We start from the raw sequence: 57,671 nt of genomic DNA, 5'->3' as shown, positions 1-57,671 counted from the left end.
CACCGGCCGGGACACCGGCCAGATCCTGGCCGCCGCCGTGCAGGGCGACCTGGACGCGCTGGTGCTCGGCGGCGTCGGCCTGGAGGACCTGCCCGACCCGGCGCTCGCCGAGGAGGCGCTGACCCGGGCCGAGTTCGTGCTCTCGCTGGAGCTGCGCCCGTCCGCCGCCACCGCGCACGCCGACGTGGTGCTGCCGGTCGCCGCGGTCGCCGAGAAGGCCGGCACCTTCCTGGACTGGGAGGGCCGGGTCCGGATGTTCGAACCGGCGATCAAGGCCGACCAGTTGATGCAGCGTCACCTGCACTCCGACGTGCGGGTGCTGAGCATGCTGGCCGACGCCCTGGACCGGCCGATCGGCCTGCCCGACGTCCGCGCCGCCCGCCTGGAGCTGGATCGTTTCACCCCGTGGGAGGGCGACCGCCCGGCCGCGCCGGCCGCGCACCCCGCCCCGCTGCCCCGTCCGGCCACCGGCCAGGCGGTGCTGGCCGGCCACCGGATGCTGCTGGACAACGGCTCGCTGCAGGACGGCGACGCGCACCTCGCGGGCACCCGGCACCCGGTGGTGGCGCGGATCTCCGCCGCCACCGCCGCCGAACTCGGCGCGACCGCCGCGCTGCGGGTGACCGGCCCGGGCGGGTCGCTGACCCTGCCGCTGGAGATCACCGCGGCGATGCCGGACCGCACGGTCTGGCTGCCGCTCAACTCGACGCCGGACGGCGGCGTGCACCGCGCCCTCGGCACCACGGTCGGCCACCTGGTCACCATCGCCCCGGCGGAGGAATCATGAGCCTCGCTGCTGCCTACGACACGCTCGCCTTCTTCGGCCGCGACCCGTGGTGGCTGGTGCTGCTGAAGGCGGTGTTCTGCTTCGCCTTCCTGGTGCTCACGGTGCTGATCGCGATCGTCTGGGAGCGCAAGGTCGTCGCCTGGATGCAGCTGCGCATCGGCCCCAACCGGCACGGCCCCTGGGGCATGCTGCAGTCCCTCGCGGACGGCGTGAAGCTGGCGCTCAAGGAAGACCTGGTGGTCAAGGGCGCCGACAAGGCGGTCTACATCCTGGCGCCGATCGTCTCGGCGATCCCCGCGTTCATGGCGTTCGCGGTGATCCCGTTCGGCCCGGCCGGCGACGAGGTGTCGATCTTCGGCACCCGGACCCCGCTGCAGCTCACCGACCTGCCGATCGCGCTGCTGTACATCCTGGCCACCGCCTCGATCGGCATCTACGGCATCGTGCTGGCCGGCTGGTCGTCCGGCTCCACGTACCCGCTGCTCGGCGGTGTCCGCTCGGCCGCCCAGATGATCAGCTACGAGATCGCGATGGGCCTGTCCTTCGCGGCGGTGTTCATCTACTCCGGCTCGATGTCGACCTCGGAGATCGTCGCCTCGCAGCAGCCGACCTGGTTCGCGGTGCTGCTGCCGGTCTCGTTCATCGTCTACATCATCGCGATGGTCGGTGAGACCAACCGAGCCCCGTTCGACCTCCCGGAGGCGGAGGGCGAGCTGGTCGGCGGCTTCAACACCGAGTACTCCTCGCTGAAGTTCGCGATGTTCATGCTGGCCGAGTACGTCAACATGGTCACCGTCTCGGCGGTCGCCTCGACGCTCTTCCTCGGCGGCTGGCGCGCACCGTGGCCGATCTCCACCTTCTGGGAGGGCGCCAACCACGGCTGGTGGCCGATGCTGTGGATCGTCCTGAAGATCCAGCTGCTGCTGTTCTTCTTCATCTGGCTGCGCGGCACGCTGCCCCGGCTGCGCTACGACCAGTTCATGAAGCTGGGCTGGAAGGTGCTGATCCCGGTCTCGCTGGTGTGGCTGGTGATGGTGGCCACCGTCCGGGCGCTGCGCAACGAGGGCTACGACTTCGCCAAGGTGATCCTGTACGTCGGCGCCCCGCTGGCGGCGATCCTGCTGCTCGCGCTCGTCACCGACCTGCTGCGCAAGAAGCCCGCGCAGCCGCCCGCGGCCGAGGCCCCCGCCTTCGACCCGATGGCCGGCGGCTACCCCGTGCCGCCGCTGCCCGGCCAGGAACTGCCGCCCGTCCCGCGCCGCCGTCGCCGGACCCCGCAACTCCAGGACGCCCTCAACGGGGCCGACCATTCCGAAGGGAGCTGAGCGCGCATGTCAGAGGAATCGTCCGAGAAGTCCGAGAAGTCAGTCCTCGGGCCGGCCGCCGGCTTCGGCGTGACCTTCAAGGCCATGTTCAAGAAGCGGCTCACCGAGCAGTACCCGGAGTACAAGAAGCCCACCGCTCCGCGCTTCCACGGCCGCCACCAGCTGAACCGGCACCCCGACGGCCTGGAGAAGTGCGTCGGCTGCGAGCTGTGCGCCTGGGCCTGTCCGGCCGACGCGATCTACGTCGAGGGCGCCGACAACCGCGAGGAGGAGCGCTACTCGCCCGGCGAGCGCTACGGCGCGGTCTACCAGATCAACTACGCCCGCTGCATCCTGTGCGGGCTGTGCATCGAGGCCTGCCCGACCCGGGCGCTCACCATGACCAACGAGTACGAGCTCGCCGACTCCTCCCGCCAGGACCTGATCTTCACCAAGGAGCAGCTGCTGGTCGGGCTGACCGAGGGCATGGTCGACACCCCGCACGCGATCTTCCCCGGCGCCGACGACGGCGCCTACTACCGGGGCGAGATCACCGGCGCGGCGCCCGGCACCGAGGTGCAGGAGAAGCACGCACGCGACAAGGAGGCGCAGTCATGACCTCCACCGGCGAGGCCGTGCAGTTCTGGGTGCTGGCCGTGATCGCGGTCGGCGGCGCGCTCGGCATGCTGCTGATGAAGAAGGCGGTGCACTCGGCGCTCTGCCTGGCCGCCACCATGCTGGCGCTGGCGGTCTGCTACATGGCGCAGGGCGCGGTGTTCCTGGGCGTGGTGCAGATCGTGGTCTACACCGGCGCGATCATGATGCTGTTCCTGTTCGTGGTGATGCTGGTCGGCGTCACCTCGGCGGACTCCCTGAAGGAGCAGCTGAAGGGCCAGCGGGTCGCCGCGGTGCTCTGCGGCCTCGGCTTCGGGGTGCTGCTGATCGCCGGCCTGGCCAACGCGCACCTGTCGCACTTCACCGGTCTGTCCGAGGCGAACGCCGAGGGCAACGTGCAGGGCCTGGCGCGGCTGATCTTCACCAAGTACGTGTGGGCCTTCGAGGTGACCGGCGCGCTGCTGATCACCGCCGCGATCGGCGCCATGGTGCTGACCCACCGCGAGCGGGTGGTCGAGCGCCTGACCCAGCGTCAGCTCGCCGCCCAGCGCGTCAAGGACAACATCCAGGTGCCGCCGATGCCCGCCCCCGGCGTGTACGCCCGGCACAACGCGGTGGACATCCCGGGCCTGCTGCCCGACGGCACGATCGCCGAGGACTCGGTGATGGGCACCCTGCGCGAGCGCGGCCAGATCCGCGACGTCAGCCAGGAGATGCTGCGCCGGATGGCCGAGCTGGAGGAGACCACCGCCGACTGGCTGGACCGGCCGTCCTCCGCCCGTCCGCCGGTGACCGGGCCGCGCAAGGCCCTGGAGACCGTGCCGACCAAGGAGACGAAGGAGGCGGCGGAGTGAACCCCGTCAACTACCTCTACCTCGCCGGGCTGCTGTTCACCATCGGCGCCTCCGGGGTGCTGATCCGGCGCAACGCGATCGTGCTGTTCATGTGCGTCGAGCTGATGCTGAACGCGTCGAACCTGGCGCTGGTCACCTTCTCCCGGATGCACGGCAACCTGGACGGCCAGATCATCGCCTTCTTCACGATGGTGGTCGCGGCGGCCGAGGTCGTGGTCGGCCTCGCCATCATCGTCTCCATCTTCCGGACCAGGCACTCCGCTTCGGTCGACGACAGCAACCTGATGAAGCTGTAGGCGGAGGGCCCTTCAGTGAACTCTCTCATTCCGCTGCTGGTGGCAGCGCCACTGGCCGGTGCGGCCCTGCTGCTGCTCGGCGGCCGGGCCCTGGACCGGTTCGGGCACTGGCTCGCCACCCTGCTGGCAGCACTCTCCTTCGCCTTCGGGCTGGCCCTGTTCGCGGACATGCTCGGCCGGGACGCCGAGCACCGCGCCGTCACGGAGACCCTGTACACCTGGATCCCGGTGAACGGCTTCCAGGCCGACGTCTCCTTCCAGCTCGACCAACTCTCGATGACCTTCGTCCTGTTGATCACGGGCGTCGGCACGCTGATCCACCTGTACTCGGTGGGCTACATGGCGCACGACGAGCGCCGGCGCCGTTTCTTCGCCTACCTGAACCTGTTCCTGGCCGCCATGCTGCTGCTGGTTCTCGCCGGCAACTACCTGCTGCTGTACGTCGGTTGGGAGGGCGTGGGTCTCGCGTCCTACCTGCTGATCGGCTTCTGGCAGCACAAGCCGAGCGCCGCGACGGCCGCCAAGAAGGCGTTCATCGTCAACCGGGTCGGCGACATGGGCCTGTCCATCGCGATCATGGTGATGTTCGTCCAGTTCGGCTCCTTCGCCTTCGGGCCGGTCTTCCAGACCGCGCCCCAGGCGAGCGAGGGCAAGCTCACCGTGATCGCGCTGATGCTGCTGCTGGCCGCCTGCGGCAAGTCCGCCCAGGTGCCGCTGCAGTCCTGGCTCGGCGACGCGATGGAGGGCCCGACCCCGGTCTCCGCGCTGATCCACGCCGCGACCATGGTCACCGCCGGCGTCTACCTGATCACCCGCTCCGCGGCGATCTTCAACCTGGCGCCGGACGCGCAGACCGCCGTGGTGGTGGTCGGCGCGGTCACGCTGATCTTCGGTGCGATCGTCGGTTGCGCCAAGGACGACATCAAGAAGGCGCTGGCCGGCTCGACCATGTCGCAGATCGGCTACATGATCATGGCGGCGGGCCTCGGCCCGATCGGCTACGCCTTCGCGATCATGCACCTGGTCACCCACGGCTTCTTCAAGGCCGGGCTGTTCCTCGGCGCCGGGTCGGTCATGCACGGCATGAACGACGAGGTGAACATGCGTCACTACGGCGGCCTGCGCAAGTACATGCCGATCACCTTCGCCACCTTCGGCCTCGGCTACCTGGCGATCATCGGCTTCCCCGGGCTGTCCGGCTTCTTCTCCAAGGACAAGATCATCGAGGCGGCGTTCGCCAAGGGCGGCGCCGAGGGCTGGATCCTCGGCCTGTGCGCCCTGGTCGGCGCGGCCGTCACCGCGTTCTACATGACCCGGGTGATGGTGCTGACCTTCTTCGGCGAGAAGCGCTGGCAGGTCTCCGCGGAGACCGGCGAGGAGCCGCACCCGCACGAGTCGCCGCGGACCATGACCATCCCGATGATCGTGCTGGCCTTCGGCTCGGTCTTCGCGGGCGGCCTGTTCACCATCGGCAGCTCCTTCCTGCACTGGCTGGAGCCGGTCACCGGCCACGAGGAGGGCCACTCCCCGCTCTCCGCGCTCACCGTCACCGCGCTCACCACGGTGTGCATGCTGGCCGGCGTCGCCGTCGCCTACCTGATGTACGGCCGCAGCCCCGTCCCGGTCACGCCGCCGGTCGGCTCCGCGCTCACCCGGGCCGCCCGCCGCGACCTGCTCCAGGACGACTTCAACCACGCCGTCCTGGTGCGCCCCGGTTCGGCGCTCGCCGCCACGCTGGTCTACTTCGACAGCAAGGCCCTGGACGGCTTCGTCAACGGCCTGGCCGCCGCCATCGGCGGGATCTCCAGCCGGCTGCGCCGGATCCAGACCGGCTACGTCCGCACGTACGCGCTCTCCATGTTCGGCGGCACGCTGGTGCTGGTCGCCTCCACTCTCCTGATGAGGTCGGTCTGATGAGCTACCTCCTCTCCGCCACCTGTGCCGTCCCGGCCGCCGGAGCGGTGCTCACCGCAGCGCTCCCGGCCGGCACCACCGAGGCCCGGCGGCGCACCACCAAGACCGTCGCGCTGGCGGTCTCCGCCGTCACCCTCGGCCTGGCCGCCGCGGTCGCCGCCACCTTCGAACCCGGCGGCGCCCGCTACCAGTTGACCGAGTCGTACAGCTGGATCCGGTCCTTCGGGATCAGCTTCTCGCTCGGCGCGGACGGCATCGGCACCGTCCTGGTGCTGCTCACCGCGGTCCTGGTGCCGCTGGTCATGCTGGCCGGCTGGCACGACGCCGACCCGTCGGTGCCGGAGGGCTCGTTCGAGTCCAAGCGCCGCACCCAGGGCTTCTTCGCGCTGATCCTGGCGGTCGAGGCGATGGTGCTGGTGTCCTTCCTGGCCACCGACGTCTTCGTGTTCTACGTCTTCTTCGAAGCCATGCTGATCCCGATGTACTTCCTGATCGGCGGCTTCGGCGACCGGGCCGGCGGACCCGACTCGGCGAGCCAGCGCTCCTACGCCGCCGTCAAGTTCCTGCTGTACAACCTGCTCGGCGGCCTGGTCATGCTGGCCGCCGTGATCGGCCTGTACGTGGTGGCCGGAGACCAGGGGCAGGCGACCTTCAGCCTCACCGCGCTGACCGACGCCATCTCCTCCGGCAAGCTCGCCATCGACCCGAACGCGGAGCGGGCGCTGTTCCTCGGCTTCTTCTTCGCCTTCGCCGTCAAGGCCCCGCTGTGGCCGCTGCACACCTGGCTGCCCAACGCGATGGGCGAGGCCACCCCCGGGACGGCGGTGCTGATCACCGCGGTCGTCGACAAGGTCGGCACCTTCGCGATGCTGCGGTTCTGCCTCGGCCTGTTCCCGAACGCCTCCAAGGACTTCGCCCCGGCGATCCTGGTGCTCTCGCTGATCGGCATCGTCTACGGCGCGCTGGTCGCGATCGGCCAGAAGGACATCAAGCGGCTGGTCGCCTACGCGTCCATCTCGCACTTCGGCTTCATCATCATGGGCATCTTCGCGATGACCAGCCAGGGCCAGACCGGCGCCACCCTCTACATGGTCAACCACGGCATCTCCACCGCCGCGTGGATGCTGGTGGCCGGCTTCCTGATCTCCCGCCGCGGCTCCCGCCTGATCGCCGACTACGGCGGCGTGCAGAAGGTCGCCCCGGTGCTGGCCGGCACCTTCCTGATCGGCGGCCTGGCCACCCTCTCGCTGCCCGGCCTGGCGCCGTTCGTCAGCGAGTTCCTGGTCCTGGTCGGCACCTTCAGCCGCTACCCGGCGATCGGCATCGTCGCCACCTTCGGCATCGTGCTCGCCGCGCTGTACGCGCTGCTGCTCTACCAGCGCACCATGACCGGCCCGGTGAAGGCCGGCAACGAGCGCATCCAGGACCTGAAGGTCCGTGAACTCGCGGTCGTGGCACCGCTGGTGGCCCTGACCCTGCTGCTGGGCGTCTACCCCAAGCCGCTCACCGACCTGGTCAACCCGGCCGTCAACGACACCCTCAGCCAGGTCCACCAGACCGACCCCGCACCGGCCCACCCGGTCGCCGCCACCCCCGGAGGTGAGCACCAGTGATCTCCACCCACCTGTTGGCCGCCGCCGGCGGCAACAGCCCGAGCATCCCCGCCCCGCACATCGAGTACGGCGAACTCTCGCCGATGCTCGTGGTGTTCGGTGCCGCCGTGCTCGGCATCCTGGCCGAGGCCTTCCTGCCCCGCCGGCTGCGCGCCTCCACCCAGCTGGGCCTGTCCCTGCTCGGCCTCGGCGGCGCCTTCGCCGCGGTGGTGGTGCTCGCCGCCCAGGGCCACGCCACCACCAAGGCCGGACTGCTCGCGATGGGCGCCGTCGCCATCGACGGCCCCGCGCTCTTCCTGCAGGGCGTCATCCTGCTGACCGCGGTGCTCGCCGTCCTCACCTACGCCGAGGGCCGGCTGGAGCCGCGCATCAACGGCCACCGCATCGACGCCTTCACCGCGCAGGCCGCCACCGTCCCCGGCGGCGAGCAGGAGCGCGAGGCGACCCGCGAGGGCCTGCGCACCACCGAGATCTACCCGCTCACCCTGTTCGCCGTCGGCGGCATGCTGCTCTTCCCCGCCGCCAACGACCTGCTGACCATGTTCGTGGCGCTGGAGGTCTTCTCCCTCCCGCTCTACCTGATGTGCGCGCTCGCCCGGCGCCGCCGCCTGCTCTCGCAGGAGGCCGCGGTCAAGTACTTCCTGCTCGGCGCGTTCGCCTCGGCGTTCTTCCTGTTCGGCACCGCGCTGATCTACGGCTACGCGGGCACCGTGCAACTCGGCGAGATCGCCGACGTGGTCTCCGGCGTCGCCCCGGTCACCCCCGCGCTCGCCGTCACCACCCAGAACGACGCGCTGCTGCTGATCGGCCTGGCCATGCTCGCGGTCGGCCTGCTCTTCAAGGTCGGCGCGGTGCCGTTCCACTCCTGGACCCCGGACGTCTACCAGGGCGCCCCGACACCGGTCACCGGGTTCATGGCCGCCGCCACCAAGACCGCCGCGTTCGGTGCCTTCCTGCGGCTGTTCTACGTGGCCTTCCCCGGCCTGCGCTGGGACTGGCGGCCCGTCATGTGGGGCGTGGCGATCCTGACCATGGTGGTCGGCGCGATCCTCGCCGTCACCCAGCAGGACGTGAAGCGGCTGCTCGCCTACTCCTCCATCGCGCACGCCGGCTTCATCCTCACCGGCCTGATCGCCACCGACAAGCGCGGCGTCTCGGCGGTCCTCTTCTACCTGCTCGCCTACTCGTTCGTCACCCTCGGCGCGTTCGCCGTGGTCACCCTGGTGCGCGACTCGAAGGGCGAGGCCACCCACCTCTCCAGCTGGGCCGGGCTCGGCCGGCGCTCGCCGCTGCTCGCCGCGGTCTTCGCGCTCTTCCTGCTCGCCTTCGCCGGCATCCCGCTGACCTCCGGCTTCACCGGCAAGTTCGCGGTCTTCCAGGCCGCCGCCGCGGGCGGCGCGACCCCGCTGGTCATCGTCGGTGTGCTCTCCTCCGCGGTCGCCGCCTTCTTCTACATCCGGGTCATCGTCCTGATGTTCTTCTCCGACCCGCAGCCCTCCGGCCCCGCGGTCGCCGTCCCCAGCCCCCTCACCGCCACCGCCATCGCCGTCGGCGTCCTGGTCACCCTCGGCCTCGGCCTGCTCCCCCAGTACTTCCTCGACCTCGCCTCCAAGGCCTCCCTCTTCGTCCGCTGACCCTCCTTCACCCGCCGGCCCCCTCCCACCCCCGGGACGGGGGCCGGACGGCTGTTCGAGGGGTGATCTTCGAGCTGGTGAACCGTTTCGGCTTCATTGGCCGCCATAGCCTCGGCCCATAGACTGGGCGCAGGAGGTGACCATGACTGCCGAACCGATCGACTGGACGTCCCCGCCTTCCGAAGGCTGGACCTACGACCAGGTCAAGGACCTCGATCTGCCCTTCGAGTTCGAGTTGGTGGATGGGGCGATCGTGGTTCGTGGCATGACCAATCTGTGGCACGACACCGTGCGGGGCGAACTGGGCTTTGCGCTTCGCAGTGCTCGCCGCGATCCGTACCAGGTCAACGCCGAACAGTGTGTGTTGGTCGACCCCTGCAACGTGCTCAAGCCCGACGTGGTGGTCTTCGACCGCACCGGGCTCGACTTCTTCACGCTGGAGTGCGTCCCGGTCGCGGCCGTCGCCCTCGCCGTCGAGGTGGTCTCCCACGGCTCGCGTAGCGACGACCGCTTCCGCAAGCCCGGCATGTACGCCGAGGCCGGGGTGCCGTTCTTCTGGCGGGTCGAGCGGGGCGAGGACGACCTGCCGGTGGTGTACGAGTTCCACCTGGACGACGAGACCGGGGTCTACGCGCCCGCGCCCGGGGTCGCGGTGCACCACGGCAAGTTGAGCACCGCGTTCCCGTTCCCCGTCGAGGTGGATCTGGCGCGGGTGTTCCCGCGCTGAGCGTTCGCCTTTCCTTGGCCGGACGTTCCGCTCCCGCCACCTGGTGGGGGAGGGCCATGCCCGTGCAGTGATCCACTCGGGACCGGATACGCTGCCTTGTATGTGCACCAGCGGAGCCGAGGGACCGGCCCGGTGGATCGACCAGGGACAGGAGTGGTCAGCGTGACCGTCGTGGGGCCCTTCGGGCTGAGCGTGCAGGACCGCGATCTGACCCGCGATGTGCAGGCCGGGATGGAGGCCGTGGAGGCCGCCCTGGTCGAGGCCGTGAAGAGCGACGTCCCGTTCATCACGGTGACCGCCAGCCACCTGATCGAGGCCGGCGGGAAGCGGTTCCGGCCGCTGCTGGTGATGCTGGCCGCGCAGTTCGGCGACCCCGGCGCGCCCGGCGTGGTGCCCTCCGCGGTGGTCGTCGAGCTGACCCACCTGGCGACGCTGTACCACGACGACGTGATGGACGAGGCCCCGGTCCGCCGCGGTGCCCCGAGCGCCAACAGCCGCTGGGACAACTCGGTCGCCATCCTGACCGGCGACTTCCTGTTCTCCCGCGCCTCCCAGGTGCTCTCCGACCTCGGCCCGGAAGCGGTCCGGATCCAGTCCGACGCCTTCGAACGGCTCGTCACCGGCCAGATCCTGGAGACCGCCGGGCCGCGCCCGGAGGACGACCCGCTGCGCCACTACCTGGACGTGCTGTCCGGCAAGACCGGCTCGCTGATCGCCGTCTCCTGCCGCTTCGGCTCGCTGATGGCCGGCGCCGAGCGGTGGATCGTCGACCTGCTCACCCAGTACGGCGAGCGGATCGGCACCGCCTTCCAACTCGCCGACGACGTCCTGGACATCGCCTCCGACGGCGCGGAGTCCGGCAAGACCCCCGGCACCGACCTGCGCGAGGGCGTCCCCACCCTGCCGGTGCTGTTGCTCCGTCAGATGCCGGTCGACCCGGCCGATCCCGAGGACGTCCGCCTCCGCGAGCTGCTCGACACCGACCTCGCCGCGGACGACGCCGCCCACGCCGAGGCCCTGCGGCTGCTGCGCCGCCACCCGGCGCTGGAGCGGGCCCGCCGCGAGACGCTGCGCTACGCCGAGGAGGCCCGGGCGCTGCTGGAGCCGCTCCCGGACTGCCCGGCGAAGGCGGCGCTGCAGGAGCTGTGCGACACGGTGGCGATCCGGACGATGTAGGGGCGCACCCACGTGCAAGTCGCTCTCCGTGCCGCGATCTTGCCGACGTGCGCCTTCCGGTTCTCGCAGTTCCGCCCCCAGCCCCAAGGGGGGGCTGGGAGGTGCCCCCAGAGCCCCTGATCGGTTCCCTCGCTGGGTAGGGTTCGCCCTATGTTGCGAGTCGTGATCGCCGAGGATTCCGTGCTGCTCCGGGAGGGGCTGACGCGGTTGCTGACGGACCGGGGGATGGAGGTCGTGGCGGGGGTCGGTGACGGGGAGGCGCTGCTGCGGGCGGTGGACGAGCTGCACGCGGGGGACGGTCTGCCGGACGTGGTGGTGGCGGACGTGCGGATGCCGCCGACGCACACCGACGAGGGCGTACGGGCCTGCGTGGAGCTGCGCAAGCGGTATCCGGAGCTGGGCGTGCTGGTGCTGTCGCAGCACGTCGAGGAGCAGTACGCGGGCGAGCTGCTGGCGGGTTCGACCCGCGGGGTGGGCTACCTGCTGAAGGACCGGGTGGCCGAGGTCCGGGAGTTCCAGGACGCGGTGGTGCGGGTCGCGCAGGGCGGCACCGCGCTCGACCCGGAGGTGGTGCAGCAGTTGCTGAGCCGCAGTCGACAGGTCGACACCCTGGTGAAGTTGACGCCCCGTGAGCGCGAGGTGCTGGGCCTGATGGCCGAGGGCCGGACCAACGCGGCGATCGCCAAGCAACTGGTGGTGTCGGACGGTGCGGTCGAGAAGCACGTGTCGAACATCTTCCAGAAACTGGGTTTGGGGCAGAGCCAGGACGATCACCGGCGGGTTCTGGCGGTGCTCGCGTACCTCGACTTCTGACGGCTTGCTGACCTGACCCGACGGACCGTGCGAGTTCCCTTCCAGCCGTGCCCCGCCCGCTTAGGATGCCCAGTGGTGCACCAGGCGGACGGGGCACACGGCTCACGCCCGCGGCTGGCGCCCTTCGAGGAGGTCCGCGGCAGTGACCAGTCAGGTCGATCAGTCAGAGGCAGTGGACGGCTCGGACGACGGGCGCCGGTCCGATCCGGCCTCGGCGCAGGCCGGCCCGCAGGGGGGCCCCGGGCGTTCGGCGAAGCCGATCCGACGGCTGGACCGGGTGATCATCCGCTTCGCCGGTGACTCGGGCGACGGCATGCAGCTCACCGGCGACCGGTTCACCTCGGAGACGGCGGCGTTCGGCAACGACCTGTCCACGCTCCCGAACTTCCCCGCCGAGATCCGGGCCCCCGCAGGCACCCTGCCGGGCGTGTCCAGCTTCCAGCTGCACTTCGCCGACCACGACATCCTCACCCCCGGCGACGCGCCGGACGTGCTGGTGGCGATGAACCCGGCGGCGCTCAAGGCCAACCTGCCGGACCTGCCGCGCGGCGCGGAGATCATCGTCAACACCGACGAGTTCACCAAGCGCGCGCTGGCGAAGGTCGGCTACGACAAGGACCCGCTGGGCGACGGTTCGCTGGACGGCTTCGGGCTGCACAAGGTCCCGCTGACCACGCTGACCCTGGAGGCCCTCAAGGACAGCGGCCTGGCCCGCAAGGACGCCGAGCGGGCGAAGAACATGTTCGCGCTCGGCCTGCTGTCCTGGATGTACCACCGGCCGACCCACGGCACCGAGCTGTTCCTGCGGCAGAAGTTCGCCAAGAAGCCGGAGATCGCCGAGGCGAACGTGGCGGCCTTCCGGGCGGGCTGGAACTTCGGCGAGACCACCGAGGACTTCGCGGTCTCCTACGAGGTCCCGCCGGCCAAGCTGCCCGCCGGGACCTACCGCAACATCTCCGGCAACCTGGCGCTCGCGTACGGCCTGGTCGCCGCGGGGGAGCGCTCCGGCCTGCCGGTCTTCCTCGGCTCGTACCCGATCACCCCGGCCTCGGACATCCTGCACGAGCTGTCCCGGCACAAGAACTTCGGCGTGCGGACCTTCCAGGCCGAGGACGAGATCGCCGGCATCGGTGCGGCGCTGGGCGCGGCGTTCGGCGGCGCGCTCGGCGTCACCACCACCTCCGGGCCCGGCGTGGCGCTGAAGTCGGAGACCATCGGCCTGGCGGTGTCGCTGGAGCTGCCGCTGCTGGTGGTGGACATCCAGCGCGGCGGCCCGTCCACCGGCCTGCCGACCAAGACCGAGCAGGCCGACCTGCTGCAGGCGATGTTCGGCCGCAACGGCGAGGCCCCGGTGCCGATCGTCGCCCCCGCGACGCCCGCCGAGTGCTTCACCGCCGCGCTCGACGCCGCCCGGATCGCCCTGACCTACCGCACCCCGGTCTTCCTGCTCTCGGACGGCTACCTGGCCAACGGCTCCGAGCCGTGGAAGATCCCCTCGGTCGACGAACTCCCGGACCTCACCGTCGAGTTCGCCACCGGCCCGAACCGCCCCGACGGCTCGTTCTGGCCCTACCTGCGCGACCCGCAGACCCTGGCCCGCCCCTGGGCGGTGCCCGGCACCCCGGGCCTCGAGCACCGGATCGGCGGCATCGAGAAGCAGGACGGCACCGGCAACATCTCCTACGACCCGGCCAACCACGACTTCATGGTCCGCACCCGGCAGGCCAAGATCGACGGCATCGAGGTGCCCGACGTCGAGGTCGACGACCCGAGCGGCGAGGCCAGGGTCCTGGTCCTCGGCTGGGGCTCCACCTACGGCCCGATCACCGCCGCGGTGCGCCGGGTACGGGCCGACGGCTGCCACGTCGCCCAGGCCCACCTGCGCCACCTCAACCCGTTCCCCGCCAACCTCGGCACCGTGCTGCGCCAGTACGACCGGGTGATCGTCCCCGAGATGAACCTCGGCCAGCTCGCCCTGCTGCTGCGCGCGAAGTACCTCGTCGACGCCCAGTCCTACAACCAGGTGCGCGGCCTGCCGTTCAAGGCCGCCCAGCTCGCCGACGTGCTGCACGCCGCGCTCGGCACCCTCGAAGCGGAGGAGACCCGATGACCGACTTCCCCGCCCTGCGACTGGTGCCCAAGGCGGACGCCGCGCAGACCGCGAAGGACTTCAAGACCGACCAGGAAGTGCGCTGGTGCCCCGGCTGCGGCGACTACGCCGTCCTGGCCGCCGTCCAGTCCTTCATGCCCGAGCTCGGCATCCGCCGGGAGAACACCGTCTTCGTCTCCGGCATCGGCTGCTCCTCGCGCTTCCCGTACTACATGAACACCTACGGGATGCACTCCATCCACGGTCGCGCCCCGGCGATCGCCACCGGCCTGGCCGCCGCCCGCCCCGACCTGTCGGTCTGGGTGGTCACCGGCGACGGCGACGCGCTCTCGATCGGCGGCAACCACCTGATCCACGCGCTGCGACGCAACGTCAACCTGAAGATCCTGCTCTTCAACAACCGGATCTACGGCCTGACGAAGGGTCAGTACTCGCCGACCAGCGAGATCGGCAAGATCACCAAGTCCACCCCGATGGGCTCGCTGGACGCCCCCTTCAACCCGCTCTCGCTGGCCATCGGCGCCGAGGCCACCTTCGTGGCCCGCACCATCGACTCCGACCGCCAGCACCTGCAGTCCGTGCTCCGCGCCGCCGCCCAGCACGAGGGCACCGCGCTGGTGGAGATCTACCAGAACTGCAACATCTTCAACGACGGCGCCTTCGAGATCCTCAAGGAGCCCGGCACCCGCGACGAGGCCCTGATCCGCCTCGAACACGGGCAACCGGTGCTGGTGGGCGCCGAGCACGCGGTGGTCCGCGACGCCGACGGCGACCTGCGCATCGCCCCCCGCGAGGGCGCCACCCCGCTGATCCACGACGCCCACGCCACCAGCCCCACCACCGCGTTCGCCCTCACCCGCCTCGCCGACGCGGACACCCTGCACCACACGCCGATCGGCGTCCTGCGCGACGTCAAGCGAGCGGTCTACGACACACAGATGGCCGAGCAGCTCGACCTCGCCGAGAGCCGGCAGGGCCGCGGCGACCTCACCTCCCTGCTGGCCGGCCAGAACACCTGGACGGTGGGCAACTCTTAGGCAGGAGAAGGGGAACAGGACAGGGGCTCGGGGAACTGCGAGGCGAGTGTCTGCAAGGTTTCGATCCGGCTGAAGGTCTTCAAGGCCACCAGCCGGACTCAGACCACCAGGCACTCGCCTCGCCGTTCCCCGAGCCCCTGGCAGTCCCACATAGCTGTCAGGAGCAAAAGTTCCATTCGTAGATGACATCCCAGCCCCGTGCCCGCTACCTTTCGTAGGACGAATGTGCGCACGTGAAAGGCAGGCCCATGGCGGAGAGTGTCGCGGAGGCCAGGGTGGGCCTGTGGAACGGCTTCGCGGCGTACGGGATGTGGGGGTTGTTCCCGCTGTTCTGGCCGTTGCTGGAGCCGGCGGGGGCGGCGGACATCCTGGCGAACCGGATGGTGTGGTCGCTGGTCGCGGTGGTCGTGATGGTGCTGGCGCTGCGCCGCTGGTCGTGGATCCGGCCGTTGCTGCGGCAGCCGCGGCGGCTGGCGCTGTCCGCGCTGGCGGCGGCGGTCGTCTCGGTCAACTGGGGCGTCTACATCTGGGGTGTGAACTCGGGGCACGTGGTGGAGACCAGCCTGGGGTACTTCATCAACCCGCTGGTGACGATCGCGTTCGGGGTGCTGGTGCTGCGTGAGCGGCTGCGCCGGGCGCAGTGGGCGGCGGTGGGGATCGGCGCGGCGGCGGTCGCGGTGCTGACGGTGGCGTACGGGCGGCTGCCGTGGATCGCGTTGACGCTGGCGCTGTCGTTCGCCACGTACGGGCTGCTGAAGAAGAAGGTGGCGCTCGGCGGGCTGGAGAGCTTCGCGGTGGAGAGCGCGGCGATGTTCCCGTTCGCGCTGGGGTTCCTGGTCTACCTGGGGGTGCGCGGCGAGGGCAGCCTGGGGCACTACGGGGCGGGGCACAGCGCGCTGCTGGTGGTGAGCGGGGTGATCACGGCGGTGCCGCTGATGTGCTTCGGGGCGGCGGCGCTGCGGGTGCCGCTGACCACGTTGGGGCTGCTGCAGTACCTGGCGCCGGTGTTCCAGTTCCTGATCGGCGTGACGGTGTTCCACGAGGCGATGCCGGGGGCCCGGTGGGCCGGGTTCGCGCTGGTGTGGGCGGCGTTGGCGGTGCTGAGCTTCGACGCGCTGCGCCGGGTGCGGGTGGAGCGGCAGCGCCGGGTGCTGGACGCGGCGGTGGCGGAGCCCGTCGCGAGCTGACGGGGGTCGGGGGCGGCTCAGAGGTCGGAGAGCTCGCGGGCCAGCCGGGCGCTGTCGCGGTGCAGGGCGAATGCGCCGGCGCAGGCGAGGGCGGCGTCGCGGCGGCGGGGCGCGACCAGGCCGCCGTGGGTGAGCGAGTCGAGCGGGCGGCGGGTCTGCCACTCGTCGAGGGACCAGCGGGCGTAGGGGCCGAACAGGGCGCGGGACGGTGCCGGCAGGTCGGTGCGGGCGGGGATCGCGCCGCGGGCGCCGTTGAACGCGACCTGGCCGTCCAGGCTGCCGCACTCGTCGAGCCAGGCCAGCGCGGCGGGGCGGTGGCGGGCTTCGCGGGGGAGGGCGAAGACGTCGGCGCGGGACTGGAAGACGGTGTCGGTGCCGGGGGCGGGGGACCAGCGGTAGCCGGCGTCGGGGCGCAGGCCGAGGGTGTCGCGCAGCCAGCCCTCGGCCCAGTCGCCGGTGAGCAGGTAGCCGGCCTGGCCGGCGCCGAGGCGCCGGGCGGCGTCGGTCCAGTCGGCGGCGGCGGTGGGCGGGTCGGCCAGCGCGAGCAGCGCGTCGAACTGGCGGAGCGCGCCGGTGGTGGCGGGGGTGCGCCAGGGGCCGCCGGGCTGCCACAGGTCGGTCCAGACGTCGGGGCCGTGGGCGGCCAGCAGGACCGTCTCCAGCAGGTGCAGGACCTCGGCGGGCCCGCCGAGGGCGAGCGGGGTGCGGCCGGTGGCGGCGACCCGCCGGAGCTGGGCGAGGAGTCGGTCGAAGGACGGTGGGGCGGGGTCGGCGCCGGCGTCGGCGAGCACCTGCGGGTTGGACCAGAGCAGGTTGGTGCGCCGGACGCCGGCCGGCACGGCGTACAGGACGCCGCCGGAGCGCAGCCGGGGCAGCAGCAGGGCGGGCAGGCCGGTGGACCAGCCGCGCTGCCGGTAGAGGCCGTCCAGGGGTTCCAGGCGCGGGGCGAGCTCGGCGAGTTCGGCGCCGCCGGCGCACCGGAACGCGTCCGGGGGCGGTCCGTCGGAGAGCCGGCGGGCGAGGTCGGGGCGGGCCGGGTTGGAGCTGTCGCCGGCCACGAAGGTGACGTCCGGGGCGCGGCCCTTGAGGCCCGCCAGGAGGGCCTGGAGGCCGTTCTGCTCGGGTCCCGACGTCCAGCCGGTGGTGACCTCCAGCAGGCCCGCGGGACCGGCCGAGGAGGTCGCCACCGCCGATCCGCAGCGGGCGAGGGCCGCCGTGCAGGCGACGGCGAGGCCGCCCAGCAGGGCTCCTCGGCGGCTGATCGGCACGGCACTCCCAGCGGGCGGGTGGATGGTGGGACGGGGGAACAACGGACGAACGGACCGAGGCGGCCCACCATCCCATCGCCCTTCTTGAGTCCGCGTCAATAGCCGGAATGTACGGACTCGTTGCACGGGGGGTCCGTGGGTGTCCGAAGAACGCCTCCGTGAGATCTCCTCAAGCGGAGGGCGGGACTGCTAACGTCCTCGCTGCGCGGACCGGACCGGAGGGACCCTGACCCGGCGGCCGCGGTCTTCCACCACGCTCGGCCGCGCCCTCGGGCGCACTGGAGGGCTCCATGGTCCACCTCGCTCGGCCCGTTCTCCGCCGTGTCGCCGCGGTGCGGCGCGAGGGCGGCCTGGCGCAGGGCGGGGAGCTGTGCGTCGTGCGGACGGCGGGGCTGCCCGCGTCGATCCGCTGGCAGCCGGCCGAGGGCGACGGGGTGGAGCTGGCGCCGCCGTACCGGCTGGAGCGGGTGGAGCTGCGCGGCTCGCACCGGGCCCGGCTGCACGGCCTGACGGCGGGGGTGCGGATCGTCTCGGACGGCTGGGCGCCGCTGTTCCTGGTGTCGCCGGGTCAGCTGACGCTGCTGGCGCTGGCCGCGGCCTCCACCCAGCGACGCTGAAGGGGCGCCCCCGGCGGGGACGCCCCTTCTCCTGACGGATCGTTACTTCAGGCCGGCCGCGGCCTGCAGGGTCTCCGGGGTGACGGCGCCCGCGAAGAAGCGGCCGTCGGTGGTGATCAGGGCGTTCACCACGTGGGTGGAGATCAGCGTGCCGCCCTTGACGGACTTGCCGGCGAACTTGCCCAGGCCGCCCGCCGCGTCGGCGCCGCCGCCGCCCTGCACGATCGCCGTCCAGCCCTCGCCGATCACCTTGGCGTCGGCGCCGTTCAGGTCGGGCAGCCCCGGCAGCGTCGGGGTGGCGGGCTCGGCGAGGTCCTTGGCGCCGCCCTCGACCACCTTGGCGCCCTTGGGGACGCTGAACTCGAAGGTCTTGGCGTCCGGCTTGGCGAGGGACAGCGTGCCGAAGCGGATGTCGAAGGCCTTGGCGCCGTCCACGGTGCGCACCTGGACGGCGAGCGGCAGGCCCTTCTCGGCGTCGACCGAGACCCGGATCTCGGCGATGGTGGAGCCGGCCTGCTTGGGCTTGACGCTCAGCTTGTACGCGGCGCGCCCGGCCACCCGCTCGGTGCCGTCGACGGTGACCGAGGTGGTGGCGGAGGCGTGCTCCAGCAGCTGCCGGGCGACCTCCTGCGGGGTGGCGGCGGCGATGCCGCCCTTGCCGTCGGGGCCGTGGCCGCGGCCGTCGCCGGTGAGGTGCAGGGCCTGCTGGGAGGCGCGGTCGTACGCCCACACCTGGTCGCCGTTGTGGACGAACTCGTAGCCCGACTGCTGGGAGGCGAGGGTGAGCCGCTGGCGGTCCGGGCCGTCCGCGGCGACCGTCAGGGTGTGCGAGCCGCCGAGCAGCTCGACGGCCTTGCGCTGCGGGTCGGCGGAGCCGGTGGCGCCGCCCGCGCTCTGCACGATCCCGCCGAGCGGGCCGGAGCCGGAGACCGCGTCGGTGATGGCGGTCGGCAGGCCGAGGTCGGCGGTGACCCGGACGGTGCCGCTGAAGGTGTCGGTGTCCGTGGAGAGCGCCTTGGCGACCAGGTCCTGCGCGCTGATCGCGGGCAGGTTCGGCGTCTCGTCGTCGGCCAGTGCCGGTACCAGGCCGATGCCGGCCGCGACCACCGCGGCGACCGCCACCGGCACGCCGATCCGCACCGCGGTGCGCCGCCTGCCGACCCGTGCCGCCGGCGCGCCCTGGTCCGCCGTCACGTCCTGCCCTGCCGTGGAGTCCTGTTCCATCGCAGCCCCCTTCCGAGCTCCGTGCACTGTCACTCTCCATTAGAGACGCTCGGCGCGCCCGAAACGTCGCCCGGCAGAGGCAGATTCTCGTACGTCTCGCGTCGTATCCAGCGTGTTGCGACCCTGATGCGCCCTCAGGGTCGTGTAGTCCCGCAGACGGACGGCTCGCGTAGGGTCGGTCCATGACCGACCCGGACCCGAAGTCACCCGCCTCCGCCCCGACTCCGACCGCGATGCGGCGCGCGCTGCGCCGGGCCCGCGACGGGGTGGCCCTGGACGCCGCCGAGGCCGCGGTGCTGCTGCAGGCGCGCGGCGCGGACCTCGCGGAGCTGTGCCGGACCGCCGCGCGGATCCGCGACGCCGGTCTGGAGCAGGCGGGCCGCCCCGGGGTGGTCACCTACTCGCGGAAGGTCTTCATCCCGCTCACCCGGCTGTGCCGGGACCGCTGCCACTACTGCACCTTCGTGACCGTCCCCGGCAAGCTGCGCCGGGCCGGCCACGGCATGTACCTGTCCCCGGACGAGGTGCTGGAGATCGCCCGGCAGGGCGCCGAACTCGGCTGCAAGGAGGCCCTGTTCACGCTCGGCGACCGGCCCGAGGAGCGCTGGCCGGAGGCCCGCGAGTGGCTGGACGCGCACGGCTACGACGACACCCTGGCGTACGTCCGGGCGATGGCGATCCGGGTGCTGGAGGAGACCGGGCTGCTGCCGCACCTCAACCCCGGGGTGCTGTCCTGGACGGACCTGCAGCGCCTCAAGCCGGTCGCCCCGTCGATGGGGATGATGCTGGAGACCACCGCGACCCGGTTGTGGTCCGAGCCCGGCGGCCCGCACCACGGCTCCCCGGACAAGGAGCCCGCGGTGCGCCTGCGGGTGCTGGAGGACGCCGGGCGCAGCGCGGTGCCGTTCACCACCGGGGTGCTGATCGGCATCGGCGAGGACCACACCGAGCGCGCCGAGTCGCTGCTGGCGATCCGCAAGGTGGCCCGCGCCTACCAGGGCGTGCAGGAGGTGATCGTGCAGAACTTCCGGGCCAAGCCGGACACCGCGATGCGCGGCATGCCCGACGCCGAACTCGCCGAGCTGGCCGCCGCGGTGGCGGTGGCCCGGCTGGTGCTGGGCCCGGCCGCGCGGATCCAGGCCCCGCCGAACCTGGTGGACGCCGAGTACCGGCTGCTGATCGACGCGGGCATCGACGACTGGGGCGGCGTCTCCCCGCTGACGCCCGACCACGTCAACCCGGAGCGCCCCTGGCCGCACATCGAGGAGCTCGCCGCCCGCACCGCCGAGGCCGGCTTCACGCTGCGCGAGCGGCTCACCGTCTACCCGGAGTACCTGCAGCGCGGCGAGCCCTGGCTGGACCCGCGGCTGCTGCCGCACGTGCGGGCGCTCGCCGACCCGGCCACCGGCCTGGCCCGCGAGGGCGTCCGCCCGCAGGGCCTGCCCTGGCAGGAGCCGGAGGAGCCGATGTCCGGCGGCGGCCGCACCGACCTGTTCCGCACCGTGGACACCGAGGGCCGCAGCGCGGACCGCCGCTCGGACTTCGACGAGGTGTACGGCGACTGGGAGTCGCTGCGCGAGCGGATCGCCGTCCCCGGCCCGCGCCGCCTGGACTCCGAGGTGCTGGCAGCGCTGTCCACCGCCGCTGACGACCCGACCCGGCTGACGGACGACCAGGCCCTGGCGCTGTTCCAGGCCGACGGCGAGGCCCTGGACGCGCTCACCCGGATCGCCGACGAGCTGCGCCGCGACACCGTCGGCGACGCGGTCACCTACTGCGTCACCCGGAACATCAACTTCACCAACGTCTGCTACACAGGCTGCCGGTTCTGCGCCTTCGCGCAGCGCCGCACCGACGCCGACGCCTACACCCTGTCGCTGGAGCAGGTCGCCGAGCGGGCCGAGCAGGCCTGGCAGGTCGGGGCGACCGAGGTGTGCATGCAGGGCGGCATCCACCCGGACCTGCCGGGCAGCGCCTACTTCGAGATCGCCCGGGCGGTGAAGGAGCGGGTGCCGGGCATGCACGTGCACGCCTTCTCGCCGATGGAGGTGGTCAACGGGGCCACCCGGACCGGGCTGTCGATCCGGGAGTGGCTGCAGCGCGCCAAGGAGGCGGGCCTGGACACCATCCCGGGCACCGCCGCGGAGATCCTCGACGACGAGGTGCGCTGGGTGCTGACCAAGGGCAAGCTGCCCGCCGCGACGTGGGTGGAGGTGGTCACCACCGCGCACGAGCTGGGCATCCGCTCGTCCTCCACCATGATGTACGGCCACGTCGACGCCCCGCGGCACTGGCTGGGGCACCTGCGGCTGCTCGCCGGGATCCAGCAACGCACCGGCGGGTTCACCGAGTTCGTCACCCTGCCGTTCGTGCACACCAACGCGCCGGTCTACCTGGCGGGCCTGTCCCGGCCCGGCCCGACCGCGCGGGACAACCGGGCGGTCACCGCGATGGCCCGGCTGCTGCTGCACCCGCACATCCCCAACATCCAGACCAGCTGGGTGAAGCTGGGCGCCGAGGGCGCCGCCGAGATGCTGCGCAGCGGTGCCAACGACCTCGGCGGCACCCTGATGGAGGAGACCATCTCCCGGATGGCGGGCTCCTCCTGGGGCTCCTACAAGTCGGTGCGCGACCTGGAGGCGATCGCAGCACTGGCCGGCCGCCCCGCCCGCCAGCGCACCACCCTGTACGGCGAGGTGCCCGACGAGCGGCGCGCGGCGGCGCTGTCCTCGGACGGGCACCTGCCCCGGCTGCTGCCGGTGCTGGACTGACGGCTGCTCCGGCGGTGCGGTCCGGATGGCACCAGCGTGTCGACGGATGGATGTTCGATGGAGCCCGCGGTTCCGCGCGAATCTTCGAATACAGTGCGTCTGCCCGCCCGCACCAGTCGACCGAAAGGCCCTCCGACCGTGATGCCCCTGTGGTCACGCGCCCAGCAGCAGGACTTCCGCAGCCGGGTGCGGGGCTGCCTGCTCGGCGGCGCGATCGGCGACGCGCTCGGCGCCGGCGTGGAGTTCGAGCCGCTGGACCGGATCCGCGCCGCGAACGGACCGGACGGCGTCACCGGCTACGTCCCGGCCTTCGGCCGCCGCGGCGCCGTCACCGACGACACCCAGCTCAGCCTGTTCACCGTGGACGGCCTGATCCGCGCCCACATCAGCCGCGACAGCGGCGCCTGGCACCCGCCCACCGACGTGCACCGCGCCTACCTGCGCTGGTACGCCACCCAGCAGGACTGGGGACCGGACGAGCGCCGCAAGGACCTCGGCTGGCTCGGCCGCGAGGAATGGCTGTACGCCCGCCGCGCCCCCGGCGACGCCTGCCTGTCCGGGCTGTCCGGACCGGACGCCGAACGGCTGGCCACCGTCGAGGAACCGCGCAACCCCGACTCCAAGGGCTGCGGCACCGTGATGCGCGCCGCCCCGTTCGGACTGCTCACCGCCTGGGACCCGGCCCTGGTCTTCCAACTCGCCCTCGAGTGCGCGGTGCTGACCCACGGTCACCCCACCGGCTACCTCTCCGCCGGGGCGTTCGCGGTGATCGTCCACGCGGTCGCCCGCGGCGGCACCCTGGAGGAGGGCGTCCACCTGGCGCTGGCCCTGCTCTCCGAGCGGCCGCAGCACGAGGAGACCACCGCCGCGCTGCGCGGCGCCCTGGACGCCGTCCGGGCCGGAGTGCCGTCCGCCGAGCGGGTCGAGCAGCTCGGCGAGGGCTGGACGGCCGAGGAGGCGCTCGCCATCGGCCTGTACTGCGCGCTGGTCGCCGAGGACGTCCGCAGCGGCCTGCTGCTGGCCGTCAACCACTCCGGCGACAGCGACTCCACCGGCTCGATCTGCGGCAACCTGCTGGGCGCCCTGCACGGCGAGACCGCCCTGCCGCCCGACCTGGTCGCCGGGGTCGAGGGCCGCGGCACGGTCCTGGAACTCGCCGACGACCTGGTGCTGGAACTGCTGCACGGCCCCGAACTGCACGGCACCGAGGCCTGGAGCACCCGCTACCCGACCGCCTGACGCCCCGTCGGGTCCCCGTCCCCGGGGCGCCCTCGCCCGCCTGACAGTCCGTCGGGTCCCCGGACGCGGCGGTGCCCGCCGCGCGGGAAGCGGCGGGCACCGTCGTGGGCCGTGGAGCGGGCGGGCCGAGGTCAGACCTCGCCGAAGGCACCCGCACCGGCGGCCGCCGCGAACGCCGCCCAGGCCTGGTCGGAGAACCGCAGCTGCGGGCCCTGGGGGTCCTTGGAGTCCCGGACCGCGATGGCGCCCGCGGCCGGAACGGCGATCTCCACGCAGGCGCCGTTGCCGCCGCTGTAGCTGCTCTTGCGCCAGGCCAGGTTCTCGGTGGACTTGCTCATTTCATGAACTCCTCTGCGATCTGGTTAATCAGCAACCGGGTGTCCGCGACGCTCAGGGCCGCGGCCCGCAGGTGGTCGTAGAGATTGGTATAGCGACGTACGTCGGCTTCCTTCTCCAGGTAGAGATCACTCGTCACTCCTTCGAAGTAGACGACCGTCGAATCCGCGGACTCGGGGAACTCGAGCAGGGAGAATGTCCCGGTCATGCCGGGGTGCGCGCCGTGCCGGAACGGGATGACCTGAAGATTGATGTTCGGCCGCTCGCCCAGCTCGACCAGTTGGTACAGCTGCTCCGCCATCACGCGGCTCCCACCGACCTCGCGGCGCAGCACCGCCTCGTCTATGACCACCCAGAGGCTGCCCAGCTCGTCGTCGCCGTGTATCCGGTGCTGCCGCTTCAGGCGGACGTCCACCCGCCGCCGGATCGCGCTCGGCTCGGTGTCCGGCTGGGTGCCCGCCACCACCGCCTCCGCGTACTCCCGGGTCTGCAGCAGGCCCGGCACGAACGAGGACTCGTACGCCCGGATCGAGGAGGCCTCGGCTTCCAGGCCGATGTAGACGCTGTACGGGATGTCGCCGAACTCGTGCCACCAGCCGCGCTGGCGGGACTCCCGGGCCATCTCCATCAGCCCGGCGCGCACCCGCTCGTCGTCGACCTCGTAGACGTCGCACAGGTCGCGCACATCGCGCTGGCTGATCGAGCGGCGGCCGTTCTCCAGTCGGCTGATCTTCGACTGGGAGACCATCAGGCGGCCGGCCACCTCCTCGGCGGTCATGCCCTTCAACTCGCGCAGCCGCCGGAGCTCGGCGCCGAGCCTGCGACGGCGGACCGTCGGATTCACGCTGGCGGACACATCGACCTCCGGGCCCACTTCTGGCAACAGTGCGGTAATTGGTACCAACCCCCCTGACGCTGAGCAGCATGCCACTTCAACTGCGGTCCATGCCTGGGAATCGCGTGAGCGCTGTAGAACAGATCATCGGAAAATAGTTCAAAGAGGATGACGGCTCTTGCGCCCGGCGCGCCTGCGCGGTATGGCACCTCCCTTGCGCTAGAAGGACCCTGACGGTTCGTCGGCTCTCGACCGCCCGGCCCCGGGAACGGCGAAGGGCGGCCCGTCCGGTGCATCGCACCGGGCCGACCGCCCTTGCTCTCCGACGAACGCTAACGGCGCGCGCCGCTGTCCGCGCGCCTCATCGCGCGCCCACCCGGGTGGCCACACCCCGCCCGCTGGCGGCGGGCCGCCCGGCCGGGCCGCGGCTGCCCGCGGGCGCCGACCTGCCCTGTTGGGCCGGCAGACCGTTCTGCACGTCCATCACCGCGTGGGCCACCATCCCGCCCAGCGGGTCGTACCTGATCAGGTCCCGCAGGCGGGAGCGGGAGGACCGCCCCTCGTTGCCCGGGTACAGGTGCTTGCCCAGACCCACCGCGTGCGCCAGTGCCGCCAGTGCTGCGGTCCGCGGGTCCGGCGGGACGCCGGTGCGGATCGCGGTGTCCAGCCGCTGCTTGATCGCGGCGTTGGTGCAGTCGTCCGACGCCTGGTACCGCGTCGTCGGAAGCACCCCGCACACCTGGCCCGCGACCGCCGTCACCATGCCGCACCGCTCCAGGTGCGCCAGGTACGTCTGCCTCAGGCCCAGCCGTGGGCCGCCGATCCAGTGCGCGGCGCGCACCGGACTGCCACGCCGGCGCAACAGCTCCAGCGCGTGGTCCAGGGTCGGATCACCGGTCGGCCGTGGCACCACCACGGCGATCCGGTCCCCGTCCGGGACTATCCTTCCGGCCAGGGACAGCTCGACGAGCTGTGCCCCGGCGAGTCCGAGATCGAGGGTCTGCGGCTGCGCGGTGGTACCCGTGGCCGGGTCCAGCGCGAGCAACAACAGCTCCTCGGGAATGGTTCGACGGCCTCTGCCCATCCAAGCCTCCCCGCGTGGATGAATGACAGGGTGACGCCTCTCACACAGGCTTGTCGAGTACGCCTCCGAATCGTGACCTTGCCCCGGCACCCTGGAACCGGCGTCGGACAGACGTGCGTCTGTCCGGGGGACGGACCGGGCGGGCAGGAAAAACCGCCGGTCGGGCGGGGTGCGGCAGGCCGCCGCGGACTCGGTGCCGGAGACTGTACAGATACCGGCGCGGGCCGAGAACCCGCCCGAAAAAACCAGCTTGTGTGATCGGACCGGCGTCGCCGGGCGGACGAGGAGGAGTGGGTTACGTGGGCGAGTCCCCGAAGAGCGACCGGCGAGACGGCGAGACGCGGTCGGCCGAGGCTGATTCGACCCCGGAGCACCCGCAGGAGGGCAGCACCTCCACCGTCCACCTCCGCGTCCGCGACTCGGACACCCGCACCACCTCCCTCCGCCTCCCCGCGGACACCCCCGAGGCCAGCGGCGCCCTCGCCGACCCCCGTCTCGCTCTGCGGAACCCGGACGCCCCCGGCGCCGAGACGGCGGACGTGGAGGTCGAGGAGGAAGAGGAGACCGTCGCGGAGCCGGAGGGTTCGGAGGAGGCCGCGACGGGGAAGGACGAGGAAGAGCCGCCGCCCGCCGCGCCCGGGGAGCTGAAGCTCGGGAAGGTCGAGCCGCCCGCCAGCGGGCCCGCCCCGACCATGACGCTGCGCGTGGGCCCGGCCGGCAAGGGTGCTGACGGTGCGTCGGACGCGGATGAGGACGCGGCTGTCGAGGCCGACGCGGAGTCGGAGGCGGAGGAGGGCGGCGATAGCACCGGGGCTGCGGCGGAGGTCGCCGAGGCCGCGGAGCCTGCGGAGACCGGGACGGCTGCGGATGCCGAGGTTCCGGCCGGGCCGGAGCCGACCGTGACGCTGCGGGTCGAGAAGTCCCGCCCGGAGCGGACCGTCATGCTGCGGCTGCCCAAGGACGTGCCCGCTGCCGACGCCGGGCCGAAGCCGACGGCCGCCAAGGCCGCACCGGACGCTGCGTCTGCCCCCGCCGCCAAGGCCGCACCGGAGGCCGCGTCTGCCCCCGCCGCCAAGGCCGCAGCGGAGGCCGCCCCCGCCGCCAAGGCTGCGCCGGACGCCGCGCCGAAGCCGGCGCCCGCCGCCGTTCCGGTGGCTGCTGTCGCGGCTCCCGCTGCTGCGCCGCTCGCCGAGCCCGTGGCGTTCGTGCCCGGGCCGGACAACACCATCGAGGCGATGGAGGTCCTGGCCGCGCTGAGTGCACGTCCGATGACGCCGCTGCGTCGGGCGATGCGTCGGGTGCTGATCTGGGGCGTGTTCGCGGTGGTGGTGCTCGGCGTGCTGGCCACCGCGCAGCTGCTGCGCCCGTTGCCCGCGCCGAAGGCCAAGCTCGGGGTCGCGGACTCCTTCACCTTCGCCGGCGACAAGCTCGACATCCCGTGGCCCGCCAAGGGCCAGGCCGCCGCCGAGGTGGTCGGGGTCGGCAGCCTCGGCGCCTCCGGGCAGGAGACCCCGGTCCCGATCGCCTCCGTCACCAAGGTGATGAACGCCTACCTGATCCTGCAGGCCCACCCGCTGAAGAAGGGTGAGACCGGCCCGACGATCACCGTCGACAAGCAGGCCGCGCAGGAGTCGGCCAACGCCGACGAGTCCAAGGTCACCCTGACCGAGGGTCAGCAGCTCACCCAGTACGAGGCACTGGAGATGCTGATGCTGCCGTCCGCGAACAACGTGGCCCGCCTGCTGGCGCGTTGGGACTCCGGCAGCGAGGACGCGTTCGTCAAGAAGATGAACGACACCGCGGCCCAGCTCGGCATGACCAACACGGTCTACGCCGACCCGGCCGGGTACAACAACGACACCAAGTCCACCGCGAAGGACCAGCTGAAGCTGGCCGAGCAGGTGATCAGGAACGACGTGTTCCGGCAGATCGTCGCCGAGCCCGACACCAAGTTCAACGGTCAGCGGATCTTCAACACCAACGCGCTGCTCGGCAAGAACGGCAACATCGGGGTGAAGACCGGCTCGTCCACCCCCGCCCAGTCCTGCCTGATGTGGGCGGCGGTCAAGGACATCGGCGGCGTCAAGCGGACCGTCCTCGGTGTGACGCTCGGTCAGCCCGCGACCAAGGACGAGCCCAGCCTGGTCCGCGCCGCGCAGCCGGTCAGCCAGCGGATCAACGTCGCCGCGCAGAACGCCCTCACCGGCCAGACCCTCGCCAAGCCGGGCGACGTGGTCGGCTACGTCGGCGACGGACTCGGCGGCAAGGTCCCGGTCGTCGCCGGGAAGGACCTCACGGTGGCCGGCTGGAACGGCATCACCGCCCACCTCACCCTCAACCCGATCGGCCGGATCGCCCACACCCTCCCCGCCGGCACCCAGATCGGCACCCTCTCCGCGGGCGACGGCGACGACCGCATCGAAATCCCGGTCACCCTCCAGTCCCCCCTCGCCCCGCCCTCCATCACCGCCCGCCTCCTCCGCCTCGCCTAGCCGAAACCCACGACGGCCCACACCCGCACCCCGACCGCCCGCCCGGCGCGAGGAGTGCGGTTGCGCCCGCCCCGCGACACCGGCCCGGCAGGGGCGTCCCGAAAGCCGGGCGTCGCCCCGGTGGCACCAAGCCGGGCGTCGCCCCCGCCGGAGGCGCCTTCGTCGTCACCCCCGCAGATGCCCCGCGGCAGCGGCACCCTCTCCCCGAAATCCGTTCGCCGCTCCGCCGGAGGCTCGCCTAGCGTGGGGCGGTTCGGTTCGGTGAGAGGGGCGGGGTCGTGCAGGGGTCGGTCGAGGGTGGGTTCGGGGCCGTCGCGGAGGTGTTCGCGCGGAACTTCGAGGAGTTCGCCGAGCTGGGGGCGGCGGTGACCGTGTTCCACGGCGGTCGCAAGGTCGTCGAGCTGTACGGCGGGGTCGCGGACGAGACCACGGGCCGCCCCTGGACGGTGGACACCGTGGTGCCGGTGTTCTCGTGCGCCAAGGGCGCGGTGAGCGTGGCCGCGCTGCTGCTGGCGCAGCGCGGGCTGCTGGACCTGGACGCCCCGGTCGCCACGTACTGGCCGGAGTTCGCGGCGGAGGGCAAGGCCGCGGTCACCACCCGGATGGTGCTGTCGCACCGGGCGGGCATCCCGGTGCTGGACCGGACCCCTGCGTTCGAGGAGATCGCCGCCTGGACCCCGGTGGTGCGGGCGGTCGAGGCACAGCGTCCGCTCTGGGAGCCTGGCACGGCGCACGAGTACCACGGGCACGTCTTCGGGTTCGTGGTCGGCGAGGTGGTCCGCCGGATCACCGGGCTGACGATCGGCCGGTTCCTCCGGACGGAGATCACCGAGGCGCTCGGCCTGCCGCTGTGGATCGGCCTGCCGGCGGAGGAACTGCCGCGGCTGGCGCCGCTCGCGGAGGCACCGGGCCGACCGCCGATGCCGGGCCCCGAGCACCTGCTGACCCGGATCGTCACCATGAACGGCGCGCTGGCCTTCCCGGGCCTGGACGAGCCGCACGGGTGGAACGACCCGGCGCTGCACGCGATGGAGCTCCCGGGGGCGGGCGCGGTGGCCTCGGCGACCGGCCTGGCGGGCCTCTACGCGGCGGCGGCGACCGGTCTGGACGGCGGGGCCCCGCTGCTGTCCGCGGAGACCCTCGGCGACGCCCTGCGCGAGCAGACGTCCGGCGCCGGCTTCCTGCGCTTCGACGCGGGCGCCCGCTGGGGCTCCGGCGTGCTGCTGGACTCCGGGTTCCGCCCGATGCTCGGCGCCCGGTCGTTCGGCAACGACGGCGCGGGCGGCCAGTTCGCCTTCGCCGACGACGCGCACGGCGTCGCGTTCGCGTACACCGCCAACCGCATGATCGGCCACGGCGACGCCCGGGCCGCCCGCCTCGTCGACGCCCTGCGCGGCTGCCTGTGACCGCGCCGTCCGTCCTGCCGGGCCTGGTCGACCTGGCTGCCACCGGGGCCTTCGGCGAGCTGCGGATGGACGCCTCGCTGCCGGAGCTGGTCCGGCTGCTGGGGCGGCCCTGGGACGGTGGCCGGGCCTCGAAGCAGCACCGCTGGCCGCACTACTTCGGCTGGGGCGACGCCGAGACGGAGTTCTGCCGCTGCCGGCGGCTGCGTTCGCTCTGCCTGCAGGTGTGGCGTTCGGAGCTGGAACTGCCGCTGCCCGGCGGCGGCGTGCGTCCGGTGGACGGGCGGGTCACCGAGTCGGCGCTGACGGCCGCTTTGACCGCGGCGGGCTGCCGGTGGGAGACGGTGGTCCACGGCTCGCTGACCGACCAGCGCACCCTGCGGGTGGCCCGGGGCACCTCCCGGGTGGACTTCGTCCTGGTCGACCGGGAGGCGTACGACGAGCCGGTGCTGGACGACTGGCTGCTGGCCAAGGCGGGGCTGTGGGAGCACCGCGAGCCGTTCCACGCGTGCGGCGAGGCGCCCTCGCCCGACGACGGGTGGGGTGCCTGACGGGTCACCAGGCGCCGCGTTCGGTGCGGGTGCCGAGGTAGCGGGCGACGGGGGGCTCCTCGGAGATGACGCGGCCGAGGACCAGGGCCAGGGTGATGGCGGTGAACAGCACGATCAGCCAGGACAGGCAGGTGAAGACCACGCCGTAGGGGCCGAACTGGTTCACCGAGGTGGTCATCGCGTGCGGCAGGTACACCTTGGAGGCGATGCCCAGGCCCACCTCGGCGATGCCGCACAGGGCGGCCCCGGGGAGCAGCGGGTACCAGCGGATGCGGGCCCCGAGCAGCAGGTGCTGGGTCCACCACCAGACGCCGGTGGAGGCCAGGAACTCCAGCGGGATGCCGAGCCACAGGCCCGCGCCGAAGCCGTGGCGCAGCGGGACCTGGATGACCAGGAAGACCAGCCAGCCGAGCAGCCACACCACCCAGCGCCAGAGGGCGAGTCGGGCACCGGTCTTGGGCATCTCCCAGGCGCGTTCGCAGACCCGTTGCAGGGCCCGGCTCAGCGCGGTCGCCGAGGCCAGCGTGACCAGCACGCCGATCGCGCCGAAGCTCTGCGACGCGGTGTCGTGCTGAGTGCTCATCAGCTGCTGGACCTGCTGCTGGGCCGGTCCGTGCAGGCCGAGCTGCTCGCGCAGCGAGCCGGTGATGCTGTGCTTGATGGTCGCGGGGGCGAAGATCGCGACCACGAACAGTGCGGGCAGGGCGCTGAGGAAGGCCTGGGCGGCGAGCCGGGTGGCGTTGTCGAGCAGGTTGACCCGGATCAGGTTGCTGAGGGCGCGGCCGACCAGCGGGATCCGCTCGGGAGCGCCCTTGGCCGACTCGGCGACCTTGGCGGCCCGTGCCCTGGCGCCGGACCACCGCTTGGGCTGCCGTCCGGGCTCCTCTGCGCGATGCAGTGACTCTGTCACGGCGAAACCTCCGGTGGCCGGCTACCTCCATGGTGACTCGGCCGCCGGAGGGTCGGGGGTGCCGCTACTTCTTCCGGGTGAGGCGCGCCACCCGGTCGGCGACGCCCCACGCGGTGACCCGCCAGAGCGCCTCGACGACGATGTTGCGGCTCATCTTGGAGGCGCCGTGCTCGCGCTCCACGAAGGTGATCGGCACCTCGGCGACCTTGAAGCCGGCCTTCACGGTGCGCCACGCCAGGTCGACCTGGAAGCAGTAGCCCTGCGAGGCGACCTGGTCCATGCCGAGGCCGAGCAGGGTCTCCTTGCGGAACGCCCGGTAGCCGCCGGTGACGTCGCGGATCGGCACGCCGAGCATCAGCCGGGAGTAGGTGGAGCCGCCCTTGGAGAGCAGCAGCCGCGACTTCGGCCAGTTCACCACCGCGCCGCCGGGCACCCAGCGGGAGCCCAGCACCAGGTCGGCCCCGTGCAGCGCGGTCAGCAGCCGGGGCAGTTCCTCCGGCTGGTGGGAGCCGTCGGCGTCCATCTCGACCAGCACGTCGTAGCCGTGCTCGATGCCCCACGTGAACCCGGCCAGGTAGGCCGCGCCGAGGCCCTCCTTGCCCTTGCGGTGCAGCACCCTGACGTGGTCGTCGTCGGCGGCCAGCTGGTCGGCGAGCTTGCCGGTGCCGTCCGGGCTGTTGTCGTCCGCGACCAGGACGTGGGCCTCGGGGACGGCGGCGCGGGCGCGCGAGACGATCGTCTCGACGTTCTCGGCCTCGTTGTAGGTCGGGATGATCACCAGGATCCTGCCCAGACCGGCGAACGGGGTCTCCGGGGTGGTGGTCACGGTGTGCCTTTCAGGTCAGTGGCTGCGGACCAGCAGGGAGACGGTCAGTCCGGTGACGCGCTCGGTCCGCGCGATCGTGAAGGTGGACTTGAAGGCGCTGGTCTGCTGCGGGGTGAAGCCCTGGTAGATGTCCGGGCCGCTGTCGACATTGATGAGCCACAGCCGCTGGTGGTTCCCGAACGCGGTCTGCGGGGTGGGGGTCTCGAGCGGGAACAGGTCGTCGCGCTCGATCGCGGTGCGGTAGACGAAGACCTGCGCCGGGGCGGACTTCGCGTCGCGCAGGTAGTAGTTGAGCGAGGGGCCGACCATCGCCCACCAGTAGTCGGCGGAGACCGCGACCATCGCGTCGCCCGGCTGGTGGCCGGCCAGTATCAGGTCGGCGGCGCCCTCGAAGTCGGTCACGTTGTGCGAGGCCGCGGTGCGCTGGACGTGCTGCCCGTCGCTGACCAGGTACCAGCAGCGCGCCGACAGGCCGGCCAGCAGTACCAGGGCCAGCCCGGCCGACATCAGCAGCCGGGTCCGGGCGGCCGCGCCCGGCGCCAGCCCACGGAAGGCCCGCACCAGCAGCCGGTGCACGGCGCCCACCCCGCCGCCCGCGGCCGTGACGCAGGCCGGGACGACGAACAGTAGGTACCGGTTGAGGAAGTACGAGGTCTCGCCCAGCGACATCTGGTAGACCGCCAGCACCGGCAGCGCCGCCAGCAGCACCGTGCCCAGCGCCGCCAGCCGGCGGCCGGGCAGCAGCACGGCGAGCAGCACCAGCACCGCCACCAGGTGGACCAGGCGCGGACTGGTGAACAGGTCCTCGGCGACGTGGCGCAGCGACCCGGCGTCCGGGTGCGGCAGCCAGCCGAGCTGGCGGCCGGTCTGCGACTGCCCGAGCCGCATCAGCGGGATCAGCACCGCGACGGCCAGCGCGGCGGTCAGCGGGAACTGCCACGCCAGCTTCCACCGCACCTGGCGGGCGGGGCGCTCGGCCGGGGCCGCGATGTCGCGCTGCTCCTGTTCCTGCCCCTGTCCCTGTTCCTGGGCTGGGTGGGCTTCCTGGGCTGCGGGGGCTTCCTGGGGTGCTTCGGCTTCCCGGGCTGCCTCGGCGCGGGTGGGGCCGAGGGCGTCGGGGCGCCAGATCGCCAGGGCGACCAGGGCGGCCTGCCCGGCCAGGCCGGCCAGCGAGACCAGGTGCGCCGCGCCCGCGATCGCGGTGACCGCGCCGAACGCCGTCCAGCGGGCGAGGGTCGGACGCTCCAGGGCGCGCAGCAGCAGCCAGGTCGCGGCGGCGGCCGCGCAGGTGACCAGGGCGTAGGCGCGGATCTCCTGGGCGTACCGGGAGACGATCGGGGTGACGGCGAACAGCAGGCCGGCGGCGAGACCGGCGGTGTCACTGCGGAACAGCTTGCGGGCGGCGAGCGCGGTGAACGCCGCGGCGCCCGCCATGGCCAGGGCGGAGAGCGAGCGCAGCGCGGTCGGCGAGTCGCCGAACAGGTCGATCCAGTAGTGCAGGACGAAGTAGTAGAAGCCGGAGCTGGCGTCCACGTTCTGCAGCATGTCGTACAGCTGCGAGGGGCTGCGCTCGGCCGCCACCCAGCTGGCGACCTCGTCACGCCACAGCTCGGGATTGCCGATCCTCCACAGGCCTGCCAGCAGGGTCACCACCGCGGGTATCGCCCACACCGCGCCCGTGCTCAGCAGACGGCGCTCGTGCACCGTGATCCCCCCGCCCTCGCCGACAGCCATTGGGTCAGGATAAGGGATCTTCGAACACCCGACTTCCCGGCCTCCACAAGGTCCGTTCGAGCCCGCCGGGCCCGCTGCCCCACCGACCGCCGCGCCGCCGTCCGTGACCTGACCTGGACGGCTGATCCCGAATCAGACGACCGCCCCGACGAACCGATCCGCTACCCTGTCTGAAGTCGGGAGCCGCGCCAGCGCCCTCCCGGTGCACTCCCGCCTCAGTAGCTCAGGGGATAGAGCACGGCTCTCCTAAAGCCGGTGTCGCAGGTTCGATTCCTGTCTGGGGCACAGCAACGGAACACAGCGAAGGCCCGGTTCAGCGGATGAGATCCCGCCGAACCGGGCCTTCGTGGTTCTCGGCCGCTGCCCCTTGCGTGCCCGGGCGAACCGGCATCCCCCGGGAGAGCTACCCGGATCGTCCGCGCTCGGGTGATTCGCTGCGGGGGCGGGATTCCTAGCGTTGTGGTCGGGGTCGCCGACGGGGTGGCCACTGTCCCGGGGAGGCCGTCATGGACGCCACGTCCGTCGAACACCGCAGTGCAACGACCGGACCGCCGGAGGGGGAGAACCGTCCGGGCAGGGGCCGTCTCGGGCGGTTCGTTCGCCACCCGCTGGGGTGGATGGTGACCGGGATGGTCGCCGTCGCCCTCGTCACCGGCGTGACCGCGGGTGCTCCGGGTCCGCTGCCGCTGGTGGGTGCGGCCGCCTCGGTGCTGGTGTACCGCGTGGTGATGCACCGTCTCGCCGGGCGGGAGACCCCGGAGATCGACCGTCGGGGCGCCCGGCGGGAGTTCCTGCTCGGCAGCGGCCTCGGCCTCGGCTTCGTGCTCGTCTCGGCCCTGTTGATCACGGCGTTCGGCGGCTACTCCTTCTCCTGGGCGGACGGCGACGCGCTGTCCCTGGTGACCTCCGCCGTCATCGTGGCGGGCGGGGCGGCGGTGGCGGAGGAGCTGATGTTCCGCGGGCTGGCCCTGCAAGCGCTGGAGCAGCGGTTCGGCAGCCGGGTGGGCCTGGTGGTGCCCGCACTGTTCTTCGGCCTGTCGCACCTGGCCAACCCGGGAGCCTCGCCGTGGAGCGCGCTGGCGATCGCCCTGGAGGCCGGTGGGCTGCTCGGAGCGGCCTTCCTGTGGCGGCGTAGCATCTGGTTCGTCGTGGGGCTGCACTTCGCCTGGAACGGCGCCGAGCAGTTGCTCGGCATCCCGGTCTCGGGCCACCCCGTCGAGGGCGTGCTGACCGCGAAGGTCGACGGCCCGGCACTGCTGAACGGCGGGGTCTTCGGCCTGGAGACCTCGATCGTGCCCGTCGTGATCGGCGTACTGCTCGCCGTCCCGATGCTGGTCCTCGCCCGGCGACGGGGCGGCCTGGTGTCCGGGCGCCGCGCCCGGCGATGACGCCCGGACCGGAGGAGTCGGACGTGGAGTTCGTCCCGCAGGCGGCCCGGAGGAACCCGTTCCTCCGGGCGCCGCGCGACCGGTGGGCGGGGCTGGGCACCGCCGCGCAGGACGGCGTCCTCGCGATGGCGGTCACCCTGCTGGCCTTCGTGCCCGCACTGGCGAACCTCGGCGCGCAGCTCGGTGACCTGCCGAAGCGGCCGGCCGACGCGCTGAGCATCGCCCTGACCCTCGCCCAGACCCTGCCGCTGGCCGTTCGCCGGCGGCGGCCGGCCGCCTGCCTCGCGGTGGTGGGCGCGGCGTTCGCCGCGCACCAGGCGCTGGGCTTTCCGACCACGCTCGGGAGCTGGGGGCTCTACCTGGCGCTGTACGCCGTCGGGGCCCACCAGGTCCGGTTCCGGCGCCCGTTGGCGGCCGCGGCGATTGCGGCCTACGGCGGGCTGGCCGTCACGCTGCACGGCCTCGGCTCGCCATTGGGCTTCGCGGACTTCGCGGCGTTCTCCCTGGGCCTCGCCCTGTTCTGGCAGATCGGACGTGCGATGCGCAGGCGGCGGGTGGAGGAGACCGAGCGGCGGCGGCTCGCGGCCGAGGTCGCCACGGCCACCGAACGGGCCAGGATCGCACGGGAGTTGCACGATGTGGTGACCCATCACGTGACGGCCATGGTGGTCCAGGCGGACGCCGCCCAGTTCGTCCTCCCCGCCGCGCCCGAGCGGGCCGCCGAGGCACTCGACGCGGTCAGTGACACCGGCCGCAGGGCGCTGACCGAGCTGCGCTCGCTGCTCGGCGTCCTGGAGGCGACCGGCGACCGGGCCCGCAGCGAGGCGGTCGGCGCCGACGGGGGGCCGACCCTGGGCCGGATCGTCGACCTGGTCGAACGCGCCCGGCTGTCGGGCCAGTCCGTCGACATCACCGAGCAGGGCACGCAGGCCCGACGGTCCGTGGACGTCGAGCTGGCCGCCTACCGGGTGGTCCAGGAGGCGCTCACCAACGCGATGAAGCACGCGGCCGGACAGCGCACCGCCGTCGTGGTCCGGCACGGCGCGGCGGACATCGGCATCGACGTGATCACCGAGGGCCCCGCAGGCCCTGCCGGACCCGCAGGCCCCGCCGGCTCCGCCGCGGCCGCGCTCCCCTCCGGGGGACGCGGACTGACCGGGCTGCGCGAACGGCTGCGCCTGGTCGGTGGTGAACTGGTCGCCGGTGCACGGCCCGACGGAGGTTTCCGGGTCAGCGCGACGATCCCGTCCGAACCCCTGCAGGAGTGACCCCATGAGCGAAGCGCCGCCGCCGATCCGGGTGCTCGTCTGCGACGACCAGGCCCTGGTACGCACCGGCTACGTCACCATCTTCGACGCCCAGCCCGACCTGGAGGTCGTCGGCGAGGCCGAGAACGGGCACGAGGCGGTGGAGGCCGCTCGGCGGCTGCGCCCCGACGTGGTCGTGATGGACATCCGGATGCCGCTGGTCGACGGCATCGAGGCCACCAGGCGGCTGGCCGGGCCCGACGCCGTCGAACCGCCGAAGGTGCTGGTGGTCACCACCTTCAACGTGGACGCCTACGTGTACGACGCGTTCAAGGCCGGTGCCAGCGGCTTCCTCCTCAAGGACGCCCGCCCGGCCGAGCTGGTGGCGGGCATCCGCACCGTCGCCCGCGGCGAGGCCCTGCTCGCCCCCTCCGTCACCCGCGAACTCATCGGGCACTTCGCCGAACGGCTGCGGCCGGCCGACACCGCCCAGCCGGCCAGGGACCTGGTCCGGGCGCTGACGCCGCGTGAGCACGAGGTGCTCCGGCTGATCGCCGAGGGCCTGTCGAACGCGGAGATCGCCGCCGCGCTGGTCATCGCGCCCGAGACGGTCAAGACCTACGTCTCACGGATCCTGGCCAAGCTCGGCCTGCGCGACCGGGTCCAGGCGGTGGTGCTCGCCTACCGGACCGGGCTGGTGACCGGGGCCCGCTGAGCCGTGGCCGCCAGGTCCGGTCGGCACCCCGTCGCGGGCGGGGTCACCACTGGGACCAGGGCACGGTCCAGCCGCTGAGGCCGTTGCCGGGGTCGAGGGGCTGCTTCTTGACGGAGTTCCGGATGATGACGACGTCGCCGACGAGGGAGGCGGCGTAGACCTTGCCGGCGGGGGAGTCGTCGTCGCCCTCCGGGGTGTCGGCCATCCCGATGCAGCCGTGGCTGATGTTGGCGTGGCCGGCGACGCCGCGGGCCTGCGGGTTGCCGTGGAGGTAGGTGCCGGTGCTGGTGAGGCGCATCGCGTGCGGCTCGACCGCGTCGTAGCCCTCGCCGACGAGGTTGGTCTGGCCCCGGGAGGTCATCTTCTCCATGCGGCTCTTGGCCGAGATGGTCATGGTGCCGTTCCAGGAGGGGTTGTCGTCGGTGCCGGCGACGATCGGGATGGTCTGGTCGGGCTTGCCGTCCTCCTTGACCACCATCTGGTGGGTGCGGGCGTCGACCTCGCTGATCCTGGAGCGGGCGACGGTGAAGTTCTCGTCGCGCTGGGTCGCGCCGTACACGCCCGGGGCGAGTTCCACGCTCCTGGTGCGCAGGTGGACCTTCACCTCGGTGCCCGGCTTCCAGTACGCGGCGGGGCGCAGGTCGAGCCGGGTGTCGTCGTCGAACCAGTGGCCCTTGACCTGGGTGCCGTCCGAGGCCTCGACGACGACGGCCTGCTCGGCTTCCTTCTTGTTCTTGACCTTCGTGCCGAAGTCGACCGAGATGATCATGCCGACGCCGAACTGCTTCCCGGTCACCACGTTGTCCTCGACCTTGACGGTCTTCTTGGGGGTGAGGGTGGTGAAGGTGCTGGTGGCGGTCGCGGTCACGCCGTCCGCGTCGGTGGCGGTGGCGTTCACGCGGTAGGTCGCGCCGACCGAGACGCCGCCCGCGGCCGGGACCCAGCTGAGGCCGTCCGCGGCGATCGCGCCCTCGACCGCCTTGCCGTCCTGGTCGGTGACGGTGACCGCGGTCAGCCTGCCGGTCGCCACCGAGACCTTGACCGCGCCCGGTGCCACGTCCTTCGCGCCGTCCCCGGGCTCGATCGACAGCACGGCCGCGGACGTCCTCGGCGAAGCGCTCTGCCCTGCGACGGCACCGGCACCGCCACCACCCCCACCCGCGCTCGCAGCACCGCCCCCGCCGCCACCCGTGCACGCGGCCAGCAGCAGGACCCCGCTCAACACCGCACCCGTCATCGATATCCGCCGCACGACGGACCCCCCTCCATCGGATCTTCCGGAAGGTACACGCACCAACGGGTCTGCGGGGTTTCAGTCGTGGGCCTCGAACAGTGTCACGAATCGGTACGGCGGGCGGGGTCAGCAGCAGTGGTCGGTCGGGAGTGGGGAGGCGGGGAGGTAAGGCTGGTCGGGGTCGACCCGTGGGGGTGCGCCGTGGGTGGGCGGGGTGTCGGCGTCGGCGAGGAGTTCGGCCCAGACGACCTTGCCGCCGGGGGAGACGGGGTAGTAGCCCCAGCGGGTGGAGAGTTCACCGACGATGTGCAGGCCGCGGCCGCCGGTGGCGTCGGGGGCGGCGCGGCGCGGGCGGGGCGGACGCGGGTCGTGGTCGCCGACCTGGACCAGCAGGGCGGGGCCGCACAGGGCGAGCGTCAGGGTGAAGCCGTCGCGGTCGTCGCGGTCGTCGCGGTCGGTGCGGTGGCGGATCGCGTTGGTCGCCAGCTCGGAGACCACCAGCCGTGCTGCGTCGGAGAGTTCCGCGTCGGCCCGCCAGCACTGCAGTACCTGCGCGGTGTGCCGGCGGGCGCCGGCGATCGCGTCCGGGGTGGTGTCGAGTGTCAACAGACTTAGCTGCGAGCGGTCTTGGGGCATCCCGGGGCCTCCCGACGTCTTCCGTACGGGTGCCCGCCGACGGCAGGAGAGGGCCCGCACCGACCAGCCTCCCTCCGGACGCCGACGGCCCGCCACGGCCGGAGGTCCCGTCGGGGACGGGCACTACGGGCCGGGCGGGCCGGTCGAAGGGTGGCGAAAGGGGGGCGGCAGAACGCGGCCGGGCAGCGGCTGAGCAGGTGTCAGCCGCGGCGCGGCTCCCAGCGCAGCAGGCGGCGGGAGAGCATCGCGGCGGCGGCCAGCCAGGCGGCGAGCAGCAGCAGCGACGGCCCGGCGGAGGCCCAGCCGTGCGGCAGGTCGAGCACCGGCAGCGGGCCGCCGCTCCAGCTCTCGCCGCCGAACTCGCGGCCGAACCAGGCGGTGCGCAGGCTCTCGATCACCGGCGAGAGCGGTAGCGCGTGGGCCGGGCCGCGCAGCCAGTCCGGCAGGGCGGTGAGCGGGGTGAAGACGCCCGCGCCGAACATGCACAGCACCAGGACCGGCGTGGCCACCAGCGGCGCCGACTCGGTCGACGGCGTCACCCCCGACAGCGCCACCGCCAGCACCGAGAACAGCAGGTAGCCGCCGAGCAGGGTGAGCAGCAGCAGCGCCGGGTCGGCGGGCAGCGGCGCGCCGAACCAGCCGACCGCGACCCCGCCCAGCACCAGCGCCTGGATCAGCACCACCACCGCGCCCGCGCCGAGCTGCCCGGCGAAGATCGCGCTCGGCGGCACCTCGGTTCCGCGCAGCCGCTTCAGCACCAGCTCCTCGCGGCGCGCCACCACGCTGTTCAGCAGGTTGACGAACGAGGTCACCAGCGCCAGTCCGAGCAGCCCGACCGCCACGTACCCGGCGGCGTTCACCCCGCCGATCCGCTTGTCCCGCAGCGGCGCGGCGATCACCAGGTTGAGCAGCACCGGCAGCAGGAAGCCGATGAAGGTGGAGCGCCGGTTGCGCCAGAACACCTTCCAGGACAGGCCGAACTGGCCCCTGGCGTACGTGGTCCAGGTCATCGCACAGCCCCTTCGGTGGTGGTGGGGTGGCCGGCCAGCTCCAGGAAGACGTCCTCCAGCGAGCCGGACCGGACCTCCAGGCCGTCCAGTTCGACGCCCCGGTCGGCGGCCCAGGCGTGCAGGGCGGCCAGCGCGGGCGCCGAGCGCGGCACCCGGTACTCGGCCCGGCCGTCGGCGAACACCGGTGTGGCGCCGAGCAGTTGCGGCAGCGCGGCGGGCGGGCAGCCGGGCGGCACGGGCAGCGCGATCAGGTCGCCCCGGCCGGACAGCACCTCGGCCACGGTGCCGGCGGCGGCGATCACGCCGCGGTCCATGATGGCCACCCGGTCGGCCAACTGCTGGGCCTCCTCCAGGTAGTGGGTGGTCAGCACCACCGTGGTGCCGGCCGCCCGCAGTTCCTTGACCAGCCGCCAGGTGGTGCGCCGCGCCTCCGGGTCCATGCCGGTGGTCGGCTCGTCCAGGAAGAGCAGTTCCGGGTCGTTCAGCACCGCCAGCGCCAGGTCGAGCCGGCGGCGCTCGCCGCCGGAGAGCTGCCCGACCCGGGTGCCCGCCTTCGGCTCCAGTGCGACCCGGGCCAGCACCTCCGCGGTGGGCCGGGCGCCGGTGGTGAAGGAGCGCCAGCAGTCGACCGTCTCACGGACCGTCAGCTCCTTGAAGAAGCCGCCCTCCTGGAGCATCGTCCCGGTCCGCCGGCGCACCCGGGCGCCCGCGGTGTACGGGTCCAGGCCGAACACCCGCACCGTGCCGGAGCTCGCCGGGTGGTAGCCCTCCAGGACCTCCAGCGTGGTGGTCTTGCCCGCGCCGTTGGTCCCGAGCAGGGCGAAGAGTTCGCCGCGGGCGATCGAGAAGGAGATGCCGCGCACCGCCTCGTAGTCGCCGTAACTGCGCCGCAGATCCACTACCTCCACGGCCGGGGAATTCTCGGAAAGAGGTGTCATGAATGCAGCGTGACGGCTCCCGGCGTGAATCGGCAAGTAGCGTATCGGTGCAGGTCAGAGTATGTGCAAAATGTCATGGCGGGTGGTGACATTTACCTGCTCGAACATCTGACATCTCGTACTGCCCGGCATTCCCCGGACCGGTCATAGTTGAGACATCGCCGGAGAGCGGAACCGGAGAAAGCCGGGAAACCGGAAAGCCGGGAATGCGAATACCGGGGACCAGATGCGGTGACCGACCCGAGAAGCGGGTCGGTGCCCTGACCGGAGGGAGATCCCCATGGCCGAGAACGAGATCAACAAGGACGAGCAGTTCGACATCGAGGTCGAGGAGCTGGACACCGTCAACGGCGGCGTCTCCGTCTCCTCGCTGCTCTCCGCCGCCTGCCCGGTGTCGAGCTTCAGCTCGATCTCGAACAGCGCCGCCGAGTAATTCGGGTCCTGTGCGGGGGTGGTCCGCTCCGGCGGCCCACCCCCGCACCCCTCCCGGTCGGCCCCGACCGGCCCACCAACCCCCGTAAGGAGAGCCGGGCATGGACAGCCTCCGGCACGAGCTGACGCGGTTCATCCAGCAGCCCGCCGCTCAGCAGGACCCACCCGCGCTCTACCGCAGGCTGCTGGCCGAGGCACCCGTCCTGGACCTCGGCCCGTTGTACGTGGTCTCCGGCTACCAGGAGATCCTCACCGTCCTGATGAACCCCGGCACCGCCGTCGACCCGACCAGTGTCGGACTGCCCCGGGCGGGCAACACCGCCCTGCTGAAGGTGGTCAACCGGATGCTGCCGATGCGCGACGGCGACGACCACGGCCGGCTCAAGCGGCTGGCCACCGCCGCGTTCAGCCACCGCCGCCTGGAGCAGATGCGCGAACGCATCGAGACCACCGCCGCCCGGCTGCTCGCCCCGCTGCTGGACTCCGGCTCCTTCGAACTGGTCGCCGACCTCGCGGTGCCGCTGCCGGTCGCGGTCTCCTGCGCCATCCTCGACATCCCGGACACCGAGCACGACCGGATCACCGGCTGGGCCTCGCTGGTCGCCCGCGCGCTGCTCGACCCCTTCGGGGAGGGCGAGCAGGCCGCCGAACTGGACGCCGAGTTCGCCGAGTTCCGCGCCTACGTCGAGGAGCTGTGCGCCGAGCGGGCCGCCCGCCCCGGCGACGACCTGATCAGCAGGCTGACCGTCGCGCGGGCCGACGGCCGGCTCGACACCGAGGAACTGCTCGCCTTCGTGGTGATGCTCTTCGCCAACGGGTTGGAGACCCTGACCTCCGGACTCGCCCTCGCCGCCTGGGAGTTGATCCGCACCCCCGGCCTCGCCGCGCGGCTGCGCGCCGAACCCGCGCTCGCCGAGGCGGTCTTCGACGAGGCCCAGCGCCTCGGCAGCCCCGTCCGGGCCAGCGCCCGCGCGCTGACCCGCGACGTCGACCTCGGGTCCGCCGTGCTGCCCGCCGGCAGCGTCGCCATGCTGCTCTACGCCGCCGCCAACCGCGACCCGCGGCGCTTCCCCGACCCCGACCGCTTCGACGCCGCCCGCGCCGAACGCCACCACCTCGCCTTCGGTCACGGCCCGCACCACTGCCTCGGCGCCCCGCTCTCCCTGCTGGCCGGCGCCGCCGTGCTGCGCGGCCTCGCCGACGCGGGCACCGAGAGGGTGCTGAGCACCCCGCTGACCGAGGCCACCGCCCGCCGCCACGAACAGTTCGCCTTCGGCGGCGTCCGCGAGCTGCCGGTGCACTGCCCGCTGCGCGCCGATGCCCTCGTGGAGGTGGCGGCATGAAGAAGGTGATGGCACGTCAGGACGCTGCGTGGGCGGCGGAGAGCAGCCGGGGGATCGCGGGCGGGGAGCCCGTCGCGGCTGTTGCTGTGGCCGGGTTCGAGCTGCCGGTGCGTTCGGCCCGCGCCCTCGTGGGGGTGGCGGCATGAGCACGGTGACGGAACCTCAGGGTGCTGCGCAGGTCGCGGGCGGGGAGCCCGTTGGCGAGCGCTCGCAGGCTGCGGTGGCAGCGGCTCGGGCTGCTGCCGTGTTGGAGCCCGGGCTGGACCAGCCGGTCCGGCTGGTCGGGGCCCGGCTGTGGATCGCCGGTGCGGCGTTGCTGCTCGCGGTCGGCGCGGGCGCCGGGTGGGCGGTGTGGGGGAGGCTCCCGCACGCCCTGACGGTGCAGGCGGTCGCCGCGCACGGGACCGCGCCGGTCCGGGTGGCCGCCGAACGGGCGGGCAGCCTGGCCGAGTTCAAGGTCGGTCCGGGGGAGCCGGTGGCCGCCGGACAGGTGGTCGCGGTGCTCGCCGCCGCCGACGGCCCGGTCGAGGTGACTTCGCCCCGGGCCGGCACGGTGAGCGCCCTGCTGGCCGCGCCCGGCACCCCACTCGCTCCCGGAGCGCCGCTGCTGGCCCTCGACCCGGCCGACGCCCCGGCCACCGTGCGGCTGCTCGCCGTGAGCCCGCAGGACGCGGCGAAGCTCCGCCCCGGCCTGCCGGTCCTGGTGCCGGTCCCCGGTGGGGGAGTCGTCCGGGCGGTGGTCGACGCGGTCGAACCGCTGCCGGTCCGCGCCGACGCGCTGGACGGCACCCTGCCCGTCCCGCTGCCCGGCCTGCCGACCGGCGCCGCCCCGGTCTGGGTCGCGTACGCCACGCTGCCCGCCGGCGTCACGCTGCAGGGCCCGATCGCGCTCCAGGTCCGGGTCGACCTCGGCAGCCGGCACCCGTACCAGGCGGTCCTCGGCACGGAGGCCAAGCGATGAGGCCGAGCCGGCTCCGCACCCTGGAACCCCAGGCCGAGTCCCCCGAACGCACCTCGCCCCCCGCCGCCGACCCTTCGACCCCCGACTCGCCGCCCGCCGACCAGCCCGCTGCCGACCCGTCGACCCCTGACCCGTCGACCCCTGACTCGCCGCCCGCCGACCAGCCCGCCGCCGACCCGCGGACCGCCGCCCGGAAGGCGACGGCCAAGCCGCGCAGGTACCTTCGGACGCCCGTCGTCCCACAGATGGAGGAGCAGGACTGCGGCGCCGCCTGCCTGGCGATCGTGCTGGGCGCGTTCGGGCGGCGGGTGACGCTGCACGAGGCGTCGCGGGCCTGCGGGGTGAGCCGGGACGGCGTCAGCGCCGCCGCGGTGGCGCGGGCCGCGGGCCGGTACGGACTGAAGGCGCGCGGGCGCCGGGTGGTGCGCACCGAGGGACGGCTGGCCGGCCTGGAACACGTGCCGGTGCCGTCGATGGTGCTGGTGACCGGACCGCACTTCGCCGTGTTCGAAGGCGTCAAGCGTGGCCGGGTGTACGTCAACGACCCGTCGCTGGGCGGCTATTCGGCCACCCCGGCGGAGTTCTGGGAGTCCTTCGCGGGCATCGCGGTCGGCTTCGAGCCCGGCCCGGACTTCGAGCGCGGCGGCCGCCGCTTCCCGCTGCTGAACGCGCTGACCGCCCGGATGCGCCCGTACGCCGGGCCGCTGCTCGCGGCGGTGCTGGTCGGCATGCTGCTGACGGTGCCGGGCGTGGCGGCGGCGTTCCTGCTGCGGGCCTACCTGGCGGCGGTGGTGAACGGCGGCGCCGGGAACTGGGCGGTGCCGCTGACGCTGGCCGGAGCGGCCGTCACCGGGCTCGTGCTGGGCGGCAGTTGGCTGCGCCAGGCGATGGTGAACCGGGTGCTGGAGGCGATGGCGGCCCGGTCGTCCTCGGCCTTCCTGTGGCGGATGCTGCGGCTGCCCGGCGCGTTCTTCCACCGCCGGCAGCTCGGCGGACTGGTCACCCGGGTGCAGCTGAACGACGGCCTCGCCCACCTGCTCTCCTACCGGGTGGCCGGCGCGGCCTCCTCGCTGGCCGCGGCCGGGGTGCACCTGGCCGCGCTGGTGTGGCTGGCGCCGAAACTGGCCGCGATCCCGGTGGCGGTCGCCGCGCTGGACGCGTGGGCGCTGCGGGTCGCCGACCGGCGGCGCGGCGGGCTGCTGCACCGGCTGCACGCCGAGCAGCACAAGCGCGACGGCGTCGCCTTCGCCGGGGTGTCGGCGATCGAGACGGTCAAGGCGGAGGGCGCCGAGGACGCGCTGTTCCGGTCCTGGTCCGGCTGGCAGGCCCGGGCCGCGCACACCGGCCAGCGGGTCGCCCAGGCGGTGCTGGTGCCGCTGTCGCTGCCCGGCGCGCTCAACTCGGCCGCCGCCGCGGCCGCGGTGATCGCCGGCACGGTGCTGCTGCTGGCCGGCTCGCTGTCCCTCGGCACTCTGCTGGCCTTCCTGCTGCTGCTCAACGGCTTCCTCCTGCCGGTCTCCCAACTGGTAGGCACCGGCGCCGAGTTCACCGTCGCCCGGGCGCAGAACGCGCTGCTGGAGGACGTCGAGACCAGCAAGGTCGACCCGTACCTGACGCCCGTGCTGGACGCGCCCGCCGGCGCCGACCGGCTGCGCGGCGAACTGGAGCTGCGCGGGCTGGAGTTCGGCTACGACCCGAACCGTCCGCCGGCGCTGGCCGGGATCTCGCTGCGGATCGCCCCCGGCGAGTGGGTCGCCGTGGTCGGCTCCAGCGGCAGCGGCAAGTCGACGCTGGCCCGGCTGGCGGCCGGGGTGCTGCGGCCGTGGAGCGGCGAGGTGCTGCTCGACGACCGGGCCCGGGACGACTGGCACCGGTCCGTGGTGACCAGTCAGATCGCTTACGTGGAGCAGCAGTTGCGGCTCTTCGAGGGCACCTTCCGGGAGAACCTGACGCTCTGGAACCCGGCCGCGGACGAGGACGCGCTGCACCGGGCGCTGGCCGACGCGGAGGCCGCCGAGCTGGTCCGCCGCCGCGGCGGGCTGGACGCGGCGGTCGACGAGGACGCCCGCAACCTCTCCGGCGGCGAGCGCCAACGCCTCGAGCTGGCCCGCGCCCTCGCCCTCGACCCCGCGCTGCTCGTCCTGGACGAGGCCACCAGCGCGCTCGACGCCCACACCGAGGCCGCCGTCACCGCCAACCTCCGCCGCCGCGGCGTCACCTGCCTGATCCTGGCCCACCGGCTCAGCACCATCCAGGCCGCGGACCGGGTGGTGGTCCTCACCGACGGCCGGATCGTCCAGCAGGGCACGCCGGCGGAACTCGCCGCCCAGGACGGCCCCTACCGCGACCTGCTGCACGAGACGGACCCGGGGACCGGGAACGCCGCGCAGCCCACCACGACCGCTCCGGAGGAGGAGGCATGAGCGTCACCACGACCGCCGCCCGTCCGGGCGGGTCCCAGAGCACCGCGGGGGACATCGAGTGCGGCCCGGCGAACCGGGTCGACGCCACCGTGGCGGCCAACCGCACCGCGCTCGCGGATGCGCTGGCCACGATCGGCACCGCGCACGCCCGGCAGCACCCCTCCTCGCGCCCCGGCGGCCCGCCGGATGCGCCGCGCCACCGCGCGGACCGGGCGCGGGAGGTGCTGCGGGCGCTCGGCGTCCGACTGCCCCAGGAGCTGCCGGCCGCGGTGCGGGAGGCCGCCGACCCGGTGACGGCGCTGCTGCGCCGGGCCGGGATGCGCTGGCGGCCCGTCACCCTGCCGGCGGGCAGGGACGGCGGCGGCGACCCGAGCGGGACGGCCGGGCCGATGGTGGCCTTCGCCGCCTCGGACGGTCGGCCGATCGCCCTGATCCCCCGGGCCGGGCGGCACCGCCGGCTCGACCCGGGTGCCGAAGGGGCCGCCGCCCCCGAGGTGTTGAGCCGCCAGGCGCTGCTGCTGTACCCGCCGCTGCCACCGGGGCGCCCGACCCCGGGAGTCCTGCTGCGCTTCGCCCTCGCCGCGCCCGGTGCCCGCCGGGACCTGGCGGTGCTCAGCGCGGCCGGACTCGTGTCGGCACTGCTCGGCCTGCTCGTCCCGCTGTCCACCGGAGTGCTGCTGCCCGGCCTGCTGCTGGCCGAGAAGCACCCGGTGCGCTGGCTGGCCGTGCTGCTGGGCTCCGCGGTGGCCGCGTCCTGGCTGCTCACGCTGGTCCGCAACACCGCGGCCGTCCGGCTCACCAGCCGGGTGCAGCACGCGCTCGAACCCGCCGTCTGGGACCGGCTGCTGGCCCAGGACGTGCGGTTCTTCCGCGACTACACCACGGGTGACCTGGTGCACCGGGCGAACGCGGTGGCACTGGCCCGGCAGGCGCTCTCGGAGGTGCTGGTGGGTGCCGTGCTCGGCGCGGTGTTCGCCTGCACGGGCCTGACCGTGCTGCTGCTGGTGGACTGGCGGCTCGGCGGGCTGCTGCTGCTCGCCGTGCTGGCGGTGACGGCCGGGCTGCTGCTGCTCGGCCGTCGCCGCCAGGAGCACGAGTCGGCGGTGTTCGCCGCCCACGGACAGCTCCAAGGAGTGCTGTACGGGCTGCTGCTGGGCATCGACAAGATCCAGACCGCGGGCCGCGAGATCCAGGCCTTCGCTCGCTGGGCCGGCCCGTTCGCCGCGCAGAAGCGGGCGGACGCCGCCGCGATGCGGGTGGACGCGGCCGCCGGGGCGCTGAGCGCCGCGCTGCAGCCGCTGCTGCTGGCCGTGCTGCTGGCCGGGGCGACCTTCGGCTCCGGCACCCAGGCCGGCCACCTGATGGCCGCCGGGGTGGCGGCCGGCCAGGTCGCCCTGGCACTCGGCCAGGTCACCCACGCCGCGGCCGGCGCGTACGGCATCGCCCCGGTGCTGGAACGGCTGCGCCCGGTGCTGGCCGAACCGGCCGCCGCCGAGCGCACCGGACAGCAGGACCCCGGCCGGCTGCGCGGCCGGCTCGCCCTGGACGAGGTGGTGTTCCGCTACCCGGGCAGCGCGCTGCCGGCCCTGGACGGGGTGTCGCTGCGGGCCGAGCCCGGCGAGTTCGTCGCCGTGGTCGGGCCGTCCGGCGCGGGGAAGTCCACCCTGATCCGGCTGCTGCTCGGCTTCGAGCGGCCGGAGTCCGGCGCGATCCGCTACGACGACCGCGACCTGGCCGGACTCGACCCGGACCTGGTGCGCCGTCAACTCGGCTCGGTGCTCCAGCACGGCCGGATGCTGCGCGGCTCGCTGCTGGAGAACCTGGCCGGCGCCGACCCCGACGTCACCGAGCAGCGGATCTGGCACGCCGCCGAACTCGCCGGCATCGCCGACGAGTTGCGCGCCCTGCCGATGGGCCTGGGCACCCGGGTCGGGGAGGACGCGCAGGGCTTCTCCGGCGGCCAGGTGCAGCGGCTGCTGCTGGCCCGGGCGCTGGTCCGCGACCCGGCGGTGCTGCTGCTCGACGAGGCCACCTCCGCGCTCGACAACGCCACCCAGCACCGGGTCGCCGAGGCCGTGGCCGCCCTCGACCGCACCCGGCTGGTGATCGCCCACCGACTGAGCACCATCCGCACCGCCGACCGGATCTACGTGCTGGACGGGGGACGGGTGTCCGCCTCGGGCACCTACCGCGAACTCCTCGGCACCGACCCGCTGTTCACCCGCCTCGCCCGATTCCAGGAGATGTGAGATGTCGCTCGAGATGCAGACCTGGCTCCGCACCGCCGGAAGTCCGGGCCACGCCCCGCACACCGCCCTGCTGCCCGAACTGCCCGGCGCCGACGAGCGCCTGCGGGCCGTGATCGCCACCGCCGCGAGCTTCGACGAACGCGCCGCGGCCCGCCCGGACGGGCAGGCGCTGTTCGCCCCCGACCCCGACCAGGACCGGCGCAGCCGGGCCGCCGCCGTGGAGACCTGGCTGAGCCGGGCGGCCGGCGACCAGCGCTCCGCCGGGGTGCTGCTCGACCACCTCGCCGAGACCGGCCGCCCGCTCGGCGAGGGCCTGCGCCGGGTCCGGCTCGCCGACGCCGACCGGCTGCCCGGCTGGGCGCACGCGCTGGCCGCCTTCCTGCGCGCGCAGCCCGCCGAGCCGGCCACCGGGCCGGGCGCGCTGAGCGCCGGGTTCGCCGCCGCCGCGGACGCGCTGCTGCCGTACGGCCCCGGCGGGGTGCTCGGCGTCCCGGTCGCCGAGCAGGCCCGCGCCGACCTGGCCCGCACCCTGGCCGGCCGGCTCACCGAGGCCTGCAACCTGACGTTCTGCCACGAGTTCCAGCTGGCCACCGGCCGGCCCCGGGCCACCGCCTGGGACGCCGAGGGCGGCGTCGACGCCTCCGCCGCGGGCTGGCTGGCCCGGCTGGAGCGGCTGCCCGCCCTGGCCCACCTGGTCGGCACGGTCTGCCGGCAGTGGCAGGAGATGTACACCGAGATGTTCGCCCGGCTCGCCGCGGACCGGGCGCTGCTGGTCGAGCGGATGTGGCAGGGCGTCGACCCGGGCGCGCTCGCCTCGGTGCACGGCGACGCCGGCGACCGGCACGCCCAGGGCCGCTCGGTGGCGCTGCTGCGCTTCGAGGGCGGCGCCGGCGTGGTCTACAAGCCCAAGGACATGCGGCACGCCACCGCCTTCCTCGACCTCTCCGCCCGGCTGAACCGCGAGCTCAGCCTCGACCTGCCGCTGCGCACCGTGCTGGTGCGCAGCGACCGCGGCGACGACGGCCACGGCGCCTCGCTGAGCGCCGACTGCTCCGGCGACTACGGCTGGGAGGAGCTGGTCCCGTCCCGCCCCTGCGCCGACCGCGAGGGCTTCGCCCGGTTCTACCGCCGCCTCGGCATGACGATCCGGCTGGTCCAGCTGCTGGAGGGCCGCGACCTGTGGGCGGACAACCTGCTCGCCGACGGCGAGTACCCGGTGCTGATCGACCTGGAGTGCCTGCTGTACCCGCGGGTGCAGGCCCCGCCGGTGCTGACGGCCGCTCAGCACGGCCTGCTGGACGAGCTGGAGACCACCGTGGTGCGCACCGCGATGGCCTTCCAGGCGTGGACCCCGGCCGGGCGCACCGACGCCCTCGACATCGGCTGCCTGTCCCGGGTCGGCAGCCTGGAGACCGCGCCGGGCGTGCCCGCGCTGCCGCTGCCCCCGTACCGCCCGGTGCACGACGGGCAGGTCGCCGACCCGTGGCAGTACGGCGAGGAGGTGGTCGAGGGCTACCGCGAGATGCATGCCGCGCTGCACCGGCTGCGCGGTGAACTCGCGGACCCGGAGGGGCCGTTGAGCGGCTTCCGGGGAGTCTGGGTGCGGTACATCTGGCGGCACACCTGGGACGGGTACAAGATCCTGCGGGCCTCCACCAGCCCGCTCGCGCTGGACGACGGCGCGACCCGGGAGACGGTGATCGCGGGCGCGCTGCGCGGCGCGGTGACCGCCCGGGCCGGGGACGCCGCCCGCGGCGACCTGCTGGAGGTGGTGCTCGCCGAACTGGACTCCTTCCGGGTCTTCGACATCCCGTTCTTCCGCTCGCTGACCACCTCCTCCTCGGTCTTCACCGCGGACGGCCGGGAGATCCCCGGGCACTTCCAGTCCACCGGCTGGAAGCGGCTGCAGCAGCGGGTCGCCGAACTCGACGGCTTCGACCTGGAGGCGCAGGTCGCGGTGCTCACCGGCTGCGTCGACGCCGCCCGGGCCGGCACCGAGCAGCCCCCGGCGAAGCCCGCCCGCCCGCTGGTGGCCGCCGAACTCCCCGCCTCCGGCGAACTGCTGGCCGAGGCCACCGCGCTCGGCGACCGGATCCTCGCCGACCGCCGGCCGACCGGCTGGCTCGGCCAGAGCTGGTACCCGGGCACCGGGCTGCGGCAGGTCGAGGCGCTCGGCCCGGACCTGGTCTCCGGCACCCTCGGCATCGCCCTGCTGCTCGCCGAACTGTGGTCCGCCACCGGCGAACCGCGCTTCCACCGGGCCGCGCACCGGCTGCTGAGCGAGGCCGCCGCACTGATCGACCCCCGGGAGCCGCGGGCCTTCGCCTTCGCCGCCGACTCCCGCCTCGCCTCCGGCGCGCCCGTCCCCGGCGGCCTCGCCGGCCCCGGCGCGGTCATCCACGGCCTGGCCCGCGGCGGACTGCTGCTCGGCGAGCCGGACTTCCTGACCGCCGCGCAGGCCCTGGTGCCCGGCGCGCTGTCGGTCGCCGAGTCCGCCGCCTCCCGGCCCGGCCGCCCGATGAAGGTCCCGCACGCCGACGTGCCGCTGGGCACCGCCGGGCTGCTGCTCAACCTGCTGCGGCTGCGCCGCGCCGCGGGCGCCGGACACGCCGACACCGACCAGGCGATCCGCACCCTGGCGGACACCGCGCTCGACCGGCTCGGCGAGGAAATGCCGATGTTCGACTTCCTGGAGCTGGTCCCCGGCGGCCCGGACTCGGTCGCCGCCGCGCTCGCCCGCACCCTCGGCGAGGCGCCCGGGCTGCTCGCCGACCCCGAGCAGGTGCGCGCCCGGCTGCGCGCCCACCGCTTCGCCACCCACACCAGGGCCGGCCGGCTCGCCCTGCTGGACACCGCCGTCTCGCTCGGCGCGGACGCCGTCGACCAGGCCGACCTCGGCGCGCTCGCCCCGCCGGTCACCGGCCCCGAACTGGCCGCGCTCACCGGCCGCGCCCTGCTCTCCGCCGCCACCGAGGCGCTCAGCGCCGCCGAGGCGGGCCTGGTGCACACCCTCCCCGAAGAGACCGAGGCGCTGCTGCCCGGCCCGTTCTACGACGGCCGGGAGGCCGCCGCCCTGATGGTCCGCGAGCTGATCACCCGTCACCGCCTGCACGGCACCTGGTTCCCCGACCGGGCCGCGCACGACGCCGTCAACCTCGGCGCGCTGGACGGCACCGTCGCCGTCGGCCTGCTGCTGCTGCGCCTGCACGACACCTCCGCCGCCCCGCTCGCCACCCTGCGCTGACCCGCTTCGAGGAGTCCCCGCCATGTCCGAACTCATCGGCTTCAAACGCCACTTCACCCCGTACGTGGTCGACGGCGAGGCCGTCTACCTGGTCTCCGAGCGCGGCGTCTCGGTGGTCGACGGCACGCTCGCCCAGGCCCTCGCCCCGCTGCTGGACGGCACCCGCACCGCCGAGCAGATCGGCGCCGCCCTCGACGGCACCGTCCCGGCCGACAAGGTCGGCGCGGGCGTCGACAAGCTGCGGGCCGGCGGCTGGGTGACCGCCGCCGACCCGGCCACCGACCGGCCCGGCGCCGCCTTCTTCGAGATGGCCGGCCAGGACGGCGACACCGCGATGGCCGCGCTGCGCACCGCGCGGGTCCGGGTCGAGGTGTACGGCGAGCTGGACCCCGCCCCGTTCCTCGCCGCGCTCGCCGCCGCCGGGGTGACGGTCGACCAGGACGCCGCGTTCACCGTCGCCCTCACCGAGGACTACCTGCACCCGGGCCTGGCCGAGCGCAACCGGCAGGCGCTGGCCGAGGGCCGGCCGTGGCTGCTGGCCCGCCCGGTCGGCTCGATCGTCTGGGTCGGCCCGGTCTTCACCCCCGACGTCCCGGGCGCGGACGGCGCGGACGGCTCCGGCTGCTGGGAGTGCCTGGCCCACCGGCTCTCCGCCAACCGCCAGTCGCTCAGCTACCTGCAGCACCGGCTCGGCCAGGACGAGCCGATCTCCACCGCCGGCGCCCACCTGCCCGCCACCCTGGCCCTCGGCACCCAGCTCGCCGCGCTGGAGACCGCCAAGTGGCTGGCCGGCGCCCGCCCCGCGCAGCCCGCCGTCACCACCCTGGACACCGTGCTGCTGGAGAGCGAGAAGCACACCCTGGTGCGCCGCCCGCAGTGCACCGCCTGCGGTGACGACTCGCTGGTGACCCGCCGTCAGCTGGAGCCGGTGCGCTTCGAGTCCCGTCCCAAGGCGTTCACCGCGGACGGCGGGCACCGCTCCGCCTCGCCCGAGGACATGCTGGAGAAGTACCGGCCCCAGCTCAGCCCGATCACCGGCGTGGTCACCACCCTGGTGCCCGCCGCCCGCACCCCCACCGGCCTGCGGGTGTACGTCTCCGGGCAGAACCTGTCCCGGCAGAGCGGCGACCTCAAGCAGCTGCGCACCGGCCTGCGCTCGGTCAGCTGCGGTAAGGGCCGCACCGACGTGCAGGCCAGGGCCTCCGCGCTCGGCGAGGCGATGGAGCGCTTCTCCGGCGTCTTCCAGGGCGACGAGGCCCGCCGCACCGCCACCTTCGGCGAGCTCGGCGACGCCGCGATCCACCCCGAGCGGACCCTGCTGTACTCGGCGAAGCAGTACGCCGAGCGGGACCGCTGGAACGTCAAGCAGTCGATGTTCAACGTCGTCCCGGAGCCGTTCCGCGCCGACGACCCGATCGAGTGGTCCCCGGCCTGGTCGCTGACCGAGGGCCGCACCCGCTGGCTGCCCACCCAGGCGATGTACTACGGCTACCGGCACCGCGGCCGGTTCTACGCGGCCGGCGACTCCAACGGCTGCGCGGCCGGCACCTCCTTCGAGGACGCCGTCCTGCAGGGCTTCCTGGAGCTGGTGGAACGCGACGCGGTGGCGCTGTGGTGGTACAACCGCGTGCAGCGGCCCGCCGTCGACCTGGACGCCTTCGGCGACCCGTACATCGACCAGCTGCGCGACGTCTACCGCGGCCTGCGCCGGGAGATCTGGGCGCTCGACCTGACCGCCGACTTCGGCATCCCGGTGGTCGGCGCGTTCTCCCGCCGCACGGACGCCGGCGCCGGCACCAACGAGGACGTGCTGATCGCCTTCGGCGCGCACCTCGACCCGCACATCGCGCTCACCCGGGCGCTCACCGAGATGAACCAGTTCCTCGGCCCGGTGGCCGGCGACGAGCACGGCCGGGTCAGCTACGCCGGCGCCGACCCCGAGCAGAAGGCCTGGTGGACCACCGCCACCGTGGCCAACCAGCCCTACCTGCTGCCCGACCCGAACGCCCCGCGCTCCACCCCCGCGAGCTGGCTGCCGCTCGCGGGCGCCGACCTCGCCGACGACCTGACGCTGGTTCAGCGGATCGTCGAGGACCACGGCATGGAGTTCCTGGTGGCCGACCAGACCCGCCCCGACGTGGGCCTGCCGGTGGCCCGGGTGATCGTCCCCGGCATGCGGCACTTCTGGGCCAGGTTCGCGCCCGGCCGGCTCTACGACGTCCCGGTCCGGCTCGGCTGGCTGGACGCCCCGACCCCGGAGAGCGAGCTCAACCCGATCCCGATCTTCATCTGACCGACGCGCGGGGCAGCCGGGCCCGGCTGCCCCGCCCACCCGGGGAGGTACCCATGACCGTCATCGAACAGCTGCCACCCGTCCCGTCCACCGGCTCCGGCCCGCTGCGCAGACTGCTGCGGCTGCGCCCCGAGGTCGAGGTCACCGCGCAGGGCGCGGACGTCGAACTCGCCCACCCCTGGGGCCGCCAGCGCGTCCACGCGCTCGGCGCGACCACCGTCGCCCGGCTCGCCGCCCTCACCCGCGAGGACGCCGACCTGGACGAACTCGCCCTCGACCACGTCCGGTTGCTCAAGCTGCTGGAGCGCTTCCCGTACCTGGTCACCACCACCGTCGCCGACCCGCTCGGCACCCCGCTGGCCACCGCCGTGCCGATCGCCCGCAACGCCGCGCTGCCCGGCTTCGCCCGGCCCACCGGCCCGCTGGTGCTCTCCCGCTTCGCCTACCTGCGGCGGCTGCCCGACGGCCACGCCGAGTCGTGCGTGCTGGAGTCGCCGATGGCGCCGTTCCGGCTGACGCTCCACCAGGCCTCGGCCGGCGCCTTCGTCGCCGCGCTGTCCTCGGCCCGCACCGCCCAGGACGCCGCGCTGCTGGCCGGCATGTCGCCCGCCGAGGGCGAGGCGCTGGCCGGACTGCTGGCCGGCGGCGGGTTCCTGGACGCCGGCAGCGGCGCCGAGGCCCCGCTGTGGGACTTCCACGACCTGCTGTTCCACGCCCGCAGCCGCCCCGGCCGGCACGACTACCCGACCGGCGGCGTCTTCGCCCACCAGGACGTCGCCCAACTGCCCGCCGTCCCCGGCGCCGGCTCCCGCGAGGAGGACGCGGGCATCGACCTGCCCGTCCCCGACTGGGACACCGTGGTCGCCCGCGACCCCGCGCTCAGCGAGGTGCTGGAGGGCCGCCGCTCGGTCCGCTCCTACGCCGAGACCCCGGTGACGCTCGACCAGCTCGCCGAACTCCTCTACCGGGTGGCCCGGGTCCGCCGGGTGATCCCCGGCGACCCCGCCGACCCGCACGGCTACGACGGGGTGGAGCGCCCCTACCCGGCCGGCGGCGCCACCGGCGAACTCGAGGTCTACCTCTCGGTGGTCAAGTGCGTCGGCCTGGAGCCCGGCGTCTACCGGTACGACGCCGGCGCCCACCGGCTGCGCCCCCGCCCGTTCCAGCACCCGGGCGAGGATCAGGCGTTCAACGAATTGGTGACCGCCGCCTGGCGGGCCACCGCCTGCACCGTCGACCCGCAGGTGCTGCTCACCGTCACCAGCCGGTTCGGCCGGCTGTCCTGGAAGTACAGCCAGATCGCCTACGCGCTGACCCTCAAGCACGTCGGCGTGCTCTACCAGACGCTCTACCTGGTGGCCACCGCGATGGGCCTGGCGCCGTGCGGCCTCGGCTCCGGCGACACCGACGCGGCCGCCCGCGCCCTCGGCCTGGACTGGACCGCCGAGTCCTCGGTCGGCGAGTTCCTGATCGGCAGCCGCCCCGCCGACGTGCCGCGCACCGCGCACGGCTTCGCCGACGTGGTGGCGGCCGCCCGCGGCGGGGAGGGCCTCGGCGCGGTCTTCGGCTGATCCGCGCGCACGCACGCCTACGACCCGTCAGCGGGAATCTGACGGGTCGTTGGCGAGCCTTCGTCCAGGGGTCCTACAGCCAGCCGCACTCGCGGGCGATCCGGATCGCGTCGACCCGGTTGCGGGCCCGGGTCTTGGCGATCGCCGCGGAGACGTAGTTGCGCACCGTGCCGGGGGAGAGCGACAGCGCCGCCGCGGCCTCGCGCACCGAGCTGCCCTCGGCGATCTCGCCGAGCACCGCCAGCTCCCGGCGGCTGAGCGGACTGCCCGGGCCGGTGCGCACCACGTCCAGCACCAGCCGCGGGTCGTACACCCGCCCGCCGCGGGCCACCTCGCGCACCGCCGCGATCAGCGCGGCCGCCTGCACGTCCTTCAACAGCACCCCGGCGGCGCCCTCCACCAGGGCCCGGCGCAGCTCCGCCGTCCGCGGCAGCGCCGGGACCAGCAGCAGCACCGCGGTGTGCGGGGCCGCCTGGCGCAGCCGCTCCGCCGCGGCCGGGTCCTGCCCGTCCAGGCCGAGCACCGCGACCGCGGGCCGGGTGCGCAGCGCCGCCGCCAGCGCCTCCTCGCCGCCGGCCGCCTCGGCGACCACCGCGAGGTCCTCCTCCCGGTCGAGCAGGGCCGCGAGTCCGCAGCGGAACAGGTGGTGCGCGTCCGCCAGCAGGACTCCGGTCGGGCTCGCCGCGGGCGCGGCGAGCGGGTGGTGGGGTACGGCCCGCTGGAGCGGGCGTTCCAGTGCGGTGGTCATCCGGCTACCTCGCGGTCTCGGTCCGGTCCGTCGGCGTCTGGGTCCGGCCCCGTCAGCCCCAGCCCCAGGTGTCGTTGTGGATCGGGGAGCCGGAGGCGCTGCCGCTGGGGGCCGGGCTGCTCGGCGGGGCGCTGGGGCCGACCACCACCGACTGCGCCTGCGCGTCCTGCGGCAGCGCGGCGGCGTCCGGCTTGGCCGGGCCGTCCACGGCGGTGCCGTCGGCGGTGACGACGGCGGCCGGCCGGTCCGCGCCGACCAGTTCGGCGGCCGTGCCGGTGCCCGCCACCAGCAGTGCGCCCAGCGCGGCAATCGTGACAAATCGGATGTTCAGCGCCATGGGAGTGCCCGGTCCTCTCGCGATCGGCTGAGCCCCGGGCTGCCGCCGGGGCGCTGTGGTGATCCGTCGTCAGGTCCGGGTCCGATCCGCGGCCCCCGCCGGGGGCTGCTCCCGCGGTGTCGATCCCGCCGTCCTGCCGACATCTCGAGAGTGGCCCCGGTGGCACCTCCGTGTCAGCATCCGGAGCTGGCACGGAAGTGCCGTGACACCCAACGGCCAGCAGCCCGGCCCGCGGTCAGCTCCGGGTGGACGCCTCGTGCAGCCCCAGCGCGATCCACGGATCGGCCTCGCAACGCACCAGCTCCCAGCCGGGCAGCGGCCCCTCCGGGCCGGTCAGCAGCGCCGCCGCGGCCCGCAGCGACCGTTCCGCCGCCAGCAGCGAGACCGCCGCCAGGAAGCACACCGCGGCCAGCCCGCCATGGGCCGACACCACCCGGGCGTGGCACATCCGCGCCCCGTCCAGCGGCAGCCGCAGCAGGGCGTCCCGCACCGGTCCGGCACCGGCGGACGGCTCGTCGACCGAGGGCGGGGCGAGCTCCAGCCGGATCGCGTACATTCCTCCAGCCTGACCCACCCGCCGCGGCCCGGCGCCCGGCCGCAGGTGTCAAATCTCCGCCTGGCAGGAAGATGACAGTCACCCGCCGGTCTTCACGGTTCACCCACCGGTCCGACAGAATCTCCGCAAGCCCGTTCTAACCGCCCCGTCACAGCGCTAGTCTGACGGCCGGTCAGAGATCGAGCCGGGGGCGCGCGCACGGGCCGCTCCGACACGCGCGCTGGAGGTCGGGCATGGGTAGAGCGGCGCACACCGGCAGACGATCGGGCACGCGGAAGACGAAGCGGTGACGGCGGGCGGGCCGGTCGGGCTCGACCCGTTCGGCGAGGCGGTCTACCGCGCGATGCTGCTCCACCCCGAGCTCGACACCAGGGGACTCGCCGCGCACCTGGAGAGCACCGAGGGCGAGGTCACCGCGGCCCTCGACCGGCTCGCCGACCTCGCGCTCACCCGCCCCACCAGCTGCGGCACCCGCTGGCGGGCCGTCAACCCGGAACGCGGCCTGGCCACCCTGCTGGCCCACCAGGAGGCCGAAGCCGCCCGCCGCCAGCGCGAGATGGAACGCAGCCGCGCCGCGATGGCCGGGCTGATCGCCGAGTACGCCAGCGTCCACGCCCCCGCCCAGCAGCGCGGCATCGAGGTGCTCGCCAGCCTCGACCAGGTCCGCGACCGGCTGACCCAGCTCGCCTCCGACGCCACCGCCGAGGTGCTCTCCTTCGCCCCCGGCGGCCCGCAGCCCGCCCAGGTGATGGAGGCCAGCCGCGCCCTCGACCAGGAGACCCTGGAACGCGGCGTGCGGATGCGCACCGTCTACCAGGACAGCGTCCGCAACGACCCCGCCACCGTGCAGTACGCGCGCTGGCTGCACGGCCTCGGCGGGGGGGGGGGGGGGGGGGGGGGGCCGCCGGGCCGACCCCCCCCCGCCGAGCACAGAACCCAAACACACAAACACAACACAAAATACCAATTCAATAATTATTGTTGTTGTT

The 57,671-nt window shown here is 73.6% G+C and carries 47 protein-coding genes, 1 tRNA gene and 1 pseudogene (1 of these 49 running past the window's edge); 34 read left to right on the top strand and 15 right to left on the bottom strand.

The window, feature by feature from the left end; translation table 11 throughout:
* The 14 genes from AB0K51_RS16710 to rarD all read left to right on the top strand — a co-directional run.
* Positions 1–787 carry the 3' end of an NADH-quinone oxidoreductase subunit G gene (locus tag AB0K51_RS16710; RefSeq protein ID WP_363455255.1) on the top strand. Its footprint begins 1,655 nt before the window's first position, so the window shows 787 of its 2,442 coding nt (coding positions 1,656–2,442); its start codon lies off the left edge, out of view; it ends in the stop codon at positions 785–787.
* Positions 784–2,112 carry an NADH-quinone oxidoreductase subunit NuoH gene (gene nuoH / locus AB0K51_RS16705; RefSeq protein WP_363455252.1) on the top strand — a complete coding sequence of 443 codons (1,329 nt, stop codon included), beginning with the start codon at positions 784–786 and terminating at the stop codon, positions 2,110–2,112. Before AB0K51_RS16710 ends, nuoH begins: the two co-directional genes overlap by 4 nt.
* Positions 2,113–2,118: 6 nt before the next feature.
* Entirely contained in the window at positions 2,119–2,709 is a 591-nt protein-coding gene (nuoI, locus tag AB0K51_RS16700) for an NADH-quinone oxidoreductase subunit NuoI (RefSeq protein ID WP_363455249.1), read from the top strand.
* Positions 2,706–3,560 (top strand): NADH-quinone oxidoreductase subunit J, encoded by an 855-nt coding sequence (locus tag AB0K51_RS16695; protein WP_363455246.1) that lies wholly within the window; start codon positions 2,706–2,708, stop codon positions 3,558–3,560. The genes nuoI and AB0K51_RS16695 overlap by 4 nt, the downstream gene beginning before the upstream one ends.
* Positions 3,557–3,856 carry an NADH-quinone oxidoreductase subunit NuoK gene (nuoK, locus tag AB0K51_RS16690; RefSeq protein WP_099901806.1) on the top strand — a complete coding sequence of 100 codons (300 nt, stop codon included), beginning with the start codon at positions 3,557–3,559 and terminating at the stop codon, positions 3,854–3,856. The genes AB0K51_RS16695 and nuoK overlap by 4 nt, the downstream gene beginning before the upstream one ends.
* Positions 3,857–3,871: 15 nt before the next feature.
* Positions 3,872–5,770 (top strand): NADH-quinone oxidoreductase subunit L, encoded by a 1,899-nt coding sequence (gene nuoL / locus AB0K51_RS16685; RefSeq protein ID WP_363455242.1) that lies wholly within the window; start codon positions 3,872–3,874, stop codon positions 5,768–5,770.
* Entirely contained in the window at positions 5,770–7,383 is a 1,614-nt protein-coding gene (locus tag AB0K51_RS16680; RefSeq protein ID WP_363455239.1) for an NADH-quinone oxidoreductase subunit M, read from the top strand. Before nuoL ends, AB0K51_RS16680 begins: the two co-directional genes overlap by 1 nt.
* Positions 7,380–9,017, top strand: coding sequence for an NADH-quinone oxidoreductase subunit NuoN (gene nuoN / locus AB0K51_RS16675; RefSeq protein ID WP_363455236.1), 1,638 nt, complete (start codon positions 7,380–7,382; stop codon positions 9,015–9,017). Before AB0K51_RS16680 ends, nuoN begins: the two co-directional genes overlap by 4 nt.
* Before the next feature lie 142 nt (positions 9,018–9,159).
* Complete coding sequence (locus AB0K51_RS16670; RefSeq protein WP_363455233.1) at positions 9,160–9,744, top strand: Uma2 family endonuclease; 585 nt, start codon at positions 9,160–9,162, stop codon at positions 9,742–9,744.
* A gap of 162 nt (positions 9,745–9,906) precedes the next feature.
* Positions 9,907–10,920, top strand: coding sequence for a polyprenyl synthetase family protein (locus tag AB0K51_RS16665; RefSeq protein ID WP_363455231.1), 1,014 nt, complete (start codon positions 9,907–9,909; stop codon positions 10,918–10,920).
* A 153-nt stretch (positions 10,921–11,073) separates the two neighbouring features.
* Positions 11,074–11,733, top strand: a complete 660-nt coding sequence (locus tag AB0K51_RS16660) for a response regulator transcription factor (RefSeq protein WP_363455379.1) — start codon at positions 11,074–11,076, stop codon at positions 11,731–11,733.
* 259 nt (positions 11,734–11,992) lie between these two features.
* Positions 11,993–13,843 carry a 2-oxoacid:acceptor oxidoreductase subunit alpha gene (locus AB0K51_RS16655; RefSeq protein WP_363455376.1) on the top strand — a complete coding sequence of 617 codons (1,851 nt, stop codon included), beginning with the start codon at positions 11,993–11,995 and terminating at the stop codon, positions 13,841–13,843.
* Positions 13,840–14,880: a 2-oxoacid:ferredoxin oxidoreductase subunit beta gene (locus AB0K51_RS16650; RefSeq protein ID WP_363455228.1), complete on the top strand. Its 1,041-nt coding sequence runs from the start codon at positions 13,840–13,842 to the stop codon at positions 14,878–14,880. Before AB0K51_RS16655 ends, AB0K51_RS16650 begins: the two co-directional genes overlap by 4 nt.
* 248 nt (positions 14,881–15,128) lie before the next feature.
* Complete coding sequence (gene rarD / locus AB0K51_RS16645; protein ID WP_363455225.1) at positions 15,129–16,067, top strand: EamA family transporter RarD; 939 nt, start codon at positions 15,129–15,131, stop codon at positions 16,065–16,067.
* Between the two features lie 17 nt (positions 16,068–16,084).
* Here the strand turns inward: rarD and AB0K51_RS16640 are convergent, their stop codons facing one another.
* A complete protein-coding gene (locus tag AB0K51_RS16640) occupies positions 16,085–17,335 on the bottom strand; it encodes an ABC transporter substrate-binding protein (RefSeq protein WP_363455222.1) in 1,251 nt (416 codons plus the stop codon).
* 290 nt (positions 17,336–17,625) lie between these two features.
* Here AB0K51_RS16640 and AB0K51_RS16635 point away from each other — a divergent pair, with 290 nt between their 5' ends.
* The gene (locus AB0K51_RS16635; RefSeq protein WP_363455219.1) at positions 17,626–17,952 is read left to right on the top strand and encodes a hypothetical protein; all 327 of its coding nucleotides are present in this window, start codon (positions 17,626–17,628) and stop codon (positions 17,950–17,952) included.
* A 42-nt stretch (positions 17,953–17,994) separates the two neighbouring features.
* On the opposite strand, the gene AB0K51_RS16630 is transcribed toward AB0K51_RS16635, so the two are convergent.
* Positions 17,995–19,176, bottom strand: coding sequence for a DUF2092 domain-containing protein (locus AB0K51_RS16630; protein ID WP_363455216.1), 1,182 nt, complete (start codon positions 19,174–19,176; stop codon positions 17,995–17,997).
* Positions 19,177–19,358: 182 nt separating this feature from the next.
* Between AB0K51_RS16630 and AB0K51_RS16625 the strand changes: the two genes are divergently transcribed.
* Positions 19,359–21,947: a bifunctional FO biosynthesis protein CofGH gene (locus AB0K51_RS16625; RefSeq protein WP_363455213.1), complete on the top strand. Its 2,589-nt coding sequence runs from the start codon at positions 19,359–19,361 to the stop codon at positions 21,945–21,947.
* Between the two features lie 141 nt (positions 21,948–22,088).
* On the top strand, positions 22,089–23,186 hold the full coding sequence (locus AB0K51_RS16620) for an ADP-ribosylglycohydrolase family protein (protein ID WP_363455210.1): 1,098 nt from the start codon (positions 22,089–22,091) through the stop codon (positions 23,184–23,186).
* Between the two features lie 131 nt (positions 23,187–23,317).
* On the opposite strand, the gene AB0K51_RS16615 is transcribed toward AB0K51_RS16620, so the two are convergent.
* The 3 genes from AB0K51_RS16615 to AB0K51_RS16605 all read right to left on the bottom strand — a co-directional run bounded on the left by AB0K51_RS16615 (position 23,318) and on the right by AB0K51_RS16605 (position 25,441).
* On the bottom strand, positions 23,318–23,524 hold the full coding sequence (locus AB0K51_RS16615) for a DUF397 domain-containing protein (protein ID WP_363455207.1): 207 nt from the start codon (positions 23,522–23,524) through the stop codon (positions 23,318–23,320).
* Complete coding sequence (locus tag AB0K51_RS16610; RefSeq protein WP_363455204.1) at positions 23,521–24,378, bottom strand: helix-turn-helix transcriptional regulator; 858 nt, start codon at positions 24,376–24,378, stop codon at positions 23,521–23,523. The genes AB0K51_RS16615 and AB0K51_RS16610 overlap by 4 nt, the downstream gene beginning before the upstream one ends.
* A gap of 340 nt (positions 24,379–24,718) precedes the next feature.
* Positions 24,719–25,441, bottom strand: a complete 723-nt coding sequence (locus AB0K51_RS16605) for a GPP34 family phosphoprotein (protein WP_363455202.1) — start codon at positions 25,439–25,441, stop codon at positions 24,719–24,721.
* 299 nt (positions 25,442–25,740) lie between these two features.
* Between AB0K51_RS16605 and AB0K51_RS16600 the strand changes: the two genes are divergently transcribed.
* The 3 genes from AB0K51_RS16600 to AB0K51_RS16590 all read left to right on the top strand — a co-directional run bounded on the left by AB0K51_RS16600 (position 25,741) and on the right by AB0K51_RS16590 (position 29,887).
* A complete protein-coding gene (locus tag AB0K51_RS16600; RefSeq protein WP_363455199.1) occupies positions 25,741–27,933 on the top strand; it encodes a serine hydrolase in 2,193 nt (730 codons plus the stop codon).
* Between the two features lie 278 nt (positions 27,934–28,211).
* Positions 28,212–29,339 carry a serine hydrolase domain-containing protein gene (locus AB0K51_RS16595; RefSeq protein WP_363455196.1) on the top strand — a complete coding sequence of 376 codons (1,128 nt, stop codon included), beginning with the start codon at positions 28,212–28,214 and terminating at the stop codon, positions 29,337–29,339.
* Positions 29,336–29,887 carry a hypothetical protein gene (locus AB0K51_RS16590; protein WP_363455193.1) on the top strand — a complete coding sequence of 184 codons (552 nt, stop codon included), beginning with the start codon at positions 29,336–29,338 and terminating at the stop codon, positions 29,885–29,887. The genes AB0K51_RS16595 and AB0K51_RS16590 overlap by 4 nt, the downstream gene beginning before the upstream one ends.
* 4 nt (positions 29,888–29,891) lie before the next feature.
* On the opposite strand, the gene AB0K51_RS16585 is transcribed toward AB0K51_RS16590, so the two are convergent.
* The 3 genes from AB0K51_RS16585 to AB0K51_RS16575 form a co-directional block, all read right to left on the bottom strand.
* Positions 29,892–30,797, bottom strand: coding sequence for a YhjD/YihY/BrkB family envelope integrity protein (locus AB0K51_RS16585; protein WP_363455190.1), 906 nt, complete (start codon positions 30,795–30,797; stop codon positions 29,892–29,894).
* A 64-nt stretch (positions 30,798–30,861) separates the two neighbouring features.
* Positions 30,862–31,623, bottom strand: a complete 762-nt coding sequence (locus AB0K51_RS16580) for a polyprenol monophosphomannose synthase (protein WP_363455187.1) — start codon at positions 31,621–31,623, stop codon at positions 30,862–30,864.
* Positions 31,624–31,638: 15 nt separating this feature from the next.
* Positions 31,639–33,357 (bottom strand): glycosyltransferase family 39 protein, encoded by a 1,719-nt coding sequence (locus AB0K51_RS16575; protein WP_363455184.1) that lies wholly within the window; start codon positions 33,355–33,357, stop codon positions 31,639–31,641.
* Positions 33,358–33,569: 212 nt separating this feature from the next.
* Between AB0K51_RS16575 and AB0K51_RS16570 the strand changes: the two genes are divergently transcribed.
* From AB0K51_RS16570 to AB0K51_RS16555, 4 genes are all read left to right on the top strand, one after another.
* A tRNA-Arg gene (locus AB0K51_RS16570) sits at positions 33,570–33,642 on the top strand.
* Positions 33,643–33,986: 344 nt separating this feature from the next.
* Positions 33,987–34,745 (top strand): CPBP family intramembrane glutamic endopeptidase, encoded by a 759-nt coding sequence (locus AB0K51_RS16565; RefSeq protein WP_363455182.1) that lies wholly within the window; start codon positions 33,987–33,989, stop codon positions 34,743–34,745.
* 23 nt (positions 34,746–34,768) lie between these two features.
* Complete coding sequence (locus AB0K51_RS16560) at positions 34,769–36,013, top strand: histidine kinase (protein ID WP_363455179.1); 1,245 nt, start codon at positions 34,769–34,771, stop codon at positions 36,011–36,013.
* A gap of 4 nt (positions 36,014–36,017) precedes the next feature.
* Positions 36,018–36,707 carry a response regulator transcription factor gene (locus AB0K51_RS16555; RefSeq protein WP_363455176.1) on the top strand — a complete coding sequence of 230 codons (690 nt, stop codon included), beginning with the start codon at positions 36,018–36,020 and terminating at the stop codon, positions 36,705–36,707.
* Positions 36,708–36,750: 43 nt separating this feature from the next.
* On the opposite strand, the gene AB0K51_RS16550 is transcribed toward AB0K51_RS16555, so the two are convergent.
* From AB0K51_RS16550 to AB0K51_RS16535, 4 genes are all read right to left on the bottom strand, one after another.
* Entirely contained in the window at positions 36,751–37,800 is a 1,050-nt protein-coding gene (locus tag AB0K51_RS16550) for an Ig-like domain-containing protein (RefSeq protein WP_363455173.1), read from the bottom strand.
* 267 nt (positions 37,801–38,067) lie between these two features.
* Positions 38,068–38,547 carry an ATP-binding protein gene (locus AB0K51_RS16545; protein WP_363455170.1) on the bottom strand — a complete coding sequence of 160 codons (480 nt, stop codon included), beginning with the start codon at positions 38,545–38,547 and terminating at the stop codon, positions 38,068–38,070.
* Between the two features lie 230 nt (positions 38,548–38,777).
* On the bottom strand, positions 38,778–39,587 hold the full coding sequence (locus AB0K51_RS16540; RefSeq protein ID WP_363455168.1) for an ABC transporter permease: 810 nt from the start codon (positions 39,585–39,587) through the stop codon (positions 38,778–38,780).
* The gene (locus tag AB0K51_RS16535; RefSeq protein WP_363455165.1) at positions 39,584–40,525 is read right to left on the bottom strand and encodes an ABC transporter ATP-binding protein; all 942 of its coding nucleotides are present in this window, start codon (positions 40,523–40,525) and stop codon (positions 39,584–39,586) included. The genes AB0K51_RS16540 and AB0K51_RS16535 overlap by 4 nt, the downstream gene beginning before the upstream one ends.
* Before the next feature lie 280 nt (positions 40,526–40,805).
* Here AB0K51_RS16535 and AB0K51_RS16530 point away from each other — a divergent pair, with 280 nt between their 5' ends.
* From AB0K51_RS16530 to AB0K51_RS16490, 9 genes are all read left to right on the top strand, one after another.
* Positions 40,806–40,958 carry a hypothetical protein gene (locus AB0K51_RS16530; protein ID WP_363455162.1) on the top strand — a complete coding sequence of 51 codons (153 nt, stop codon included), beginning with the start codon at positions 40,806–40,808 and terminating at the stop codon, positions 40,956–40,958.
* 100 nt (positions 40,959–41,058) lie between these two features.
* Complete coding sequence (locus tag AB0K51_RS16525) at positions 41,059–42,300, top strand: cytochrome P450 (RefSeq protein WP_363455159.1); 1,242 nt, start codon at positions 41,059–41,061, stop codon at positions 42,298–42,300.
* Positions 42,297–42,446, top strand: a complete 150-nt coding sequence (locus AB0K51_RS16520; RefSeq protein WP_363455156.1) for a hypothetical protein — start codon at positions 42,297–42,299, stop codon at positions 42,444–42,446. The genes AB0K51_RS16525 and AB0K51_RS16520 overlap by 4 nt, the downstream gene beginning before the upstream one ends.
* Positions 42,447–42,544: 98 nt before the next feature.
* Positions 42,545–43,261, top strand: coding sequence for an HlyD family efflux transporter periplasmic adaptor subunit (locus tag AB0K51_RS16515; RefSeq protein ID WP_363455153.1), 717 nt, complete (start codon positions 42,545–42,547; stop codon positions 43,259–43,261).
* Positions 43,258–45,684, top strand: a complete 2,427-nt coding sequence (locus tag AB0K51_RS16510; RefSeq protein WP_363455150.1) for an ATP-binding cassette domain-containing protein — start codon at positions 43,258–43,260, stop codon at positions 45,682–45,684. The genes AB0K51_RS16515 and AB0K51_RS16510 overlap by 4 nt, the downstream gene beginning before the upstream one ends.
* Positions 45,681–47,933 (top strand): ATP-binding cassette domain-containing protein, encoded by a 2,253-nt coding sequence (locus tag AB0K51_RS16505; protein WP_363455147.1) that lies wholly within the window; start codon positions 45,681–45,683, stop codon positions 47,931–47,933. Before AB0K51_RS16510 ends, AB0K51_RS16505 begins: the two co-directional genes overlap by 4 nt.
* A gap of 1 nt (position 47,934) precedes the next feature.
* The gene (gene lanM, locus AB0K51_RS16500) at positions 47,935–51,177 is read left to right on the top strand and encodes a type 2 lanthipeptide synthetase LanM (protein WP_363455144.1); all 3,243 of its coding nucleotides are present in this window, start codon (positions 47,935–47,937) and stop codon (positions 51,175–51,177) included.
* Positions 51,178–51,199: 22 nt separating this feature from the next.
* Positions 51,200–53,470, top strand: coding sequence for a TOMM precursor leader peptide-binding protein (locus AB0K51_RS16495; protein ID WP_363455141.1), 2,271 nt, complete (start codon positions 51,200–51,202; stop codon positions 53,468–53,470).
* A 53-nt stretch (positions 53,471–53,523) separates the two neighbouring features.
* Positions 53,524–55,041 carry a SagB family peptide dehydrogenase gene (locus AB0K51_RS16490; protein ID WP_363455138.1) on the top strand — a complete coding sequence of 506 codons (1,518 nt, stop codon included), beginning with the start codon at positions 53,524–53,526 and terminating at the stop codon, positions 55,039–55,041.
* Between the two features lie 73 nt (positions 55,042–55,114).
* Here the strand turns inward: AB0K51_RS16490 and AB0K51_RS16485 are convergent, their stop codons facing one another.
* From AB0K51_RS16485 to AB0K51_RS16475, 3 genes are all read right to left on the bottom strand, one after another.
* A complete protein-coding gene (locus tag AB0K51_RS16485) occupies positions 55,115–55,789 on the bottom strand; it encodes a response regulator transcription factor (RefSeq protein ID WP_363455135.1) in 675 nt (224 codons plus the stop codon).
* A gap of 52 nt (positions 55,790–55,841) precedes the next feature.
* The gene (locus AB0K51_RS16480) at positions 55,842–56,126 is read right to left on the bottom strand and encodes a hypothetical protein (RefSeq protein WP_363455132.1); all 285 of its coding nucleotides are present in this window, start codon (positions 56,124–56,126) and stop codon (positions 55,842–55,844) included.
* Between the two features lie 235 nt (positions 56,127–56,361).
* A complete protein-coding gene (locus AB0K51_RS16475; RefSeq protein ID WP_363455130.1) occupies positions 56,362–56,682 on the bottom strand; it encodes a hypothetical protein in 321 nt (106 codons plus the stop codon).
* 286 nt (positions 56,683–56,968) lie between these two features.
* Here AB0K51_RS16475 and AB0K51_RS16470 point away from each other — a divergent pair.
* Positions 56,969–57,671: pseudogene (locus tag AB0K51_RS16470) on the top strand (hypothetical protein); the annotation flags it as partial.

Source organism: Kitasatospora sp. NPDC049285, assembly GCF_040678815.1.
Classification (GTDB): Bacteria; Actinomycetota; Actinomycetes; order Streptomycetales; family Streptomycetaceae; genus Kitasatospora.
This window is presented reverse-complemented; position numbering and strand designations above follow the sequence as displayed.

Excerpts from the sequence above, each read along its gene's own strand:
- nuoH (WP_363455252.1), top strand. The coding sequence starts at position 784 with ATGAGCCTCGCTGCTGCCTACGACACGCTCGCCTTCTTCGGCCGCGAC.
- nuoI (WP_363455249.1), top strand. The coding sequence starts at position 2,119 with ATGTCAGAGGAATCGTCCGAGAAGTCCGAGAAGTCAGTCCTCGGGCCG.
- AB0K51_RS16695 (WP_363455246.1), top strand. The coding sequence starts at position 2,706 with ATGACCTCCACCGGCGAGGCCGTGCAGTTCTGGGTGCTGGCCGTGATC.
- AB0K51_RS16680 (WP_363455239.1), top strand. The coding sequence starts at position 5,770 with ATGAGCTACCTCCTCTCCGCCACCTGTGCCGTCCCGGCCGCCGGAGCG.
- AB0K51_RS16670 (WP_363455233.1), top strand. The coding sequence starts at position 9,160 with ATGACTGCCGAACCGATCGACTGGACGTCCCCGCCTTCCGAAGGCTGG.
- AB0K51_RS16650 (WP_363455228.1), top strand. The coding sequence starts at position 13,840 with ATGACCGACTTCCCCGCCCTGCGACTGGTGCCCAAGGCGGACGCCGCG.
- rarD (WP_363455225.1), top strand. The coding sequence starts at position 15,129 with ATGGCGGAGAGTGTCGCGGAGGCCAGGGTGGGCCTGTGGAACGGCTTC.
- AB0K51_RS16635 (WP_363455219.1), top strand. The coding sequence starts at position 17,626 with ATGGTCCACCTCGCTCGGCCCGTTCTCCGCCGTGTCGCCGCGGTGCGG.
- AB0K51_RS16630 (WP_363455216.1), bottom strand. The coding sequence starts at position 19,176 with ATGGAACAGGACTCCACGGCAGGGCAGGACGTGACGGCGGACCAGGGC.
- AB0K51_RS16625 (WP_363455213.1), top strand. The coding sequence starts at position 19,359 with ATGACCGACCCGGACCCGAAGTCACCCGCCTCCGCCCCGACTCCGACC.
- AB0K51_RS16620 (WP_363455210.1), top strand. The coding sequence starts at position 22,089 with ATGCCCCTGTGGTCACGCGCCCAGCAGCAGGACTTCCGCAGCCGGGTG.
- AB0K51_RS16615 (WP_363455207.1), bottom strand. The coding sequence starts at position 23,524 with ATGAGCAAGTCCACCGAGAACCTGGCCTGGCGCAAGAGCAGCTACAGC.
- AB0K51_RS16605 (WP_363455202.1), bottom strand. The coding sequence starts at position 25,441 with ATGGGCAGAGGCCGTCGAACCATTCCCGAGGAGCTGTTGTTGCTCGCG.
- AB0K51_RS16575 (WP_363455184.1), bottom strand. The coding sequence starts at position 33,357 with ATGGCTGTCGGCGAGGGCGGGGGGATCACGGTGCACGAGCGCCGTCTG.
- AB0K51_RS16565 (WP_363455182.1), top strand. The coding sequence starts at position 33,987 with ATGGTCGCCGTCGCCCTCGTCACCGGCGTGACCGCGGGTGCTCCGGGT.
- AB0K51_RS16555 (WP_363455176.1), top strand. The coding sequence starts at position 36,018 with ATGAGCGAAGCGCCGCCGCCGATCCGGGTGCTCGTCTGCGACGACCAG.
- AB0K51_RS16540 (WP_363455168.1), bottom strand. The coding sequence starts at position 39,587 with ATGACCTGGACCACGTACGCCAGGGGCCAGTTCGGCCTGTCCTGGAAG.
- AB0K51_RS16535 (WP_363455165.1), bottom strand. The coding sequence starts at position 40,525 with ATGACACCTCTTTCCGAGAATTCCCCGGCCGTGGAGGTAGTGGATCTG.
- AB0K51_RS16530 (WP_363455162.1), top strand. The coding sequence starts at position 40,806 with ATGGCCGAGAACGAGATCAACAAGGACGAGCAGTTCGACATCGAGGTC.
- AB0K51_RS16525 (WP_363455159.1), top strand. The coding sequence starts at position 41,059 with ATGGACAGCCTCCGGCACGAGCTGACGCGGTTCATCCAGCAGCCCGCC.
- AB0K51_RS16520 (WP_363455156.1), top strand. The coding sequence starts at position 42,297 with ATGAAGAAGGTGATGGCACGTCAGGACGCTGCGTGGGCGGCGGAGAGC.
- AB0K51_RS16510 (WP_363455150.1), top strand. The coding sequence starts at position 43,258 with ATGAGGCCGAGCCGGCTCCGCACCCTGGAACCCCAGGCCGAGTCCCCC.
- AB0K51_RS16505 (WP_363455147.1), top strand. The coding sequence starts at position 45,681 with ATGAGCGTCACCACGACCGCCGCCCGTCCGGGCGGGTCCCAGAGCACC.
- lanM (WP_363455144.1), top strand. The coding sequence starts at position 47,935 with ATGTCGCTCGAGATGCAGACCTGGCTCCGCACCGCCGGAAGTCCGGGC.
- AB0K51_RS16495 (WP_363455141.1), top strand. The coding sequence starts at position 51,200 with ATGTCCGAACTCATCGGCTTCAAACGCCACTTCACCCCGTACGTGGTC.
- AB0K51_RS16490 (WP_363455138.1), top strand. The coding sequence starts at position 53,524 with ATGACCGTCATCGAACAGCTGCCACCCGTCCCGTCCACCGGCTCCGGC.
- AB0K51_RS16485 (WP_363455135.1), bottom strand. The coding sequence starts at position 55,789 with ATGACCACCGCACTGGAACGCCCGCTCCAGCGGGCCGTACCCCACCAC.
- AB0K51_RS16480 (WP_363455132.1), bottom strand. The coding sequence starts at position 56,126 with ATGGCGCTGAACATCCGATTTGTCACGATTGCCGCGCTGGGCGCACTG.
- AB0K51_RS16475 (WP_363455130.1), bottom strand. The coding sequence starts at position 56,682 with ATGTACGCGATCCGGCTGGAGCTCGCCCCGCCCTCGGTCGACGAGCCG.